Origin of the sequence: Nonomuraea sp. NPDC049695 (assembly GCF_040674955.1) — a bacterium.
Classification (GTDB): domain Bacteria; phylum Actinomycetota; class Actinomycetes; order Streptosporangiales; family Streptosporangiaceae; genus Nonomuraea; species Nonomuraea helvata.
The window spans coordinates 170956-226799 of the sequence record NZ_JBFANV010000003.1; the positions used below are offsets into that span (position 1 = coordinate 170956).

The window sequence follows — 55844 nt, forward strand, 5'->3', positions numbered from 1 at the left end:
CGCGCACGCGGCCACGATGCCCTCCGGCGTGCCGCCGATGCCCAGCATCAGGTCGATGCCGGTGCCCGTACGGGCCGCCATGATCGCGCCGGCCACGTCGCCGTCGGTGATGAACTTGATCCGCGCGCCCGTCTCCCTGATCTCCTTGACCAGCCGCTCGTGCCTGGGCCGGTCGAGCACGACCACGGTCACGTCGGAGGACGAGCAGTGCTTGGCCCTGGCGACCGCGTTGATGTTCGCGGAGACGGGGGCCTCGATGTCGACCACGTCGGCCGCCTCTGGACCGGTGACCAGCTTCTCCATGTAGAACACGGCCGACGGGTCGTACATCGAGCCGCGCTCGCTCACCGCGATCACCGACACCGCGTCGGGCATGCCCAGCGCGGTCAGTCTGGTGCCGTCGATGGGGTCCACGGCCACGTCGCAGTCGGGGCCGCTGCCGTCGCCCACCTGCTCGCCGTTGAAGAGCATCGGGGCATGGTCCTTCTCGCCCTCGCCGATGACCACCACGCCGTTCATGGAGACCGTGTTGATCAGCTGGCGCATGGCGTTCACCGCCGCGCCGTCGGCGCCGTTCTTGTCGCCCCTGCCGACCCACCTGGCCGCCGCCATCGCCGCCGCCTCCGTGACGCGGACAAGCTCCAGCGCCAGGTTCCTGTCAGGGGCGTGCTCACCCGTGGCGAGCGCGGGCGGTACGGATGTCTGATCGGACATGATGAGCATCCTCCTTGTGGGAAATCTACGTCGATCGTAGTTGCCCCTCTATTCCCGCCCAGAGGCGGATAATCTGCCCGGACACGGGTGGGTTCGTGCCAGGGGACGGCCTCGGTAAGCTGCGAGTGGATTGCCCTGTCATATCAGGGAACGGATTTTGCGCCATACCGTGTGCACGTGAAGGATCTTGCCTCCACCATGGAGCATGGCGCCCTGCCATGGAGGAGATCTGAATGAGCGATGTGGAGAACATGGCCGTCCAGCCACGCACGTCCGAGCGGGGCGCGGCCACGCGTAGCTCGCTGCTCACCGCCGCCAGGGAGGTCTTCGTCTCCAAGGGGTTCGCCGAGGCGGGTGTGACCGACGTGGTGGCGAGGGCCGACGCCAGCGTGGGCAGCCTGTATCACCACTTCTCCGGCAAGGCCGATCTCTACCTCACGTTGTTCGAGGAGTTCCAGGTCAAGCAGTCGCAGCGGACCAAGCAGGCCGTCCGTGCGGCCCGGGCCACCGGCGAGACCGACCCGATGCGCGTGTTCATCAGCGCCGCCCGCGCCTATCTCGACGGGTGCCTGGAGGACCGCGAGCTGGCCGACCTGTTCCTGCGCGGCGACGGGCCGCCCGGCTTCGACGTCGTCATGCGCGACAGGCTGCGCAAGTGGGCGCAGCTCAACGCGGCGCTGTTCGAGGACGAGAGCGCGCTGGTCGTGGTGGTCACGGGCGCGTTGGCCGCGGCCGTGTCCGAGGTGGTGCGTACGGGCGACCGCGCTCTGGCCGAGGAGGTGCTCGCCATCATCGGCCAGATCCGCCCGGCCACTTCGGCGAGCGCCCCCACCAGCGGGTAACCTCGCCAGTTGTGCGACGGTTCACCCAAGGTTTCTACGGCTACGCGGTAGCTCTGTTCGTCTGCCTCGCGGCGGCCGGACTGTTCCTGCTGGTCACTCCGCAGAGCCGGGAGGAGCACATCCCACGGCTCGATTACTCGATCACCGTCGCCAACTTCGGCCACTCGGTGCCGTACGGCGTGTATGCCCCGCAGAAGGACCCGGCGGGCTGGGTGCCCAACAGCAACAAGATCGCCAAGGGCGAGAACGGCGCGCAGGTCCTCTACCTCGGCTACGCCACCGCCAAGCGCCAGCACGCGATGTTCGTGCAGAGCAACGAGCAGCCGGCGGCCGGGTTCGCCAGCCGTATGGCCAACTCCGACAAGGCGGTCGGCACGCAGCAGGTCGGCGACATGACGTGGGAGCAGCGCTTCCGCCAGGACAAGAACCAGCGCTCGCTGGTCCGCGTCCTGCCCGAGGTGACCCTCGTGATCACCGGTACGGCCGACTGGCCCGAGCTGGCCGAGCTGGCGTCCGCCCTGCGGCAGCGCCCCAAGGGCTGAGCGCGTTTCACGTACGCGCCGGTCTGCGGATGTCGGCCGGCGCGTCTAGGGTGGTGCCCGTGGCAGCAGACGCGAAGGCACCTTCAGACGAGCAGACACCCTCATACGAGCAGGCGCGCGAGGAGCTGACCGAGGTGGTGCGCCGGCTGGAGACCGGCGGGCTCACCCTGGAGCAGTCCATCGAGCTGTGGGAGCGCGGCGAGAAGCTGGCGGCGGTCTGCGAGGAATGGCTCCAGGGGGCCAGGGTCAAGCTCGCCGCCGCCATGGCGCGCCGCTCCGAGCCCACAGCGGGCAACTCCAACGACACGCCGTTCTGACGGTCACCGCCTTCTCCACGAGCCCCGCCGGACGAACCCCTCTTGAGGTCAGGCGGCCGCGCGGTAGAGCGCTATCACGGGGATGAGGCGGCTCGTCTTGGTCTCGTACTCGCGGAAGCCCGGCCACTTCTCCGCCATCCGCGCATAGAGCTCGTCACGCTCGGCGCCCTCCACGACCACGGCCTTGACCTCGAACGTCTCCGTCCCCAGCTCCGCCGTCGCCTCGGGCGTGGCGCGCAGGTTGTGATACCAGGCGGGGTGATGGTCCCGGCCGGCGTTCGAGGCGATGACGATGTAGCGGTCGCCGTCGGCCAGATACATCATCGGCGTGGTCGACGGGTTGCCGCTCTTGGCCCCTGTGGTCGTGAGCAGCACCAGGGGAGCCCCCTCGAACATGCCGCCGACCCGCCCCTCGTTGGCGCGGAACTCGTCGATGATCTGCTGGTTGAACTCGTTGGGCATTTCGACTCCCGGTTAATCGGAGGTTCCTCCGCTTCGGAGCTTAACCGGAGAGCACTCCGGTTTCCAGCGGTATGCTCCATCCGTGTGCGGACGTCGATTGCTGCCCGTCGTCGGGCAACCCCAGCCGGAGCGGGCCGACGCCGCGCGGAACCGGCAGAAGATCATTGAGGTCGCGTCCCGGATGCTCGCCGAGCGCGGCGCCGACGAGCTCTCGCTCGACGAGGTGGCCAGGGTCGCGGGCGTCGGCGTCGGCACCGTCTACCGCCGCTTCGGCGACCAGGCAGGACTCCTCTACGCGCTGCTCGACGAGCGGGAGCGGCGCTTCCAGGCCGCCTTCCTGTCCGGGCCGCCGCCGCTCGGCCCCGGCGCCCCCGCCGCCGACCGGATCGAGGCGTTCCTGTACGCGCTGGTCGACCGCATCGTGGCGCAGCAGGGGCTCTACATGCTGCTGGAGAAGGGCGGCGGCACGAAGAGGTTCGCCGGGCCGTACCAGGTGCACCACCTCCACCTGGCCACCCTGATCGCCCAGGTCTGCCCGCGCGCCACCGCCCCCTACCTGGCCGACGCCCTCCTGGCACCGGTCAGCGCCTGCCTGATTGCGTTCCAGCAGGAGGAGCGCGGCATGACCGTCGACGACATCAAGACCGGACTGGCCTCGCTGACCACGGCCGTCATACGCGGCCACGCGCAGGGGTAGCAAACTCGCCCGTGCACGTCAGGCCGTGAGCATGTCACTGTGGGTACGAGGCCCACTCACGCCAGGCGAGGAGGAACGTCGAAATGATCCCAGGCTGCGGCAACTGTAACTGTGGCGACGTGCTTCACGAAGGGACCCCATCGCACTGGACGGCGCTGCACATCGAGTAGCCCCAGCAGATCAGCCCGCCGTCACCGTGGTCACGGCGGGCTGACCTGTCCGGTCAGCGGCGGCGCTTGCGGCGGGGTGGTTCCTTGACCTTGATGTCGCCCACGAAGTTCGTCGTGCGCACCTCGACGACCGGCGCGCCGGGGTCGGTCGGCTGCTTGGTCAGGCGGACCGTCTTGCCCTTGGCGACCCGGATCACCTCGAGCCCCTCCGGCACGTGGATCTCCAGCCCGCCGAAGACGAGGGTGGCGTTGATGATGATCTGCCGGTTCTGCAGGATCGCGTCGCGGAAGTCCAGCTTGGTGGTGCCGAACATGGCCGTCACCTCCAGCTCGGCCGGCACGACCCAGCGCCCTCCGCGCTGCTCCTGCTTGAAGATGGCCGACACGGGGCGGCCGTCCAGGTTGAGCGGCTGCTGGTCGGCGGGCAGCAGGTCGGTGGTGAGCTCGGCCAGTTGGCCGAGCGTGCGCGCGGAGTAGAGGACGCCCAGCCGCTCCTCCAGCTCGTCGAGGGTGAGCCGGCCGTCGGCGTGCGCGTCCTGGAGCACCTGGGCGATGCGCTCGCGGTCGGCGTCGGACGCGCGGAGCTCGTGCGGCGGCGGTACGTCGTCAGCCGCATGTGGTCGCCGGGCCGCCACGAACTCCTCAGCCAGCCGCTCTCCGACTTCCTGCAGCTTCGGCAACCACGATCCCGCGCGTTCGTTCACACATCCGACGATAACCGGCGCCCGCGAGAATCGCTCGCGCCGAACGGACCCGCATCACCGGATTCGCGCCAGAAGTCCGGCAATCTCCTCCGCCAACTCCACGTTCACCTCGGCGTGGCGGTTGAGCAGCCGGTACCACATCGCGCCGAACACGAGGTCGACGGCCAGCTCCAGATCCACGTCATCCGGTACGGCGCCGCGTGCCAGCACCGAGCGCAGGGCGGTGCGGCGCGGCTCGATGAGCTTCGCCCGCAGCTCGGCGGCCAGGGCGGGATCGGACTGCGCGTCGGCCATCAGCCCCACGACCACCTGCCCCGCGACCCCCTGCGCCAGTGTGAACGTCTGCTCCAGGAACATCACGAGATCGGCCCCCGCGTCCCCCGTGTCCGGCGGATCGGGAAGCTCCTCGGCCAGGACGTCGGTCAGGCTCTCGAGCAGGACCTGCGCCTTGGTCTGCCACCAGCGGTAGACCGTCTGCCTGCCACTGCCCGCCGCCTCGGCGATGCCCTTCATGGTGACGCTCTGGTATCCGTCGCGGGCGCACAGGTCGAGCGCCGCCCGGAGGATCGCTCTCCTGGCCGCTTCGCTGCGTGGTCTGCCAACCATGCCGCTCACTTTACAAGACACGATGCCTCGTTTATATTCGAGGCATGATGTCTCGTATTGAGAGGGATGCAGAGATGCGCGTAGTGATCGTCGGCGGCACGTCCGGCATCGGCCTGGGGACGGCGGCCCGGCTGGCCGCGGGCGGCGCCGAGGTGTTCGTCACGGGCCGCTCGGAAGAGCGCCTCGAGGCGGCGTTGAAGCAGCTCGGCGACCAGGCGAGCGGAGAGGTCATCGACGCCCGCGACAGCGGCGCGATGAAGGCGCTGTTCGAGAGGCTCGGCACCGTCGACCATGTGATCATCACCGTGACGGGCCGCGGCGGTGCCGGGCCGCTGAGCTCGCTGACCGGCGACGCGATCACCGGCGCGGTGCAGAACAAGCTGGTCCCCCACCTGCTGACCGCACAGGCCGCGCTCGCCGCGCTGAGCCCCGGCGGCTCGATCACCTTCGTGACGGCGGCGTCCGCGGGCGCGGCTCTCGCCGGAGTCTCCGTCCTGGCGGCGGTGAACGGGGCGATCGAGGCCGCGGTGCCCGGCCTCGCGGTCGAACTGGCGCCCATCAGGGTGAACGCGGTCTCCCCCGGCGTGATCGACACCGACTGGTGGTCGGGGCTGGGGGACGAGGCGCGGGCCGCGTTCCTGGCGGGCACCGCCGCCAGTCTGCCGGTCGGACGCGTCGGCACGCCCGAGGACGTGGCCGTCACGATCGAGTACGTGGTGCGCAACTCGTTCGTGACCGGGACCGTGCTGACCGTGGACGGAGGCGGGAGACTGAAGGCCTGAGGACGATCCTGATCACCGGGCTTGATCATCAGGGCCGGCCTGAACGGAATCTACGCGCGCCCCTCTCCGTTGATCTCGGCAAAGGGAGGTGTGTACGTGCATCAACCGGCGCGATGGGGTCTCGGCGCGGCAGGCGCGGGCATAGCGATGATCGTGGTCCTGGAGCTGACCAGTTTCGGCGAGATGAACCCGCTCAGGCGGACCATCAGCGAGCACGGCCTCGGCCCCGACGGATGGATCTTCGGCTTGGCCGTGGGGCTGCTCGCGACCGGGTCGGCGGCCATCGGGGTGTCGCTGGCGCGCAAGCGGCTGGCCGGGATCTTCGGCACCATCGCGCTCATGGGGTGGAGCGTGGGGCTGTTCATGACGGCGTGGTTCGAGAAGAACGACTGGGCGGTGGGGCCGAGCCTGCACGGGAGCATCCACCGGGCGGGCAGCTTCATCGCCTTCCTCAGCCTGCCGCTGGCCGCCGTGATCATCGCCAGGCCCTGGCGGCACCGCGAACGGTCGAGGGCCACGCTGGTGGCGTTCGGGCTCGGGATCTGCTCGGTGCTGTGGGTCGTGGGCATCGCCACGGTCATGGTGATCGGGGCGAGGCAAGGACTGCCGTGGTGGCGCGCCATGCCGCTCGGGCTCGTGGAGCGCGGCATGGCCGTCACGGAGGTGGCCGCCCTCCTCGCGCTCGGCGTATGGGCCGCAGCCAGGCAACTCGAAACTGCCGCGAAGGTCGCTCAGGAAGACCAGCGCTGAAGGGAGATTCCCGGCGGGGGCGGGCAAGATCGTGGGTGGCGGAACGGAGTGGCGGGCCGCTAACCTGACCCCGCCTCACGTTTGATGTCCCCCCGATCAGGAGGCCGTAGTGCCGTCCCTGCGTGATCGCCAGGCCCGCCTCGCCACGTACGTCGTCTATGCCGTACAGGGCCTGTCATTCGCCTCGCTCCTCATCCAGGTCGCCAACCTGCAGACCAAGCACGGCCTCGATGACGGAACCCTGACGCTCCTGCTGCTGATCGTGCCCGTGTTCGCGGGGGCCGGCAGTGTGGCGGCGGGCACGTTCGCCAGCCGGTACGGCAGCAAGCTGCTCCTGCGCATCGCCCAGCCCGTGGTCGCGGCCGCCGTGGTGCTCGTCGGGCTGGCCCCGAACGTGCCGCTGTTGCTGCCGGTGCTCCTGCTGTTCGGGCTGGGCGTGGGCGCGGTGGACGCGGGCATGAACATGCAGGGCGTGGCGGTCGAGCGCAGGTACGGCGTGCAGGTGCTGAACGGGTTCCACTGCGTGTGGAGCGCGTTCAGCGTGATCGGGGCGGTATGGGCGTCGGTGGCCGCCGACCTCCCGCTCCCGTTGATCATGTCGATCCCGATGGTGTTCGCGGTGGCGGGCTCTCTCGCTTTCGGGCGCAGCCTGTGCACGCCCGAGGAGGAGAAGGTCGAGGACGCCCCGGCGGACGCGGCCACCGGCGGGTTCCCGTGGCGGCCGATCATCCCGCTCTGCCTGGCCATGGCCTTCCTGTACGTCGGCGACGCCGCGGTGTCCAACTTCAACACCGTGTTCATGAAGAACGTGCTCCATGCGAGCGCGCAGGTGATCCCGCTGGCGTACGTCGCGTACCAGGCGACCACGCTGGCCGTCCGGCTCGGCGGCGACCTCGCGGTCAGGCGGTACGGCCCCGCCGCCATCGTCAGGATCGGCGGCGTGATCGCCACCGTGGGCTTCCTCGGCGTCGTCCTCGCCCCGAACCAGCCGCTGGCCATCGTCGCCTTCGGGCTGACCGGGGTGGGGCTTTCCGTGGTGGCGCCGCAGTCGTTCTCGGCGGCGGGCAAGCTCGACCCGGCGGGGACCGGGGTGGCCATCGCCCGGGTGAACCTCTTCAACTACGTCGGCTTCATCGTGGGCGCCGCCCTGGTGGGCGGCATCTCGGACGCCACGGACATGCGGGTGGCGTTCGCCGCGCCCCTGGTGCTGGCCTCCGCCATCATCGCCCTCGCGGCAGGCTTCCAGCCCAAGCGCCAGGCCCCCGACCCCTCCACCGCCTGACACCCCGATCGAGGCGCACGACGATCACCGGGGAGGCCGCGAGCGGCGCTCCAGCGGGCTTCAGTGCCGCACCTCCGCGACCTCGACGGTACGGCGCTCACGCAGCGACAGGTCGGCGGCCTCGGCCACGTAGAGGGCCTCGAGCGCGTCCTCGATCGTGCAGAGGCTCTTGTCGCTGGTCAGGAAGGCGTCGATCTCGTCGCGGTAGGCCGCCTCGAAGCGGGTGACGAAGTCGGGCCAGGGCTCGCCGGGGGCGGGCAGGCCCTCGGTCGAGTGCAGCGGGGCGCGCGGGCCGAGGCCGACGGCCTGGGTGCGCCTGGTGCCGGCCAGCTCCATGCGCACGTCGTACCCGCCGCCGTTGTAACGCGAGCCCTGCAGGGTGGCCAGCGTGCCGTCGTCCAGGGTGAGGAGCGCGGCGCTGGTGTCGACGTCGCCCGCCTCGGCGAAGAACGACGCACCGCGGTTCGCCCCCGTCGCGTGGACCGAGACCACCTCGTGGCCCGTCACCCAGCGCAGGATGTCGAAGTCGTGGATGTGGCAGTCGCGGAAGATGCCGCCCGAGGTCGCGATGTACTCGGCGGGCGGCGGCGCGGGGTCGGCGGTGATCAGGTGAACGCGGTGCAGCTCCCCCAGCTCCCCGCCGCGCAGTGCGTGCGCCGCCGCCACGTAACCGGGGTCGAACCTGCGCTGGAACCCGATCTGCACCCGGTTGCCCGCGCTCGCCTCCAGCACCTTGACGGTCTCGGCCACCGTGCTCGCGACCGGCTTCTCGCAGAAGACCGGTATGCCGCGCTCGCAGGCCCTGATGATGAGCTCGGCGTGCGTGCCGGTCGGGGTCGCGATCACCACGGCGTCCGACTCGAAGGGGTCCCCCGGCCTGCCGTACGGCGACGTACGCACGGGATCGGCCACGATCAGCTCGTCCACCAGCGGATGCGCGGCCAGGGTCGCGGCGTGAAAGGCTCCGATCCTGCCCAGACCCAGCAGTCCCACACGCATGGCGCCTCCAATCGGGATCAGGTCTTCTTTCTAAGCGAGGTCTTCTCCCTCAGTCAACGTTTTGTCCTGACATTCTGACCTTTAAGCCTCGTACGGCCTCAGCAGCCTTGTGCGCCGGCAGCCGGGCGAACCCCACCACCACGGCCGCGGGCCCCGGCGATTCGCGCATCGGCCCCACGGGCTCGGTCGACAGGCCGAGCTCCTGGGCGGCGCGCGTGGTCCTGAGCTCGTCCCAGCCGTCCGGCAGCTCCAGGTAGACGTGCAGGCCCGCGTCGATGCCCTTGACCCGGACCTCGGGCAGCTCCTCGGCCAGCGCCGTGACCAGGGCGTCCCGTCGGCGGCGGTACTTCCGGCGCATCCTGCGCAGGTGCTTGTCGTAGCCGCCGGTACGCAGGAAGTGCGCCAGCGCGTACTGCTCGATGACCGGCGAGCCCAGGTCCAGCTCGCCTCGTGCCCGGCGCACCGCCTCGGCCAGGTCGGGGGGAGCCGCCACCCAGCCCAGGCGGAGGCCCGGCGCCATCGCCTTGCTCACGCTGCCCGAGAGGATCACCCGGTCGGGCGCCAGGCCCTGGAGGCAGCCCACGGGGTCGCGGTCGAAGCGGAACTCGGCGTCGTAGTCGTCCTCGAGGATCGTCCGGTCGCCCGCGTACGCCCACTCCATCAGGGCGGCCCGGCGCGGCGGCGACAGGACCACGCCGGTCGGGTACTGGTGCGCCGGCGTGACCACGACGGCGTCGCCGCTCAGCCGCCGCACGTCCAGGCCCTCCTCGTCCACGGGGACCGGCACGAGGTGCGCGCCCGCCCGCCTGAGCAGCGGCACCTGGCGGTGGCTCGTCGGGTCCTCGACGGCCAGCCGGAGCGGGCGCCGCCGGCCCAGCACGTGCAGGACCAGGCTCAGGCCCTGGGCCACGCCGCCCACGATCACGAGGTTCTCCGGGCGCACGTCCGCCGCCCTGACCCGCCTGAGGTAGCCGGCCAGCTCTTCGCGCAGCTCGGGCACTCCCCCGGGGTCTCCGTAGTCGAGGGCGTCCGAGGGGACGGTGGTCAGGACGTGCCTGACGGAGGCGAGCCAGCGCTCGCGGGGGAAGTGGCTGAGGTCAGGAGAGGTGGGGCGATGCCCGTAGTACGGCCCGCACACGGGAGCGGCATTCGAGTGCCCCGGCTCGGGCCGGGGCGACGCCTTCGGGCGGGTGGCGGTCCTGGCGGTGGCCTTGGGGGTGACCTGGGTGCCGACGCCCACCTTGGAGACCAGGAAACCCTCGGCGACGAGCTGCTCGTACGCCTCCACCACCACGCCCCTGGAGACCTGGAGGTCGGTGGCCAGGTCGCGGGTCGCGGGAAGGCGGGTGCCGGGGGTGAGCCGCCCGCCCCTGATGGACTCGCGCAGCTCGGAGGCGATCTGCCCGGCAATCCCTCCCTCATCACGATTTATTTGGATATGGAGATCAGCCATATTGGTCCTGTCTTTTGGCGGGACATTGGACTGTTTGTGAGAGCCATTGTCTCCCTAGCATCCTCCGCATGAGAAACGGCATCTTGGGGGCCGCCTCGGCCATGTTCCTCGTCGGGACGCTGGCCGGAGTGTCCGGACTCGTGGACGGCTATCCCCTGTACGGCGGCCAGGCGATCCGGTATCTCGCGGCTTCGGTCATCCTGCTTCTCATCACGCGAGCGCTCGGCCTGCGGTTCGTCCGGCTCACGCTGCGCGAGGCCCTCTGCCTGGGCGGGCTCACCCTGCTCGGCCTGGTGATATTCAACGTCTGCGTGGTCGAGTCGACGCGCGCCTCCGGGCCCGCCCTGGTCGGCACCGTGCTCGGCACCGTGCCGCTGGCCCTCGCGCTGGCCGGCGGCCGCCCGGCGCCCCGGCTGCTGGCCGGGGCCTGCGTGGTGGTGGCCGGGGCGACGCTGGCCACCGGGCTCGGCAGCGGCAACCTTCCCGGGCTGCTGTGGGCGCTGGGCGCGCTCGTGGGCGAGGTGAGCTTCTCCATGCTCGCCATCCCGCTGCTGCCGAAGCTGGGGCCGATCAGGGTGTCGGCCTACTCGACGGCGCTGGCCGTGCCTCTGCTGGCCGTGATCGGGCTGGCCGATGACGGGGTGGCCGGGATGTTCAGGCCGCCGACCTGGGCGGAGGCGCTGGGGTTCGCGTACCTGGCGGTGGTGGTGACGGTCGTGGCGTTCTTCCTCTGGTACAGCTCGCTGCCCAGGCTGGGCCCCGGCCGCGCCGGGCTCTTCGCGGGGCTCATCCCGGTGGGCGCCATCATGACGGGCGCGGTGCTCGGGGTGGCGACGCCCTCCGCGTACGACCTGCTGGGCGCGGGACTCGTGATCGTGGGCATCCTCGTGGGCCTGACCGCGGAGCGCTCGCGAACGGTCTCTGAAGTGCCCGCGCCCGGAGGCGCGTAATCTCTTGGGGGATCGAAAGGATGGACATGGGCGACTTCGACTACACCGACCTGCTGCCGCTGGGAGCCGATGAGACCGAGTATCGGCTGATCACATCGGAGGGGGTGCGGAAGGTCGAGGCGGCCGGGCGTACGTTCCTCGAGGTCGAGCCGGAGGCGCTGCGCCTGCTGACCGAGACGGCCATCCACGACATCTCCCACTTCCTGCGGGCCTCGCACCTCGCCCAGCTCAGGAAGATCGTCGATGACCCCGAGTCCAGCGGCAACGACCGGTTCGTGGCGCTCGACCTGCTCAAGAACGCCTCCATCTCCGCCGGCGGCGTGCTGCCCATGTGCCAGGACACCGGCACCGCGATCGTCATGGGCAAGCGCGGGCGCCACGTGCTCACCGACGGGCTCGACGCCGAGCACATCTCGCGGGGCGTGTACGACGCGTACACCAAGCTCAACCTGCGTTACTCGCAGATGGCCCCGCTGACCATGTGGGAGGAGAAGAACACCGGCAGCAACCTGCCCGCCCAGGTCGAGCTGTACGCCGAGGACCCGCACGGCCACCCGGACGAGTACAAACTGCTGTTCATGGCCAAGGGCGGCGGCTCGGCCAACAAGTCGTTCCTGTACCAGGAGACCAAGGCCGTGCTCAACGAGAAGCGCATGATGGCCTTCCTGGAGGAGAAGATCCGCTCGCTGGGCACCGCGGCCTGCCCGCCGTACCACCTGGCCGTCGTCGTGGGCGGCACCTCCGCCGAGTTCGCGCTGAAGACCGCCAAGTACGCCAGCGCCCGCTACCTCGACTCGATCCCCACGGAAGGATCGGCCTCGGGGCACGGGTTCCGCGACCTGGAGATGGAGGCCAAGGTCTTCGAGCTGACGCAGAAGCTGGGGATCGGGGCGCAGTTCGGGGGCAAGTACTTCTGCCACGACGTACGCGTCATCCGCCTGCCCCGGCACGGCGCCTCCTGCCCGGTGGCCATCGCTGTCTCCTGCTCGGCCGACCGCCAGGCGCTCGCCAAGATCACGCCTGAGGGCGTCTTCCTGGAGAAGCTGGAGACCGACCCGGCGCGCTTCCTCCCGGAGACCACCGACGAGCACCTCTCGGACGACGTCGTACAGATCGACCTCAACCGGCCCATGCCCGAGATTCTCGCCGAGCTGACGAAATATCCGGTCAAGACCCGCCTCTCGCTCACCGGCCCCCTCGTGGTCGCCCGCGACATCGCCCACGCCAAGATCGCCGAGCTGCTGGACAACGGCGGCGAGATGCCGCAATACCTCAAGGACCACGCCGTCTACTACGCCGGACCAGCCAAGACCCCCGAAGGGTACGCCTCTGGCTCGTTCGGGCCGACGACGGCCGGGCGGATGGACTCGTACGTGGGGCGCTTCCAGGCGGCGGGCGGCTCGATGGTCATGCTGGCCAAGGGCAACCGCTCCAAGCAGGTCACCGAGGCCTGTCAGAAGCACGGCGGCTTCTACCTGGGCTCCATCGGCGGTCCCGCGGCGCGGCTGGCGCAGGACTGCATCAAGAAGGTCGAGGTGCTGGAATATCCGGAGCTGGGGATGGAGGCGGTGTGGAAGATCGAGGTGGTGGACTTCCCCGCGTTCATCGTGGTGGACGACAAGGGTGACGACTTCTTCACCGACCGCACCGGCCCGGCGCTGACCATCGGCCGCCGCGCCTGACCAGCGCCCTTCCGACGAACGGCCGTCGCCGGGCGGACACCCTGTCCCCCGGCCAAGGCCCGCAGTCGGATCGGTGGGGAGTGGTGGGGGCTCAGGCGGCCACCGGAGCCCGGTGCGGCGCCACCACGGTGCCGTCGGGCAGCAGCAGGCCGGTGTCCTCGAACAGCACGACGCCGTTGCAGAGCAGGCTCCACCCCTGGTCCGGGTGGGCCGCGATCACGTGCGACGCCTCACGGTCGGGCGAGTCGGCGCTGGGGCATACGGGGTAGTGACAGCACATCGCGCACCTCTCAGATTGCGCTCCTGATTCGTGGCATTCAAAAGGGCAACGAGCGCCCCGATGGCGTGCGAAGGTCCAGCGTGGCTCTTGTCGACTTCTTGGGCCGGCGGCGAACCTGGGTCTGGCGCATCTTCATCACGTCCCTCAATAGCCTGTCGTCAGTAGTGGAAGCGCGGCGTACACCCTCAGTCTGACCATCGAGCCCGACAGTTTGCGGACCCTTGGGAGAACGCCAGCCCTCTCTCTTGGCTGTACCATGCCTCGCCCCCCTTTCGGCACCCTTACAAGTGGCTGACAGCCAGCCTGCCGTACCCCTGAAAGCCCCTCCCAGGCATCATGCACATTTATCTGCGACTCATGTGTGCCGGACGACACACATCCACGGCGAGCTGCGCGAACACGCCCGGGAAAGTTCGGCGGGAAGCCCGCGCGGGCGGCGGGTAAGGGCTCACACGCGGCCGGACCAATCCGATCCCCGCGACATTGCCAAGAGAAGGCCTGGACCCACTCCGACGGAGCGTCACCGGCCGACGGCTCTGGGCTGTGGCGGGCCTCCAGGGGGAACACGCGTACTATCTTCAAGAGCCAGGACCGCGTCGAGAAACTGCGCGCCCCCGTGAACTGGGCGGATGCGTCCCAGAGGTTTGCTGACGTGACGAGTCAGGCAGGTTGACTTAAGTTCGCAACAATTTATCGGCCGTGCCTCTACTGGTCGGTTTACACAAATAGGTAAGCTGCCAGGCATGCGTGCGCCCTCTGGTTACCTTCTCGCCGCGCGCTACCGGCTTGTGGAACCGGTCGGACGCGGCGGCATGGGCACCGTTTGGCGGGCGCATGACGAGCTGCTCGACCGTGACGTGGCGGTCAAGGAGGTGCGGCTGCCGACCGTGCTCGACGAGGAGCTGCGCGCCGAGCTGTGCGCGCGCACCGAGCGCGAGGGCAGGGCGACCGCGATGGTCGCGCACCCGTCGGTCATCACCGTCTTCGACGTGGTCACCGAGGACGACCGGCCGTGGATCGTGATGGAGCTGCTCCGGGCCAAGTCCCTGGAACAGCTCATCCAGGAGGAGGGACCGCTCCATCCGCGCAGGGCCGCCGAGATCGGCCGGCAGATCCTCGGAGCACTGCGTGCCGTTCACGCCAAGGGCATCCTGCACCGCGACGTCAAGCCGAGCAATGTGCTGGTGACCGAGGACCGCGCGGTGCTCACCGACTTCGGGCTGGCCGCACTCGAGGGTGACGTTTCCATCACCCAGGTAGGCATCGTTCTGGGGTCCGCGGGATACATCGCTCCAGAGCGGTTGCTCGGCTCGAAGGCGAGCCCCGCGGGCGATCTGTGGTCGCTCGGCGCGACCCTCTACACCGCCGTCGAGGGCAGGGGCCTGCACGGCCGCCGTACGGCCGCCGCCGCGCTGGCGGCGCTGACGAGTGGCGAGCCGATCCCGATGACCAAGGCGGGGCCGCTGGCCCCCGTGCTCGACGCGCTGCTCAGGATCGACCCCCAGACCAGGCTCGACTCCGTACGGGCCTCGCTCATGCTGGCCAGGGTGGCCGCGGGCGGCTCGGCCGAGGAGCCCCTGCCGCCGCGCAAGTCCGTACGCATGGGCACCACGACCATCACGCCGCCGTCTTTCGCGCGCAGGCCCACGCACCGCGGGCTGCACAGGGCGGACGTCGCTACGACAGCGCTGTCGGTCCCGGCTCCGCGCCAAGAACGTAAAGCCGGTGAAGGCGTGCACAGGAAACGCGTTGAAGCGCGGCCGACACCGTCCGCTTATGCCCGTTTCAAAGCGGCGGTGATAAAGTTGTGTCTTCCTCGACGGTTCTGGCCAAGAGAACTTCGCAAGCGAGGTTAAAGCACTTCCCAAGCGAGAATCGATATCTTCTTCTCATGCCGGAACAGCAGACACGCCTGCTCGCGGAGCGCTACGAGCTCATAGCCCCGCTCGGCCGGGGCACCATGGGCACGGTGTGGCGCGCCCGCGACCGCGCGCTCGGGCGCGAGGTGGCGGTCAAGGAAATCCGCCAGGACCCCGGTCTCACCGAGGAACAGCGGGCCGAGCTGCGTGAACGCATGGTCCGTGAGGGTCGCGTCGCCTCACGCATCAACCATCCCTCCGTCGCCGCCATCCACGACGTGCTGATCCAGGACGACAGCCCGTGGATCATCATGGAGCTCATCCATGCCCGCTCGCTGGAGCAGGTGATCGAGGAGGAGGGGCCGCTGCCGCCGCGTCTGGTGGCGGAGATCGGCGTGGACCTGCTCGGGGCGCTGCGCGCCGCGCACGCCAAAGGCATCACCCACCGCGACGTCAAGCCGGGCAACGTGCTCATCACCGAGAACGGGCGCGTGGTGCTGACCGACTTCGGCATCGCCAAGGCGGAGGGCGACTCGCGGCTGACGAAGACGGGCATGGTGATCGGCTCGCCCGGCTACACGGCACCGGAACGTGCCAGAGGCGAGTACACCGGCCCCGAGTCCGACGTCTGGTCACTCGGGGCGACGCTGTACTTCGCCGTCGAGGGACGGCCCGCCTACGAGCGGGCCACGATCGCGGAGACGCTGGCGGCGCTGCTCACCGAGAGCGCCGACCCGCCGACGCAGGCAGGGCAGCTGCGCCCCGTGCTGAACGGGCTGCTGAACAAGGACTACCGGCAGCGGCTCGGCGCTGCCAAGGCGGAGATGCTGCTGCGCATGCTCGCCGAGACCCCCACGAGCGAGATGCCGGTGCTCACGGCCGAGGCTCTTATGGCGCAGGAGGGACCTATGCCCGATTCGTTCGCCACCCCCAAGAGCCCCGCCGCTCCCCAGCCTTCCGCAGGCCAACCCTGGGGTCAGGGCCAACGTCCGGCCGGACCGGGGGCGCAGGGCCCCGGTGGACCACCCGTGGGTGCTCCCGGCCGTCCCGGTAAGCCGATGCCCGTGGGTCCGGGCGGCCCCGTACAGGGTGGGCCCGGCGCTCAAGGGCCGGGGCAGCGACCGGTTCCGGCGACCGCGTCAGGGCCGCAGGGGCCGAGCGGCCCCAATGCGCCCACCGCCCCACGGATCACTCCGCCCGGCCGCCCGCTGCCGGGGTCCGGCGGCGCGCCGCAGGCCGGTGCTCAGGGTGCCGCTGAGGCGGCGTACGACCCCGAGCGGACGATCAGCATCGCGCGACCCAAGGGACCGCTCCCCCCGGCTGTCGAGCGCCCCCAGCCCCCGCAGCACCCGACCGACGAGGGCGCCGTCGCCACCCAGCGCATCCAGCTCCCGCCGCCGCCCGGCCAGCAGGTGTATCCGCTGCCCCCACAGACGGCAGGCCGGCCCCAGCCCGCTCCCCAGCAGCCTGCCATGCCGCAGCAGCAGGGCCAGCAGCAGCAGGGCCGGCCGCAGGTCCCCCCGCAGGTCCCGCATCAGGGGAAGGGCCTGGGCACGGACCTGTTCGCCATCGCGGGCAACCCGGAGCAGCAGCCCACCGGCCGCCGCAACGGCATGCTGGTGCTCATGACCGTGGCCGCCGTCGCGGCCGTGGTGATCGCCGTCCTCATCGTGGCCCTCTTCTCGGCCTGAGTTCTCGGCCTGAGTTCTCGGTCTGAGTTCTCGGGCCGGCCACCCGCGCCTCGGGAAGCGCACAGCCGTGGGCCAGACTGGAAGTCATGAGCGAGTTCAGAATCGAACATGACTCGATGGGCGAGGTACGCGTGCCCGCAGGCGCCAAATGGCGCGCGCAGACCCAGCGGGCAGTGGAGAACTTCCCGATCTCGGGGCGCCCTCTTGAGCCGTCCCACATCGCCGCGCTCGGCCTGATCAAAGCGGTGGCCGCCGAGGTGAACGGCGAGCTGGGCGTGATCGACAAGGACCTGGCCGAGGCCATCGCCCAGGCCGCCGCCGACGTCGCCGAGAACGAGCACGACGCCCACTTCCCGATCGACGTCTTCCAGACCGGCTCCGGCACCTCGTCCAACATGAACGCCAACGAGGTGATCGCGACGCTGGCGGAGGAGCGCCTCGGCCGTCCCGTGCACCCGAACGACCACGTGAACGCCTCCCAGTCGTCCAACGACGTCTTCCCGACGTCGATCCATGTGGCGGCGGCGACCGAGGTGACGTTCCATCTGCTGCCCTCGCTCCAGCACCTGGCGGCGGCGCTGCGGGAGAAGGCGATCGAGTTCGACGGGGTCGTGAAGTCGGGGCGCACCCATCTGATGGACGCGACCCCGGTGACGCTCGGTCAGGAGTTCGGCGGCTACGCCACCCAGATCGAGCGCGGCGTCGTACGGGTCTCGGCGGCCCTCGAGCACGTCCTTGAGCTGCCTCTGGGCGGCACCGCCGTGGGCACCGGCATCAACACCCCGCCCGGCTTCGCCCAGGAGGCCATCGCGAAGCTCCGCGAGGCGACCGGCATCCCGTTCGTCGAGGCCGGCGACCACTTCGAGGCCCAGGGCGCGCGCGACTCGATCGTCGAGCTGTCGGGCCAGCTCAAGGTGGTGGCCGTCTCGCTCACGAAGATCGCCAACGACCTCCGCTGGATGGGCTCGGGCCCGAGGGCCGGGCTGGCCGAGATCAACCTGCCGGATCTGCAGCCCGGCTCGTCCATCATGCCCGGCAAGGTCAACCCGGTGATCCCCGAGGCCACGACCATGGTCGCGGCCCAGGTCATCGGGAACGACGCGGCGATCACGTTCGCCGGCGCGTCCGGCAACTTCGAGCTGAACGTGCAGCTCCCGGTCATCGCGCGCAACATCCTGGAGTCGATCAGGCTGCTGGCGAACGTGTCGCGGCTGCTCGCCGACCGCTGTGTCTCCGGCATCACGGCCAACGTCGAGCGCCTGCGCGAGTACGCCGAGTCGTCCCCGTCGATCGTCACCCCGCTGAACAGGTACGTCGGCTACGAGGAGGCCGCGAAGATCGCCAAGCAGGCTCTGGCCGAGCGCAAGACCATTCGCGAGGTCGTCATCGAGCGCGGCCACGTGGCCAACGGCACCCTGACCGAGGAGCAGCTGGACGCCGCGCTCGACGTGCTGTCAATGACGAGACCCTGACGCCGGCGCCCGGGTGGCCTCGGCCCAGCGGGTGAGCAGGGAGAGCGCGGCGCCGGAGTCGACCGCGTCCGCGGCCCGTTTGCAAGCGGCGCCCAGGGCGGCCGTGAGTTCGGGCGCGGGCGGCGTGCCCTCCCCGGCCACCACGGCGGCGGCCGCGTTGAGCAGCACGACGTCGCGCACCGGCCCCCGCTCCCCGGCGAGCACCGCCCGCGCCACGGCCGCGTTGTGCCGGGCGTCGCCGCCGCGCAGGTCCTCGGGGCGCGACCGCGGGATCGACAGGTCGGCCGGGTCGAAGCCGGTACGCGTCACGGTGCCGCGGCGTACCACCCAGACCGTGGAGGGGCCCGAGGTGGTGAGCTCGTCGAGCCCGTCGTCGCCCCTGAAGACCAGTGAGGAGCCGCCGCGCTCGGCCAGCACGCCCGCGATGACCGGCGCCATCCCGGGATGGAAGACGCCGACCGCCTGGGCGGGCGGCAGCGCGGGGTTGGTGAGCGGGCCCAGGAAGTTGAAGACCGTGGGGACGCCCAGCTCGCGGCGCGGCCCGGAGGTGCGTCTCAGCCCGGGGTTGAACGCGGGCGCGAAGCAGAACGTGATGCCGACCTCGTCCGCGACCCTCACCACGGCGGCCGGCGACAGGTCGACGACCACGCCGAGCTCCTCCAGCACGTCTGCCGCGCCCGCCATGGAGGAGGCGGCCCTGCCGCCGTGCTTGACCACCTTGACGCCCGCGGCGGCGGCGACGATGGCGGCCATCGTGGAGATGTTCACCGTGTTGGCGCGGTCGCCGCCGGTGCCGACGAGGTCGACGGGATCGCCGGAGACCCTGATGGCGGCCGACCTGGACAGCATGCCGTCGGCCAGCCCGGACACCTCCGCCACGCTCTCGCCCTTGGCCCGCAGCGCGACCGCGAACGCGGCGATCTGGGCGTCCGTCGCCGCCCCCGAGATGATCTGCTCCATGGCCCATCGGGCCTGGCGTGAGGTGAGGGACACGCCGTCGAGCAGCGTGGTGAGCAGTGCGGGCCAGGTCGTCATGGGGTGCGCCCCTTTCGTCAGTGCTCGACGGAGGCGCCACAGAAATGCCGACGGCCGCCTCGTCGAGGCGGCCGTAGTGCGTATACGCCAGGAGGTCCGCCTAGGAGGCGGGCCACCACTGGGACGAATACGCGATCACGCGCTCAACATAGCAGATTCCGTAGATCCACATAGAACGGCGCTCATCTATGTCGCCCGCACCCATGCGTCGAAGCGCGGCGACCGCCTAGGGTTCGGGATATGGCGAAGGAGCTGACGGGGCGGACCGCGCTTGTGACGGGGGCGGGAGGCGGCATCGGGGCGGCCTGCGCCCGGCGCCTGGCCGCCGAGGGGGCCAGGGTGCTGGTCGTCGACATGCGGGCCGAGCCCGCCGAGAAGGTGGCCGCCGAGATCGGCGGCACCGCCGTGGTCGCCGATCTGAGCGATCCCGGCTTCGTGGCGTCGCTGCCGGACGAGCCGGTGGACATCGTGGTGAACAACGCCGGGTTCCAGCACGTCGCGCCGGTCGAGGAGTTCCCGCCCGAGGTCTTCTCGACGATGCTCAAGGTGATGGTCGAGGCGCCGTTCCTGATCGCGCGCAAGGTGCTGCCCGGCATGTACGCCAAGGGCTGGGGCCGGTTCGTGAACATCTCGTCGGTGCACGGGCTGCGGGCCTCGCCGTACAAGTCGGCCTACACGACGGCCAAGCACGCGCTGGAGGGATTCTCCAAGGTCGTGGCGCTCGAAGGGGCCCCGCACGGGGTGACCTCGACCTGCGTCTGCCCCGCGTACGTGCGGACCGGGCTGGTCGAGGCGCAGATCGCCGACCAGGCTAAAGTGCACGGCATCGAGCCGGACGAGGTCGTGGGGAGCATCATGCTGCAGCCCGCCGCCGTCAAGCGGCTGATCGAGCCGGAGGAGGTGGCCGAGTTGGTCAACTATCTGTGCGGCCCGGCGGGGTCGTTCATCACGGGCGTGTCGCTGCCGGTGGACGGCGGTTGGACGGCGCGCTAGTGAGCACACACTTCCTCGAACTGCTGGCCAGGGAGGCCTCCGCGGTCGAGTTCGAGGGGCCGATCATCGCGGCCAGGGCGGCCGGGGCGGACCCGGCGACGATCGAGGAGCTGGAGCAGGCCAAGGTCGAGGCGCTCAAGGTGCGCGAGCTGCTCAAGCGGCGTGCCAGGCGCGAGGCCGAGCTGTCGGCGCTGTACGACACGGCCGGCGACCTGGCCGCGCTGCGCGACCTCGACGCCGTGCTGGAGGCCATCGTGCACCGGGCCAGGCAGCTCCTGGCCACCGACGTCGCCTACATGACGCTGCACGACCCCGAGCAGGGCGACACGTACATGCGGGTCACCGACGGCTCGATCTCGGCCAAGTTCCGGGCGCTGCGGCTGGCCATGGGGGCGGGGCTGGGCGGGCTGGTGGCGCAGACGGCCACGCCGTACTCGACGGCCGACTACTTCGCCGACTCCCGCTTCCGGCACAAGGAGCACATCGACGAGGCCGTCAAGGAGGAGGGCCTGGTCGCGATCCTGGGCGTGCCGCTGCGGCTGGGCCAGCGGGTGATCGGCGTGCTGATGGCGGCCAACCGCAGCGCGCGGCCGTTCCACCAGGAGGAGGTGTCGCTGCTGGCCAGCCTGGCCGCGCACGCCGCCGTCGCGATCGACAACGCCAGGCTGCTGCAGGAAACCAGGAACGCGCTGGAGGAGCTCTCCCAGGCCCACAGGATCGCCAGGGAGCACGGCGACGCCGTGGAGCGGGGCGCGCTGGCCCACGACCGGATGACCTCGCTGGTGCTGCGCGGCGGCGGGATCGAGGACGTGGCGGCGGTGGTGACCGACGTGCTCGGCGGCTCGCTGGCCGTGCTGGACGACCTGGGCCGCCCGCTCACCGGTGACGTGGGCGAGCTGGACGCGGGCGTGTTCGAGGCGGCGCAGGCGTCCAGGGCGCTGGGACGTACCGTGCGGAGGGGCGACCTGCTGATCGCGTCCGTGGACGTCGGCGGCGAGCCGCTGTGCACGCTGATCCTGCGCAGCGACGACGCCGACGAGCGCATCCTGGAGCGGGCGGCGCTGGTGTGCGCGCTGCTCCTGCTGTTCCGCAGGAGCGTGGCGGAGGCCGAGGGCCGGGTCAGGGGCGAGCTGCTCGACGACCTGATCTCCCGGCCCGACTCCCCCGGGCTGGCCGACCGGGCGCGGAGGCTGGGCGTGGACCTGCACGCGCCGCATGTCGTGGTGGTCGCCAAGCATGGCGGCCAGCGGGAGCGGGCCGCGTTCTGGGCCTCGTCGCAGGCCGCGCTGAGGCACGGGCTGGCGGCGGGGCGGGGCGACGAGGTCGTGCTGCTGCTGCCCGGCGAGAACGCGGGCCGCGCCGCCCAGAACGTGGCCGCCGAGCTGAGCGCGTCCCTGCACAGCCCGGCCACTGCCGGCGCGTCGAAAGCCGCCGTCGACGGTGACGTGGCCGGCGCGTACCAGGAGGCGCGCAGGTGCGCGGAGGCGCTGATCGCGCTCGGGCGGGCCGGTGACGGCGCGAGCGCGGCCGAGCTGGGGTTCGTGGGGCTGCTCGTCGGCGACGGCCGCGACGTGCTCGGCTTCGTCGGCAGGGTGATCGGCGCCGTGATCGACTACGACGCCCGCAGGGGCACCGCGCTCACCGACACGATGGCCGCCTACTTCGGTTCGGGCGGCTCACCCTCCCGTACGGCCGAGACCATGCACATCCACGTCAACACCGTCACGCAACGGCTCGACCGGATCGGCAAGCTGCTCGGCGACGGCTGGCTGGAGCCCGAGCGCGCGCTCGAGATCCAGCTCGCGCTCCGCCTGCACCGGCTCGGCCACACATCCACCCCATAGACTGTGGGCTCCGGCCCCATATGAGTGATGCCGGTCACTCCCTAGCGTGACCGGCATGGCCACTTCCATCAAGAAGATCGTCGCCGCGAGCCTGATCGGCACCACCATCGAGTGGTACGACTTCTTCCTGTACGGCTCGGCAGCCGCCCTCGTCTTCAACAAGCTCTTCTTCCCCGAGTCCGACCCCCTGACCGGCACGCTGCTGGCGTTCCTCACCTACGCCGTCGGATTCGTCGCCCGCCCGCTCGGCGGCCTGGTCTTCGGCCACTTCGGCGACCGGATCGGCCGCAAGACGCTGCTGGTCGTCAGCCTGCTGACGATGGGCGCGGCGACGTTCCTGATCGGCTGCCTGCCGACGTACGAGACCCTGGGCCCGTCCGCGGCGCTGCTGCTGACCGCGCTCCGGCTCGTGCAGGGCTTCGCGCTCGGCGGCGAGTGGGGCGGCGCGGTGCTGATCGTCTCCGAGCACGGAGAGACGGACCGCCGCGGCTTCTGGGCCTCGTGGCCGCAGGCCGGAGCTCCCGGCGGCAACCTGCTGGCCACCGGCGTCCTGGCCGCCCTGGCCGCCTGGCAGTCGGACGAGGCGTTCCTGGCGTGGGGCTGGCGGGTGCCGTTCCTGCTGTCGGGCGTGCTGGTGCTGATCGGGCTCTGGATCCGGCTGACGATCACCGAGTCGCCGGTGTTCCAGCAGGCCCCGCCGGAGAAGGCGCCGCCCATCAAGGGGGTGTGGCGGTACCACCGCAAGGACGTGCTCACCGCGATCGGCGCGCGGCTCGCGGAGAACATCTCGTTCTACCTCCTCACCGTCTTCGTCATCACGTACGCGAAGTCAGCGAAGATCGAGAACTCCACCGTGCTGAACGCGGTGCTGATCGCCTCGGCCATCCACTTCGTCACGATCCCGATGTGGGGCGCGCTGTCCGACCGGATCGGCCGCCGCCCGATCTACCTGGCGGGCGCCGCCGGGATCGGGGTGTGGATCTTCGCGTTCTTCCCGCTCGTGGACACCGGCAACTTCCTGGTGATCACCTTCGCCGTCACCGTCGGCCTGCTCTTCCACGGCATGATGTACGGCCCGCAGGCGGCCTTCTTCTCCGAGCTCTTCGGCACGAGGATGCGCTACACCGGCGTCTCCATCGGCGCCCAGCTCTCGGCGATCGTGGCCGGCGCGCTCGCCCCGATCATCGCGGTCGCGCTGCTGAAGAGCTACTCCAGCAGCGTGCCCATCTCCGCCTACCTCGGTGTGGCGGCGGTGCTCACCCTGATCGCCGTCTACGCAGCGCGCGAGACCCAGGGCCGCGACCTGGCCGAAAGGGTCCACGCGAAATGAGAATCGCCACGCCGAGGCTCACCCAGAACGTCCTGGCCGTCGAGGGCAGGGACACCGGCGAGCCCGTGCTGTTCGTGCACGGCAACGTCTCGTCGTCCGCCTTCTGGCGCGACAGCATGGCCGCGCTGCCCGACGGCTACCGCCCGCTCGCGGTGGACCTGCGCGGGTTCGGCGAGAGCGACCCCGCGCCCGTGGACGCCACCAGGGGCCTGCGCGACTACTCCGACGACGTGATCGAGCTGGTCGAGGCGCTCGACCTGGACGGGGTGCACCTGGTCGGCTGGAGCCTGGGCGGCGGCATCGTCCTGCAGGTCCTTCGCGACCGGCCGGCCGCCGTCAGGAGCGTCACCCTGGTCAACCCGATCTCCCCGTACGGCTTCGGCGGCACGGAGGGCCCGGACGGCCGCCTCACGCATCCCGACGGCACCGGGGCGGGAGCCGGGGCCGCCAACCCGGACTTCGTGGCCCGGCTCAAGGCGGGCGACATGTCGGACGAATCTCCCACGTCACCCCGTAGCGTCTTCCGCTCCTCGTACGTCAAGCACCCCGAGGTCGCCGACGAGGACTTCTACGTACGCTCGATGCTCACCACCCACGTGGGCGAGGCCAACTACCCCGGCGACGCCGCCACCTCCCCCGAATGGCCCGGCGTGGCCCCCGGCAAGACCGGCCTGCTCAACGCCATCGCTCCCACCAACTTCCGCCTGGACGACCTCCACGAGATCGATCCCAAGCCGCCCGTCCTGTGGATCAGAGGCGCCGACGACGTGATCGTCTCGGACACGTCGCTGTTCGACCTGGCCCACCTGGGCGCGCTCGGCGTGGTGCCCGGCTCCCCAGGCACGCCGGCCCAGCCCATGGTGGCCCAGACGCGGGCCGTGCTGGAGCGTTACGGGCCGTACCGCGAGGTCGTGCTCGACGACTGCGGCCACAGCCCGCACCTGGAGCACCCGGAAGAGTTCCATCGCCTGCTGGCCGACCACCTCGGAGAGGCATGATGTTCGTCGCGCTGACTTTGGTGGCCGGCCTGCTCACGCCGGTCCCGCAGCTCACGGTCCCGGGCGCGGAGCAGGCCGTGGTGGCCACGCTGGACGACCTGACCACCGCGGGCACGGTGAAGACCGGCCACACCGACCCGGCCGACTGGGCGGGCCTGCACTCGGCCGCCACGGTCAACCCGACGGGCGTGCCGGGCACCCAGATCGACGGCTATTTCCCCGACACCTCCACCACCAACGCCACGCACGGCTGGAACCACGACTCCCAGTTCGTGATCAGGCTCCCCGACAAGTGGAACGGCGGCCTCGTCGTCAGCGGCACCCCGGGCAACAGGGAGCAGTACGCCAACGACTACACGATCTCCGACTGGGTCCTGGCCAAGGGGTACGCCTTCGCCGCCACCGACAAGGGCAACGTCGGCGTCGACTTCTACAAGGACGGCCGCCGCCCGGGTGACGCCATCGCCGAGTGGAACGACCGCGTCACGCAGCTCGCGGTGGCCGCCAAGGCGGTCGTCAGGCAGCACTACGGCAAGCGGCCGGAGCGCACGTTCGCCGCGGGCATCTCGAACGGCGGCTACCTGGTCAGATGGCAGCTGGAGAACCGCGGCCGGCTCTACGACGGCGGCGTCGACTGGGAGGGCACGCTCTGGCGGGTCAAGGGCGACAACCTGCTGAGCTTCCTGCCGCCCGCGCTGAAGGCGTACCCGGACGAGGCCGGGGTGCGGGCGGCCGGGTTCGCGGCGGGCTCGGAGTTCCTGTGGCCGTTCCACCGGCAGTACTACTGGGAGCTCACCCAGCAGCTCTACCAGAAGGAGCTGGACCCGTCCTACCAGGGCGCGGCGGCCGACTACGACTACGACGAGCGCAGGCCCTACGCGGCCGTTGCCAAGATCGCGCTGACCGGCCGGATCACCAAGCCGCTGATCACCATCCACGGGACGCTCGACACGCTGCTGCCGATCTCCCGCGACTCCGACGTGTACGCGAAGATGGTCGGCCCCAACCGCCCGTTCCGCTACTACCGTGTCGAAGGCGGCAACCATCTGGACAGTCTGGTCGACGTCTACCCGGACCGGCTCAAGCCCATGCTGCCGGTCTTCAGGAGCGCCTTCGAGGAGCTGGAGGGCTGGGTCAGTCCTTGAGGTAGCGGTGCTTGCCCGCGCGCGCCAGGCGCACCAGGTGACGCGCGCCGGGCAGCCGCCTGCCGATCCTGTGCAGCATGGTGTCCCGGCCCATGGGTGAGCGCCGTCGCTGATCGGCGGCGGCGGGCCTGACCTGGATCCGCCCCCTGCGGATCTCCAGCGCGAACCTCAGCCCGATCTCCTCCTCCGACGCCCGCAGCGACGACAGCCACCGGCCGGGGCCGAGCTGGTCGGGGGTCGGCATCATCCACTTGACCGGCACCTTGGCGACGAGCTGCCCGGCGAACTTGCCCGGCACCCCCGCCTCGACCAGCGCCGGAGCGCACACCTCGCGGCCACTCCGCCCGGTGCTGCGCAGCACCAGCTCCATGGGCGGGCCGCCGCTCGGCGGCACGTACGGGACCGGCAGCACGACGTACACGTGCCCGTCGAGCTTCTTGATCTCCACCCCTGGAGACACCAGTGCGATCGACTCGGAGAACGAGCGCGGCTCGACGGCCAGGCCCAGCTCGCCGTGGTCGGTCCAGCACGGCACCACCAGCCGTACCCTGGGGCGCTGGGCCAGCACGCCCAGGCAGTTGAGCGGGCCGTCGGAGCGCCCGACCCGGCTCCTGGCCTGGTTCGCGCCCCCGAACATGCGTACGTGCACCTCCCACTGGCCGGGCTTGAGCGGCTCGCCGTGTGCGGCCTTGGTCACGTCGAGCCTGGCCTCGCCCCTGATCTGCACCCTGATCTTGTTGCGGCCGTCGGGGACGGTCTCCACGTGCTGCGTCATCGGCAGGAAGTGGATCGCGCCCGTCTCGGAGTGGCGCACGTAGAGGTCGACGCGGGCCCGGGCGACCGCCTCGGTGACGTCGGTGACGCTGTCGTCCAGCGAGCCGGTCTCCAGCGCGCGCGGCGGGATCCAGTGCACGCGCTCGCCCTGCGTGCGGTACCTGTCAGGCGTGCCGTCGCCCGCCAGGACCTCCACGTTCAGCCCGAGCACCAGCACGTGGGCGTCCCAGCGCACTTCGGTCAGGTCGGCGCGGAGGCCGGCGCGCTTGGAGGAGTTCGACAGGAGCACGACCTGGTCCAGGCGGCCCATGCGGACGTACGCGGCCACCACGCGGAGCTGGACCGGGAGATAGCGGTCGAGCCGCGCGGGGAACCGCTCCATCGCGAGCTCCTGCGCCACCCGGAAGTGCAGGCCGCGATCGACGGAGGAGTCGGCGAACCTGGCGGTCAGCAGCGGGCGCAGGACCGCGTAGCGGAACCAGTGGGCGTACATGCGGTCGCGCTGGCGGCCCTCGCCGACGTAGGTGTCGATGTCGTCGAGGAGCCCGATCAGCTCCTTGACCATCGTCCGCGGCTCCTCCTCGTCCCCGCGCCGATCGCCGAGGTGGCAGCAGACGTGCTCGGACAGCACGGCGATGACCTTGGCGCGCAGGAAGGCCCGCATCACGAACGCCTGCTCGGCCATCCGGCCGCCGGGCACGGCGAAGCCCAGGTCGTGCTCCTCCAGGAAGGCGCGGCGGTAGAGCTGCTGCGGCACGAGCAGGCTGAGCAGCCGGTCGCGCAGGATGTCGGCGCGGGCCGTGCCGCGCTCGAAGGCGGTCATCGGCGGCCCGAAGTCCCGGATCAGGCGGCCGATCAGGACGTCGGCGTCGGTCTCCACGGCGCGCTCGTACATGCGGGCGATCGCGTCCTTCTCCAGCCGGTCGCCCTGGTCGAGGAAGTACACGTAGTCGCCGGTGGCGGCCGCCAGGGCCACGTTGCGCCCGCGCGTGGGCGAGCCGGTGTGCGGCAGGTGCAGCACGCGGACGTTCTGGCGGGCGGCGGCGATGGTGTCGAGCCGCTCACCTATCCCGTCGGTGGAGCCGTCGTCCACGAAGATCACTTGGTATTCGGCCGCCGGCATGGTCTGCTCCACGGCCGAACGGATGCACGCGTTGGCGGTGACACCCGGATTGTGGACATTGACGATCACGCTGACCTTCACACCCATGCGGCCAGGGTGCGCGGATATACCCCTTCCGGCGGGGCGGCTTGCCGATTAGAGAAGGAAAGTTGACCCTCTAATACCAACCCACCGACTGTGAATGGCCCCAGGCGGCGCAGGGCGTGCCGTAACGGCCCTTGATATAGCCGAGGCCCCACTTGATCTGGGTCGCGGCATTGGTCTGCCAGTCGGCGCCCGCGCTGGCCATCTTGCTGCCCGGCAGGGACTGCGGGATGCCGTACGCGCCGGAGTAGCGGTTCATCGCCCGCTCGTTCCAGCCGCTCTCCTTGGTCCAGAGCCGCTCCAGGCAGCCCCACTGGTCGCTCCAGCCCATGGAGGCGAGCATGGTCTTGGCGGTGGCCTTGTTGCTGCCCGGCGAGGGATCGCTGCCCGGCGGGAAGTTCATCGAGGGAAACCCGTCGCCGCCCGGCGCCTTCTTGGGCACGACCCAGTCGAGGTCGTTCTTGCCCGCACCGGCACGGCCCTGCTTCAGCTTGTCCGCCTTGGCCGCCTGCTCGGCCGCGTTCTTGAGCGCGTCGCTCTTGGGGTCGGGCACGTAGAGGTTGCCGCTGACGATCGCGCCGAGCTGCTCCGCCGTGAAGGGGTCCACGGGCGGCCTCTTGGCGTTCTCCATCGCGCGGTAGGCGACGAAGCCGCCTCCGCCGACGACGACCACCAGGGAGGCGGCGATGATGATGACCCGCTTCGGGGTGAAACGCGCAGGCCGGCGCGCCGAGGGCAGGTCTTCCTTCGGGGGGCGCTCACTCAACTGCGGACCGGGGCTCACGAACCATGAGCTTGCCTTGTCCCGGGGGGTGGTCCGCAACCGAAACGCGGTAATCGCTTGGCTCTACATTGATTAACCGGCTGGTAAGCACGGCGTTTCTGATCGGTGTGATTTTGGTCACACGAGCCACAGGCTCCCCTTCGGGCACCCGTGACCGAAGGGGAGCCAGTTTCAGGGTGCCGCCCCTACTTCTGGATCCCATCCGCGACATGTCACAGTTTGGTGACTTAGTTCGGGCATTCGGGACATGGAATAATAATGTGCGCGTGGCCGGCATCCTCCTTGTTGAAGACGACCCCTCCGTCCGCACTGCTCTCGAGCTCGCGCTGACCCGGCAGGGGCATTCCGTCACGTCCTATGCGACCGGCGAGGAGGCACTCGACCACATCAGGGCCCGCCGCCCGGAGATCGCGATCCTCGACGTGATGCTCCCGGGCATCGACGGGATCGAGGTGTGCCGCCGCGTACGCAAGCTCGACCAGCTGCCCGTCATCCTGCTCACGGCCCGCGGCGACGACCTGGACGTGGTGGTCGGGCTGGAGGCCGGCGCGGACGACTACGTGGTCAAGCCGGTCGAGCCCAGGGTTCTGGACGCGCGCATCCGCGCCATCCTGCGCAGGGCCGAGTCCGCCGCCTCCGATCGCATCACCTTCGGCGACCTCGTGATCGACCGGGGCGCGCTCAAGGTCACATTGGCCAACAAGGAGATCCATCTGACGCCGACCGAGCTGCGGCTGCTGCTCGAGCTCGTACGCCACCCCGGCCAGGTGCTCAACCGCCGCTACCTGCTGCGCGAGGTGTGGGACCACACGCACATCGCCGACTCGCGGCTGGTGGACGCCTGCGTGCAGCGGATCCGCGCGAAGATCGAGCCGAAGCCGGCCGAGCCCGTGTTCATCCACACGGTGCGCGGGTTCGGCTACCGTTTCAGCCCTCCGTGATCCCGCTGCCCACCGGGCTGCGCGCCCGCCTCGTCATCACGTTCACGCTCGTCGCCGTCACAGCGTCGACGCTGGTCGCCACCATCGGCTTCGAGCTCGCCAAGACCGCGCTCGTGACCCGGGCCGAGAGCACCTCGCTCGACCTGGTCACCAGGGAGCTGAGCAGCATCACCTTCCCTGTCGGCAAGCTCAGGCCGGGCGAGGCCGCGCCGACGACCAAGGATCTGGACCGCGTGACCGCCGCGCTGAGCGGGCCGGGCAGAAGCGTGCTGATCGAGTACGGCAACATGGTCTCCGCCGAGGGGCCCATGACCATGAGCGACGTGCCCAACGAGCTCTACGGCCGGGCCAAGCAGAGCGTCGTCACCCAGCGCAAGATCATCGATGACCAGCTCTGGCTCATCGTCGGCGCCGAGGTCTACCGCGACACCGACAGCGTGCCCGAGGCCACGGGGCTGCGCGCGTTCGTCTTCTTCCCGATGCACGACGACGAAAGTCAGCTCGACACGCTCAGGACCACGCTCGTCCAGGGCGGCGCGGCCATCGTGCTGATCGCCCTGGTGGTGGCGCTGCTGTCGGCCAGGCAGGTGCTGCTGCCGGTCAGGCGGCTCAGCGCGGCCGCGCAGGCGCTCGGCCAGGGCAAGCTGGACACCCGCCTGCCCGTCCACGGGCAGGACGAGCTGGCGGAGCTGACCGCCAGGTTCAACGACGCGGCCGCGGCGCTGGAGCTGAGCGTGTCGGAGCTGCGCGCTCTGGAGGCCATGTCGCGCCGGTTCGTGGCGGACGTCTCGCACGAGCTGCGCACGCCGCTGACCGCGATGACGGCCGTGGCCGACATGCTCTCCGAGGAGGCCAACCGGCTGCCCGAGGCGCCGGCGGAGGCCGTACGGCTGGTGCTCAGGGAGATCGAGCGCCTGCGCGAGCTGGTCGAGCACCTCATCGAGATCAGCCGCTTCGACGCGGGCACGGCCACGCTCAACCTCGAGCCGGTGAACGTGGCCGACGCCATCACGGACTGCCTGGAGGTACGCGGCTGGAGCGACCAGGTGGAGGTCAAGGCCTCCCAGGGCTTGACCGTGAACCTCGATCCGAGGAGGTTCGACGTCATCGTGGCCAACCTGGTCGGCAACGCGCTCAAGCACGGGGAGCGGCCGGTCGTGGTGAGCGCCAGGGGCACGGAGAACGGCCTGGAGGTGAAGGTGCGCGACCACGGCAAGGGCATCCCGGCCGAGGCGCTGCCGCACGTCTTCGACCGCTTCTTCAAGGCGGGCGCGGGCCGGGCCCGCAGCCAGGGCAGCGGCCTCGGCCTCGCGATCGCCAGGGCGAACGTCCACCTCCACGGCGGCACGATCTCCGTACGCCCCCAGAACCCCGGCACCCTGTTCACCGTCTGGCTTCCACACTCATGAAAGCAGTTCTGATCTTCCTCTGCCTGGTCGCCGTGGCGGCCTGTGGCATCTCGCCCACGGACGTCCAGGATCGCGGCAACGTGCCCACCGTCAGGATCCCGCCGCCGTCCAAGACGATCTATCTGATCAGGGACGGCAAGCTCGCCCTGGAGCCGGCCGACGTCGAGAACGACACCGTCGCGAGCCTGCTCGGCGCGCTCTTCGCGGCCTCCGAACAGCCGCTCGGCGAGCGGGACACCGCGCTGCGCGGCTTCACGTACCTGGGGATCAAGGACTCGCTCAACCCCGTGCAGCGGGACGAGATCCAGCTTCCGCGCACCTCGACGCTGACCGTCTACATCAGGGGCGACGGCACGCTGACCAAGCTCGGCAAGGCGCAGATCGTCTGCACGGCGCAGCAGGACGCGGCGTTCGAGCTGGTCAAGATCGTCCGCGAGAACGTGCACCGCCCCTCCAAGTCGGAGGGACGGTACACCTGCGGCGAGCTGAAATGAGCGCTTAGAGGCTCAGGTCCTCCAGCATCTCCGTCACCAGCGCGGCGATCGGAGAGCGCTCCGAGCGGGTCAGCGTGACGTGCGCGAAGAGCGGGTGGCCCTTGAGCTTCTCCACCACCGCCACCACGCCGTCGTGCCGGCCGACCCGGAGGTTGTCACGCTGGGCGATGTCGTGGGTGAGCACCACCCGCGAGTTGGCGCCGATCCGGCTCAGCACCGTCAGCAGCACTCCCCGCTCCAGCGACTGGGCCTCATCCACGATCACGAACGCGTCGTGCAGCGACCGGCCGCGGATGTGCGTCAGCGGGAGCACCTCCAGCATGCCCCTGTCGAGCACCTCCTCGATCACCTCGGGCGAGGTGATCGCGCCGAGCGTGTCGTAGACCGCCTGCGCCCACGGGCCCATCTTCTCGCCCTCGGTGCCCGGCAGGTAGCCGAGCTCCTGGCCGCCCACCGCGTAGAGCGGGCGGAAGACGACCACCTTGCGGTGCTGGCGGCGCTCCAGGACCGCCTCCAGGCCCGCGCAGAGCGCCAGCGCCGACTTGCCGGTGCCGGCCCGGCCGCCCAGCGAGACGATGCCGATCTCCGGGTCCATCAGCAGGTCGAGCGCGATGCGCTGCTCGGCGGAGCGGCCGTGCAGGCCGAACACCTCGCGGTCGCCGCGCACGAGCCGTACGGACTTGTCCGGCTGCACCCGGCCGAGCGCCGAGCCCTTGGCCGACAGCAGCCGCAGCCCGGTGTGCGTCGGCAGGTCCCTGGCCTCCTCGAGGTCGGCGGTGCCCTGGTCGAAGAGCACCTCGACGTCCTCGGTGGTCACCTGGACCTCGGCCATCCCGGTCCAGCCCGACTCGTGGACGAGCTCGGCCCGGTACTCCTCGGCTGCCAGGCCGATCGAGGCCGCCTTGACCCGCAGCGGCAGGTCCTTGGACACCAGCACGACGTCGCAGCCCTCGGCGGCCAGCGAACGGGCCACGGTCAGGATGCGGGTGTCGTTGTCGCCCAGGCGGAACCCGACAGGCAGGATCGAAGGATCGCTGTGGTTGAGCTCAACCCTGATCGTGCCGTCCCCCGTGGGCATCGCCTCGTCGAGCCTGCCGTACTGGATCCGCAGGTCGTCAAGGTAACGCAGGGCCTTACGCGCGAAGTAGCCGAGCTCTGGATGGTGCCGCTTGCCCTCCAGTTCGGTGATGACCACGATCGGCAGGACAACGTCGTGCTCGGCGAAGCGTGTCATAGCCGCCGGGTCGGCCAGCAGGACCGACGTGTCGAGCACGTACGTGCGCTTCGCCGACTGGTGAGTAGGGTTGCTCGAGGACACTGCCACACGTTCTCCCCCGGGCGCCCATTGGGGCGGGCGCCCTGCAGACGAGGCGGGAATCGGACCGGGCCCGCTTCCCCGACCGCGAGCTGCCGTCGGCGCCGGGTCCCGGCCCCCCTCGGCAGTTCTTGGTGCAAAGGCGGGCCCTCTCCGGATATCCGACCTGCGGCCGGATATTTCCTACGTTACGTCGTGAATGCCCAGATGTCGCGTCATGAACCGTAACGTCGGTGTCTCGCAGCGTAGTCGCGCAGCGCCCGCAGGAAGTCGACCCTGCGGAAGTCAGGCCAGTAAGCCTCGTGGAAGTAGAACTCAGAGTGAGCGCTCTGCCAGAGCATGAAGCCGGACAGACGCTGCTCGCCCGAGGTCCGGATGAGGAGGTCCGGGTCGGGTTGGCCGCGAGTGTAGAGATGCTCCGCGATGTGCTCCACATCGAGCACCTCAACGAGGTCCTCGATGCTCGCCCCCTTGCTCGCGTGCTCCTGGAGGAGTGAGCGCACCGCATCGGCAATCTCACGTCTTCCTCCATACCCAACTGCAACGTTCACAATCAGGCCCGGACGGTGCGATGACGCTTCCTTTGCATTTTTTAGGACATTGGCCGTTCGATCGGGCAGCAGATCGAGCGCGCCGACCGGGCTGATCCGCCAGCCCTCGTCCACCAGCTCCTGCGTCACGTCCTCGATGATGCGCAGGAGCGGCTCCAGCTCCTCCTTTGGCCGGTTGAGGTTGTCGTTGGACAGCATCCACACCGTGACGACCTCGACGCCGGTCTCGCGGCACCAGCCGAGCAGCTCGGAGATCTTGTCGGCGCCCTTGCGGTGGCCTGTGGAGACGTCACGTATGCCCATAGCGCGCGCCCAGCGGCGATTGCCGTCGATGATGACCCCGACGTGCCGGGGGATGCTGTCCTTCGACAGCTTGGACTCCAGCCGATGTTCATACAGCCGGTAGACCAGATCGCGCAGGCCCACGGAGTTCCTCCCCAGCGGTCGCCTTTGGTCGCTTGACCCAACAGGCAATTATCACCGCGATTCGCCCGTGCCCGCTCCGTCTATCGGATTCCTCGCCAGATCTCTACCTTCCAGACATCCTTCCGCCTCATTCACCAGGCCCCGTACGAACCTCGCCAGCTCCGCCGACGTCAACACCGCACGCATGCCCACGCCCGTCGAGCCCCACGCCTCCACGTACGCCCGCCTGGTCAGCCGCCACTGGCCCTTGGCCGCCTGCCACACGGGGATGGTCCTGAGCTGGCAGCGCAGCTCGCCGCCGCCCACCAGGCCCGCTCTGGTGCGGTAGCGGAAGGAGAACAGCTCGCTGTCCGGCTCGTCGTCGGGGAACCTGTCGTCCGGATCGGTCCACCGCCTGGCCACTCCCCGGCCCTCGCGGGCCTCGTCCACGCCGCGCGCCAGGCGCGCGAGCAGCCAGCCGCAGCGCTCCCCGACACTCCCGTACGGCGTGCCGTCCCTGTGCAGCTCGAGGGTGACCTCGTACGGCGTGCCGACGCTGTCCTTGCATGCCACCGGCGTGACGGTCAGATAAGAGCCGTCAACGCAACGCAGTCCCCCCATTCCCTCACCATTTTCCGGCCCAATGTCGGCTAAACCGCCTATGCCCGATCCGCCCTCGAACTGGGCCGGCAGCGGAGAAGCGCAGGTCAGGGCAGGAAGCGGGACCACCAGCGGGGCCTGCGGGGCGGGTCGGGCAAGCGGCCTCGTTCGCGTAGCCAGGCGGCGAAATCGTCGGCGTCGGTGCGGTAGCTGGGCGGCGGCGCGCTGCGGGACCGGGCGTAGGCGGCGAACTCCGCGACCAGGTCGGGGCCCGCCGCGGCCGCAGCGTCGGGCCGGAGCCTGGCCACGACGCTGCGCCGCTTGGCGACCAGGCTCAACGCCTGCACCCGCATCCGCTCGGGATCGAACCCCTCCGGCACGGCGGCCCCCGCGACGAGGGCCGCCACCACCCGCCCCTGCGCCTCCGCGAGACGGCGCTGAGCCTCCTCCAGGGCTGGTTCCTCCGTCATCCGGCCTCCCGAGCCAGGGACATCGCGGCCCTGATCCTGGACAGCTCGCCTTCCAAGGCCGCGTCGCTCGGGTAGTCGTCGTCCCATTCCAGCAGCACTCCCGGCGGGGCGGCGCGGGCGCACAGCTCGGTGAGGAGGTCGAGTACGGCCTGCGGCGCGGAGGTGGTGTGCGTGTCGTGCCAGATGCCGTGATGCTCGTACCCCCCGGCCACGTGGACGTACGCGAGGTGTTCGAGCGGCAGCGCGTCGAGGGCGTCCACGGCCGACAGACCCAGGTTGACCTGGTTGGTGTAGAGGTTGGCCACGTCGATCAGCAGCCCCACCCCGGTGCGCTCGACCAGTTCGGCGAGGAACTCGGCCTCGGTCAGCTCGTCGTCGGGCCAGCCGAAGATCGCGGCCACGTTCTCCAGGGCCAGCGGCACCGGCAGCGTGTCCTGCGCCCGGCGCACGTTCTCGGTGATGACCCGCAGCGACTCGCGGGTGCGCGGCACGGGCAGCAGGTGCCCGGCCTCCAGTCCGCCGCCCCGTACGAACGCCAGGTGCTCGCTGACCAGCGGCGAGTCCAGCGCCTCAGCGCAGGCGGCCAGGTGGGCCAGCCGGGCCGGGGAGGGCGGCTCGGCGCCGCCGATCCCCAGCGAGACCCCGTGCGGGATCACCGGCAGGCCCCTGGCACGCAGGAGGCGTAACGACTCGGGCAGGTCGCCGGGCCTGATGTTCTCGGCGACCACTTCGAGGAAGTCGACGCCGGGCATCCGCTCGATCGACAGGTCCAGCTCGGCCCGCCAGCCGATGCCCACCCCGAGCTCGGCTCCCGGACCGTCCCCGGGCGCGGCCCGCCGTCCCGCCTCCGGCTCGGACATGTCAGCTCCCTCCGCCGCCACAGCCACCGCCGCCGCAGCCGGACCCGCCGCCGCAGCCCGAGGAGCCGCCGCCGCAGCCCGACCCGGAGTTCGACGCACCGCCGCAGCTGCCTCCGCCGCAGCCCGAGCCCACGACGGCACCGCCGGTGCCACCGTACGCCGCCCGTCGCCGCCCGCGCCGGGGCGTGGGCCGCGAGGCCGGGACGTAGGTGTCCAGAGCCCTGCTCAGCTTCGTGTCGCGCAGCGCCCAGTGACCGTGCAGGGCGATGTGCACCCGTGTGTTTCCCGAGCCCGCGGGATGCGCCTCCCTGGCCCGGGCCAGCTCCTCGATCCCGGCCGGGGTGCGCGCGAACCGCCTGGACTTCCTGGCGCCGGCGAGCATGACGACGGCGACGACCACCGTCGCCACCAGGAAGAGCACGGCCAGGAGCGGGAACCGCACCGGACCTCCGGCCAGGACGACCACCCCTGCCACGACCGCCAGGACCAGCACCGCCCTCAGCCCGGCGGCCAGCCACTTGAGCCGGGTGAGGCGCGCACCGGACAGGATCAGGCCCAGCTCGGCGAGACGGTGCTCGAGTTGCCCCATGGCCGGGCCGCGGCCCACCGCCTGGTTCACCAGGAACCTTGACGGACCGGCGTTCTGCGCGACGGCGGTCAGGGTCTCCTGCTCGACGGGGTCGTCAACGGTGGATCCCTTGGCGAGGATGTGGAAGCGCGGCCCCCGTGACACGCGCAGTTTCCCCTCTTCGGCCAGGAGCGTGAGGGCTGTGTCGACCACCCGCTCGGGCCCGCCCGCCAGATAGGCGAGATCGTAATGATCGAGGTCGCGAGCGCGGGATCCGTCCGCGGCCGCCCGCGGGGCGGCGTGCTCGCGTTTGATCGCGGAGGCGATAGTGACGGCGATCGCCGCCAGGGCCACCGAGAGAATCAGCAGGACAAGGTCCATTACGGCCTCCCTCTGTGCAGCCGTTCAGGCTGGTTACCGGAGAGACGTATAAGGAGATGGTAAAGGTTTCGTTCTGCTCATTTAGCACTCAAGAACTTTTTCAGCTGCTGCTGCCACAGCTCGATCCACCGCCGCAACTTGACCCGCCACCGCAGCTCGACGATCCGCCGCCGCAGCTGGACGACCCGCAGCTGGACGAGCTTCCGCCAAAGTCGTGGCCGCCGAAGGTGACGCCGTCGCCGCCGCCGCTGTGGGTCCCGCAGGCGCCGGTGCAGTCGCCCCCGGGGTCGCCGGCCCGGTAGCCGCCCGGCCTGGCGGCCAGTGTGTCGAGCACGGCCTGCTCGATCGGCACCGGCGAGGGCTGCGCGCCGTGGACGGGGGTGACCTGCGAGCCGCGTGACACGCGAACGGCGCCGGCCGTCGCGAGGACGGCCAGCGCCGTGTTGATGGCCCGTCGCGGCCCACCGGACAGGTAGGCCAGCTCATACGAGGAAAGATGGTGGCCGTCGCCGCTCGGCGCCTCGCTGACGCGTCTTCGCTCGTGCTCGACGCTCTTCTCGGCCAGGTTGACCAGGATGACCACACCGATGGCGGCGAATAACAGGACGTGGTCCATGGCGTCCCCCTCTGAGCGGTACGGCAGTCCGTCAAGTTAGACGGCGCCGCCGTACCGCACAAGGGGGTCAGCCCAGCCGGTCCAGCAGAGCGTTGTACTCGTCCCACAGCTCCTTCGGCAGGTGCGAGCCGAACTTGTCGAAGTGGACCGGGATCCGCGACGCCTCCTCGCGCCACACCTCCTTGTCGACCGACAGCAGGGTGCGCAGGTCCTCTTCTGACAGGTCCAGGCCCTCGGTGTCGAGGTCGTCCGGGAGCAGGCCGATCGGGGTCGGCACGGCCTTGGCCTCGCCGTTGAGCCGGTCCACGATCCACTTGAGCACGCGGCTGTTCTCGCCGAAGCCCGGCCAGATGAACCTGCCGTCGGCGTTCTTGCGGAACCAGTTGACGTAGTAGATCCGGGGCAGCTTGGCCCCCTTGCGGCGGCCGATGTCCAGCCAGTGGTCGAAGTAGTCGCCCATGTTGTAGCCGCAGAACGGCAGCATGGCGAACGGGTCGTAGCGCAGCTCGCCGACCTTGCCCTCGGCCGCGGCGGTCTTCTCGGAGGCGACGTTGGCTCCGAGGAAGACGCCGTGCTCCCAGCTCAGCGACTCCGTCACCAGAGGCACGGCGGTGGCGCGGCGGCCGCCGAACAAGATCGCTGAGATGGGCACGCCCTTGGGGTCCTGCCATTCGGGTGCGATGGTCGGGCACTGGGCGGCCGGGGTGGTGAAGCGGGCGTTCGGGTGGGCGGCCGGCTCGTCGCTGTCAGGCGTCCATGAGCGGCCCTTCCAGTCGGTCAGGTGCGCCGGCGGCTCCTCGGTCAGCCCCTCCCACCACACGTCGCCGTCGTCGGTGAGCGCGACGTTGGTGAAGATGCTGTTGCCCCAGAGCGTCCTGATCGCGTTGGCGTTGGTCACCTGACCGGTGCCGGGTGCGACGCCGAAGAAGCCGGCCTCCGGGTTGATCGCGTAGAGGCGGCCGTCGTCGCCGAAGCGCATCCAGGCGATGTCGTCGCCGATCGTCTCGACCTTCCAGCCGGGGATCGTGGGCTGGAGCATGGCGAGGTTGGTCTTACCACAGGCGCTCGGGAACGCGGCGGCGACGTAGCGGGTCTCGCCGGAGGGCGGAGTGAGCTTGAGAATCAGCATGTGCTCGGCCATCCAGCCCTCGTCGCGGGCCATGGCGCTGGCGATACGCAGGGCGTAGCACTTCTTGCCGAGCAGGGCGTTGCCGCCGTACCCGGAGCCGTACGACCAGATCTCGCGGGTCTCGGGGAAGTGGCTGATGTACTTGGTCGAGCTGCACGGCCAGGGCACGTCCTCCTGGTGCGGCTCCAGCGGCGCCCCGACGGAGTGGACGCACTTGACGAAGTCGCCCCTTTCCTCGATGAGCTGGAGTGCCCTGTCCCCCATCCTCGTCATGATCCGCATGGAGACGGCGACGTACGGGGAGTCGGTGATCTCGACGCCGAGCTGCGAGATCTCGCCGCCGAGCGGGCCCATGCAGAACGGCACGACGTACATGGTGCGGCCGCGCATGCAGCCCTTGAACAGCTGTCCGAACGTCCGGCGCATCTCGTCCGGAGCGATCCAGTTGTTGGTGGGCCCCGCGTCCTCCTCGCGCTCGGAGCAGATGAAGGTACGGTCCTCGACCCTGGCCACGTCGCTGGGATCGGACTTGGCGTAGAAGCTGTTGGGCCGGGCGGCCAGCCGCGTGAACGTGCCCTGCTCCACGAGGAGGTTGGTCAGGCGCGTCCACTCCTCCTCTGATCCGTCGCACCATTCGATCCGGTCCGGCTGGGTCAGGGCGGCGATCTCGTTCACCCACGCGGCCAATTCGCTATTGCTGGTCGGTGCGGGCACTTCCACGGAAACGGACACGACTGTGACTCCTCCACTCTCTCAGGGCCCAGTCATCATTAACGACGAACCGGCATTGTGGCCAATTGGCATAGACCTGTTGGCCCTGGCCGTCGTCGCAGGCAGCGGCCCTGACGATTGGGGGAGCCTACCCACGCGGAGCGGATTTAAAAGAGAATTAACACACAGTGGCCCAGTCCAATAGAGCTGGTCTAAACCAATTTCCCAAGTGGTTTAGTCCATTTCCGCGGCCGTTTCCGCTGGACCGTCTCAGGAATTGACGTCCGGCCCCTCGGAGCGAACCCGGTCGACATGCTGGAGAGCGTCCCGCAGATCCGCGAGCCACGTGTCGGTGTGCTTCCCGACCAGCCGGACGCACCAGGCGAGCGCGTCACTCCTGCTCCTCGCCACTCCTGCGGCCACGAGCGTGTCGAGCACCTGCCGCTCGGACTGGCGCAGCCTGGTCATGACGGGCACGGAGAGCGTGGTGAACATCACAGTCTCACCGCCGCAGACCACGCCCCAGGAGACCTTCTGCCGGAACTTGCGCTCGGCCTCCCTGGCGATCTCGACCCGCCGCTCGCGCGTCTCTTCCCTGAACCTCCTGGCCAGCCCTTCGATCAGGGCGATGCGCTCGGCCTCGGGCACATCGCCGGGGGGATCGGGCAGCGTGCCGAGCACCGCGATCTCCTCGCGGTCTCTGACGATCTCCGGCGCGCCGGTGAACCATCCTTCGGGCAACCGCCCGGTGAACCAGCCGTGGATCTGCGCTGTCTCGTTGTCCGTTGCCATGTAATTACCATTACATAGTTGCAAGCGAAATGCACGCACCGATTCCCGGCCTGTACGAGCAGGATGGTGAAGGGTGGTCAGCGGACCTTGGCCGCCGCGACGGGGCTGACGCGGACGACGCCCGCCAGATTGCGGGTGTGCACCGGGGAGATCTTCACGACGTCTCCGGTACGGGGCGCCTGGATCATCTTCCCGTCACCCCAATAAATCGCTACGTGCGAGATGTAACCAGGATTGGTCGGGTCGAGGCGCCAGAAGATCAGATCGCCCGGCTGGGCCTGCGACAACGGGACCTGGGGCCCGGTCACCCACTGCTGGTGCGTCACCCGGGGCATCCGCACCCCCGCCTGGGCGAAGGCCCACTGGACCAGGCCTGAGCAGTCGAACGTGTCTGGGCCCTCTGCGCCCCACACGTACGGCCGGCCCAGCTTGGAGGCGGCGGCCTTCAGCGCCACGGTGATCTGCTCGCCGGTCATGAACGACCCTGCGGGCCAGCTGCGCGCCCTGGTCTGCGGCTGGGGCAGCACGGGGTTGACCATGGCCGCCTGCGTGCCCTTGGGCAGCACCTTGAGTATGGACTTGCGCAGCGTGTCGGAGTTGGTGTCGGGGGCGCTCACGATGAGGGCGTTGTCGTGGGGCAGCCCCAGGCTGCGGCCCACGTCCTTGGAGACGACGGCGTCCACCGCGCCGAACCCGGTGGTCGCGTACGCGCCGATCCGCAGCGTCCCCGCCGGGCCCGCCACCCGCCTGTGCAGCGCGAGCCCGCCGTCGTTGCCCAGCACGAAGGAGACGGCCACGTCACCGGCCGCGACGTTCTGCCACAGCGGGTCGGACGAAGCGGTCACCTTGGGCGTGTACGAGCGGAACGTGGACGGATTCACCGCGAGCGTCTGCACCCGCTTGCCGTCGAGCGTGATCGACGCCGCGTCGGCCAGCTCGAGCGCCCGCACCCCGCGCAGCTTGGCGACCTTCTGTAACAGCTCGTTGGTGAACGGCTTGCGGGTGAGCACGAACAAGTTGGGCTTGTGCAGCTTCTTCAGCGGCGCCACCGGCTGGAGCGTCATGGCGGGCTGCTGCTGCGCCGGCGGTTGCTGCTGCGCCGGCTGCTGCTGCGGCGGCGGTTGCTGCCGGCGCTGCTGGGCCATCAGCGTCGACTTGGGCGTGGCCTGGGCGCGTACGGGCTGCCCGGCCTCCTGCTCAGGCCGCACCAGCAGCAGCACATCAGCGGTCAGCACCGCGACCAGCGCCACCACGATGAACGGCACCAGCTTGTACGTGGCGCGCCGCTTACGAGACTTGACCAGGAAGCTGAGGTCCTGCCGAATCCCCGTCGCACGCGAAAAATCCGCCGGGCCGACGTGGGCCCGGCGGTCGTCATGCGGGGGAGTCAGTTGCCGATGTACGGCACTGCCTCGAGGATCTCGACGGTGTTCTGGCGCCCGTTGGGCATCGAGTAGGTCGCCTTCTCCCCGATCTTCTTCCCGTTGATCGCCGCACCCAGCGGCGACTTCGGCGAGTAGACGTCGATCGGCGCTCCGCTCTCCTCGCGGGAGGCGAGCAGGAAGGTGACCTCGTCGTCGTCGCCGACGAACCGGATGGTCACGGTCATGCCGGGGCCCACCACGCCCTCGGCCTTGGGAGCCTCTCCCACCTGAGCGTTGTCGAGGATCTGGCGGAGGTGGAAGATGCGGGCCTCCATCTTGCCCTGCTCGTCCTTGGCGGCGTGGTAGCCGCCGTTCTCACGCAGGTCGCCCTCTTCGCGGGCGGCTTCGATCTTCTTGGCGATGTCGACGCGCCCGGGGCCCGAGAGATACTCGTACTCCGCCTTCAGGCGGTCGTACGCCTCCTGCGTCAGCCATGTGACGTTCTCATCGCGAGAGTCGGCCACGGGTTCTCCTTGCTTGCCTAGGGGGCCCTGAGGTCACTTGAGGTTACGTGTGGTTGAATTGCGAAAGGCTAACAAGTCAACCGCTCCAACGCTTCCCCAAATGTCTCACTATACGAGATTGCAGTACTGGATGTGGACGGAAGTGGCCTGACCACTCGTGTCGAGGCCTTCCTTGATCTGCTTACTACCCTCCCCAGCCGGGATTCTTACTTCCTTGCTGCCCACTTCCGTGTGATAGACGTCCAGCGCCCTGATCCGGCAGACCGCCACCCTATCGTCTGGCTTGTACACCTCAAAGGTGATCTCAGCGCGATTCGCGCTTTCAATGGTGAACGTCACCACCTGCGACGGAGCCTCCGAGCCGCCGGCCGTCATGGACCACATGACGTACCCCCAGCCGCCGGCGACGATGGCCACCAGCACGCCGATCACGACGTGGACGACGAGCCGGCCGCCGCGCCTGGGACGGTCCGGGAAGTCGTCGGGTGTGCCGAGAACTGGTCCGTTCTCGACATCTCTGGTCGCCATGGCGGAATCTCCCTGCACTCCCTGAGCGTTATCCGAGACAATTGTCGCCCGCGGGGGGTGTGCCCTCGCGACCGCCCAGCAGAAACTAGCCTCTCTGGGCGAGTGACCGGTCCCGACTGAGGAGACATCGAGCCCGTGAGTGCACCGCTGAGGCTGATGGCCGTCCACGCCCACCCCGATGATGAGTCGAGCAAGGGCGCCGCCACGATGGCGCGTTACGTGCGCGAAGGTGTGGAAGTGCTGGTCTGTACCCTCACAGGCGGTGAACGCGGCTCCGTGCTCAACCCCAAGATGGACCGGCCCGAGATCGTGGCCAACATCGCCGCGGTGCGCAAGGCCGAGATGGACCGGGCCCGCGAGATCCTGGGTGTGCAGCAGCGCTTCATGGGCTTCGTCGACTCCGGCCTGCCGGAGAACGAGGACGAGGCGCTGCCTGAGGGCTGCTTCGCCTTGCAGAAGCTGGAGGACGCGTCGGCGCCGCTGGTGGCGGCCGTGCGTGAGTTCAGGCCGCATGTGATCATCACGTACGACGACGACGGCGGCTATCCGCACCCCGACCACATCATGACCAACAGGGTCTCCGTGGAGGCCTTCGAGGCGGCCGGCGACCCCGACCGCTACCCCGGCACCGGCGACCCCTGGCAGCCGCTGAAGCTCTACTACCAGATGGGCTTCACCAAGGAGCGCTTCGAGGCGCTGCACGAGGCGATGACCTCGCGTGGCCTGGGCTCCCCGTACGCCGACTGGATCGCCCGCTGGGAGGACCGCCCGGCCAAGTGGCCGGTGACCACGCGGGTGCCGTGCGGCGACTACTTCGAGATCCGCGACCAGGCCCTGCTGGCCCACGCCACGCAGATCGACCCCGACAGCTGGTGGTTCGTCTGCCCGCGCGAGCTGCAGCAGGAGATCTGGCCGACCGAGGACTACCACCTGGCGCGCTCGCTGGTCGACACCGAGCTGCCCGAGGACGACCTGTTCGCCGGCATCCACGCCGAGGACGTCTCCCCCGCCTGCCACTGACGGGACCACCCGTGCTGATTGGTCGTTCACCACTCCGCCCCAGTGGCAGACTGGAGGTGTGAACGTTCTAGCAGCAGGTGATGTGAGTCCGGGCCTGCTCGGCTTCCTCGTTGTCGCCTTTCTCGGGTTCGCCCTCTACTTCCTGATCAAGTCGATGAACAAGCAGATGTCGAAGATCAAGGTGCCGCACGAGGGCGACACGGACGACAAGAAGGCCGAGTAGATGCCGATCGAGGTGGTCGACAACTCGACGGAGAGCCGGTTCGAGGTCCTCGTGGACGGCAAGGTTGCCGGCTTCGCCGATTACCGGCTGCTGCCCACGAAGATCGTTTTCACGCACACCGAGGTGCTGCCCGCGTACGAGGGGCAGGGGCTGGCGAGCAAGCTGGTCGGGTACGCGCTCCAGACGAGCGCCGACACCGGCCTGCGCGTGGTGCCCCTGTGCCCGTACGTCGCGAAGTACATCGAGCGCCACCCCGAGTTCCAGGAGCTGGTCGACAGCTCATTCGGCGGCAGGTGACCAGGCCCGTTCCAGGGCCTTGGGCAGCCCCCACCAGCCCAGCGGGGTGAGCACCTCGCTCCGGTCGACGATGCCGAGCTGGGCCCACAGGCCCACCACCGACGCGAACAGCGTCTCCGTCGCGTCGAGGTCGTCGTCGTCCTGGTCGTCGACGTCGATGTCCTCTGACTCGGCGATGAGCCGCGCGATCCGTTCGGGCGAGGCGAGCACACCGGGGCCGAGCCTGGTCAGCGCCGCCACCCCGGCCAGCCAGTCGGCGTGCTGGATCGCGCAGAGGTCGGCCAGCGTGGCGTCCTCCAGGCTGAGCTCCCTGTCGAGGTCGGCGAACTCCTCCAGCGCGTCCCCGCCCTCCGACAGGTCCGAGATGGGCCCCGCGATGCCCGCCGCCACCGCCAGCCACAGCTCGCCGTCGTCGTCCGGCATGGGGGCGTCGTCGAACCCGGCGCAGGCCCGCAGCACGTTGCCGGGGTAGCCGGGCTCGGCGAGCAGCTCGCGCAGGCGCGCGGCGGCCGCCTCCAGGTCGCCGGCGGGCAGCTCGGGCTGCTCGGGCAGGCCCGCGACGATGCGCCGCAGCTCCGACAGCGCGAACGCCTCCTCCTCGTCCCAGGCCGCGAACAGCTCCTCGTCCTGCTCGTCGCTCACCGCGAACCCGGGCACCCTGCCGTCGGGCAGCGGCGTGCTGAGCCAGTGCTCCTGCAGCTCCTCGTACGCGCCGCGGGCCTCCTGGTCGCCCGCGACCAGCGCGTCGGGGTCGATCTCGCCGACCTCAACCCTTTCCTCCAGGTACGCGACGAGCCGCGCGAACATCTCCGCCGCCACGGGCCCGCGCTCGTCCTCCTCCGGCCAGACGAAGTAGCTGGGCGTCATGAGCATCGGCTCCGTGCCGGTGGACTCGACCCAGCGCTGCACGTCACCGACCGTGGCGACGCCGGACTCGATGGAGCTGAGCGTGGCCTTGGCGGACTCCCAGAACGGGAGGGAGAGCGGGTTGCCCGCCGACATCATCGCCCGCCGCAGGTCGGGCAGCGCCACCAGCGCCACTCCTGACGGTACGGCGAGCAGCGCGCGTGCCACGTCCCTGCGTGTGATGGCGCCGGCGGGGCGTCCTGCGTGGGCGCAGAGGAAGTCCATATCCACGCCCTGTAACCTACGCCGTCCCACCCTCCGGGGTCAGCTGCCCTCCCTGTCACGCAGGGCCGGGGAGGTGGCGGTCGAGGGGTGCCGGGTCGGGGGCGGACTAGGCTGATCAGGGGAGGTCCTGATGAACCGCTTGAAAGACGCCACAAGCCCTTACCTGCTCCAGCACGCGGACAACCCCGTGGACTGGCACCCCTGGGGTGAGGAGGCGTTCGCGGAGGCCAGGCGGCGGGACGTGCCGCTGCTCATCAGCGTCGGCTACTCCGCATGCCACTGGTGTCACGTCATGGCACACGAGAGCTTCGAGAACGCCGAAACCGCGCGCCTCATGAACGAGCACTTCGTCAACATCAAGGTCGACCGCGAGGAACGGCCGGACGTGGACGCCGTCTACATGAGCGCCACGCAGGCCATGACCCGCCAGGGCGGCTGGCCGATGACGGTGTTCGCGACGCCCGACGGCCACCCGTTCTACTGCGGCACCTACTTCCCGCGCCCCCACTTCCAGCGCCTGCTCACCGAGGTGCACAACGTCTGGAGGGGCGACCGCGACATGGTGCTGGAGCAGGGCGCCAAGGTGGTGGAGGCGCTCAACGCGGGCACCACCCTGCCCAGCGGAGCCGTGCCCGACGAGGAGACGCTGGCGCGGGCCGTGCGTAATCTGCGCGAGGAGTTCGACGCGGCGAACGGCGGGTTCGGCGGGGCGCCGAAGTTCCCGCCGTCGATGGTGCTGGAGTTCCTGCTGCGCTCCGGTGAGCGCGAGATGAGCGGCAGGACGCTCGAGGCGATGGCCCGCGGCGGCATGTACGACCAGCTCGGCGGCGGGTTCGCGCGCTACAGCGTGGACGCGGAATGGGTGGTGCCGCACTTCGAGAAGATGCTCTACGACAACGCGCTCCTGCTGCGCGTCTACACGCACTGGTGGAAGGCGGGCGGCGGCGAGCTGGCCCGGCGCGTGGCGCTGGAGACGGCCGACTGGATGCTGCGCGAGTTGCGCACGAAGGAGGGCGGGTTCGCCTCGGCGCTCGACGCCGACAGCGAGGGCGTGGAGGGCAAGTTCTACGTCTGGACGCCCGAGGAGCTCCGCGACGTGCTCGGCGAGGACGACCGCCGCTGGGCCCAGGAGCTCTTCGAGGTGACGGTGACCGGCACGTTCGAGCACGGCGCGTCCGTGCTGCAGCTGCCGCGCGACCCCGACGACCCCGTACGCTACGCGGGCGTCCGCGGCCGGCTGCTCGCCGCAAGAGACCTGCGGGTACGCCCCGGGCGCGACGACAAGGTCGTGGCCTCGTGGAACGGCCTGGCCATCGCGGCGCTGGCGGAGACCGGCCTGGCGTTCGAGCGGCCCGACCTTGTGGCGGCGGCCACGGGCGCGGCCGAGCTGCTCGCGAGCACGCATGTGGTGGACGGCAGGCTGCTGCGTACGTCCAAGGACGGCAGGGCCGGCACGAACGCCGGGGTGCTCGACGACTACGCCAACCTGGCCGAGGGCCTGATCTCCCTGTACGGCGTGACCGGCGAGGCCAGGTGGCTGCGGCTCGCGGGGTCCCTGCTGGACACCGTGCTCGACAGGTTCGCCGACGGCACGGGCGGCTTCTACGACACGGCGGACGACGCCGAGCGGCTCTTCCAGCGGCCGCAGGACCCCACCGACAACGCCACCCCATCGGGCCAGTACGCGGCCGCGGGCGCGCTGCTGTCGTACGGCGCGCTGACCGGCTCCACGCGGCACCGTGAGGCCGCCCAGGCCGCGCTCGGCACCGTGTCCGTGCTGGCCACGGGGCACGCCAGGTTCGCCGGGTGGGGGCTGTCCGTGGCGCGGGCGGCGCTGAACGGCCCCGTGGAGGTCGCCGTGATCGGGCCGGCCGACGACCCGCGTACGGTGGCGCTGCACCGGCAGGCGCTGCTGGCCGACGTTCCCGGGCTGGTGGTCGCACTCGGCCCCGGCGAATTCCCGGAGCTCCTGGAGGGCCGCGGGCTCGTCGGCGGGGCTCCTGCCGCCTACGTGTGCAGGGGATTCACCTGCCGCATGCCCGTGAGCACGGTCGAGGAACTCCGCGCCGAGCTGGCAGGGTGAGCAGCCTCCACTGAAGCACGCGCGCTAGCCGGTCTGCGGGCGGCCCGTGTTAGGGTCGGTCCCCGTGTCGCCACCTGTCGTGGGGACGGGGGCCTGCGTGGCCGGCGGCTCCGTGTGCTCGGGCGGCTGGTCCGGCTGCCCGTTCTGCCCGTCACCGTTGTCGCTCGGCGCATCGGTCGACGGCGGGTCCGTGGCCGTGGGACCGGTGGGGTCAGGCGTGGGCGTGCTGTTCCAGTCGTTGGGGTTCGTCGGAGACGTGTAGTCCTGCCGGGGAACGTCCTGGTTGTAGTCGGGCGTGGAGTAGTCGGGCCCCCAGCCGTAGTCCGACGGCTCGGGGAACTCCTCCACCGGCTTGCCCGCCATGGCCTCGGTCATGAACGCCCGCCAGATCTGCGCCGGCAGCTGGCCGCCGAACTGCGTGCCGTACCCGGGGATCGTGACGGTGGCGTTGTCCTCCCTGAACATGTCGACCGCGACGGCGAGCTGCGGCGTGAACCCGTTGAACCAGACCGACTTCGACTTGTCCGTGGTGCCCGTCTTGCCGGCCACCGGGCGATCGTAGAGCCGGGCGGCGGTGCCGGTGCCGTACTTGACGACCTGCTGCATCGCGTACACGGTGTCCGCGGCGGCCTGCTCGCTGACCACCCGCGTCGCGACCGGCTCGATGACCTTCTTCTTGCCCTTCGCGTCGGTGACCGACATCACCACGTGGGCCTCCATGTGCGTGCCCTTGTTGGCGAAGGTGGAGAAGCCCGAGGCGTTCTGGACGGCGCTGACCGAGGAAACGCCGAGCGGGAAGGACGCGTAGCTCTGCTGCTGCTCGATCTGCGCCTTGGGGATGCCCGCCTTCTCGGCGACGGCGGCGACCTTGTCGAGGCCGACCTTCTGGCCGAGGTCCACGAACGCGGTGTTGACCGAGTTCTGGGTGGCCCGCACCAGGTTGATCTGGCCGTACGAACGGTCGCTGTCGTTGGGGATCGGCTTCGGGTCCGACGCCACGCGCATCGGCGAGTTGCCGTTGACCCTGGTGGACAGGTCGAAGCCGTTGTCGAGCGCCGCCGCCAGCGTGTACGGCTTGAAGGTCGAACCCGCCTGGACCTTGGACGAGAACGCGCTGTCCCAGTGCTCGGACTGCGAAGGCTTGCCCCCGTAGAAGGCGACGATCTCACCGGTGGCCGGATCGACGGCCGCGAGCCCCGTACGGACCTTCTTGGGCGTCGAGTCGGGCAGCACGTCGTTGACGGCCCGCTGGGCCGCCTGCATGAGCTTCTTGTCGAACGTGGTGACGATCTTCAGGCCGCCGCCGTTGATGTCCTCGTCGGTGTAGCCGCGCCGGTTGAGCTCGGCCGTCACCTGCCCCAGCATGTACTGGGCCTGGCCCTTGAGCTCGAACGGCTTCTTCGGGGCCGCGAGCTCGGGGAAGCGCTGGGCGGCGACCTGCTCGGGCGTCAGCGTGCCGGTCTGGCCCATCGCGTCGATCACCGACTGCCAGCGCGCCTTGGCCGCCTCGAGATCGGCGCCCTTGGGGTCGGCGAACCGGCTGGGCTGCTGGATCACCGCCGCGAGATAGGCGCCCTCGGCCACGCTGAGCTGGTCGACGTGCTTGCCGAAGTAGGCGCGGGCGGCCGACTCGACGCCGTTGGCGCCGCGGCCGAAGTAGATCGTGTTGAGGTACTGCTCCAGCACCCAGTCCTTCGACTTGGACTGGTCGACCTTCATCGCGATGAGGATCTCTTTGAACTTCCGGGTGACGGAACGCTCCTGGCTGAGGCCGCTGTAGTAGTTGCGTACGAGCTGCTGGGTGATCGTCGAGCCGCCCTGGAGCTGCTGCCCGCTGACGGTGGACCAGACGGCCCGCGCGGTGCCCTTGACCGACACGCCGCCGTCCTCGTAGAAGGAGCGGTTCTCCGCCGCGATGACCGCGTCGCGCACGTGCTCGGGCACCTTGGCCAGTTCGACGTTCTTGCGGTCGATGCCCTGGCGGGCGATCACGCTCTTGCCGTCGCGGTAATAGATCACCGAACCCTGTGCAGTCGCTTCCTTCTGCGTGGAGTCGGGAATGGGGGTCATGGCCCACGCGACCGCGAAAAGCCCGACGAGTACGAGGATTCCTGCACCAAAAGAAATCAGTAGAAGCCTGAGAACCCGCCGTTTTCGCATCCCGTTACCACCGCCGCTCCGCACCCCGACCCCCTCGTCACCTTCGGACAACCCCCGCAAGCTGGGCGAATGCCAAGGGTAAACGATCGATATCGGTGCCCCGTCCCACAGCGATAGTACGGCGGGAGCTAGCTCCTGCGCGGGACATCGGCGACCAACGGCAGCACTCTGTATGGAACCGGTGTGTCCAGGGCGATGATCGAATTAGTCCTGAGCACACCCTGAACGTCCACTATCCGGTCGATAACCCGCTGAAGATCGGCATTCGTCCGCGCGACCACGCGGCAGAGCAGATCGCTGTCGCCGGTGATCGTGTGCACCTCCAGCACCTCGGGGATCGCGGCCAGCCGGTCGGCCACCGGATCGTGCCCGGCGATCTGCCTGATCTCCATGCTGACGAACGCGGTGACGCCGTAGCCGAGGGCCTCGGGCGACACGTCGGGCCCGAACCCCGTGATCACGCCCCTGGCGATCAGCCGGTCGAGCCGGGCCTGCACGGTGCCGCGGGCCACGGCGAGCCGGCGCGAGCATTCGAGCACGCCCAGGCGGGGCTCCTCCGTCAGGAGCGCGATCAGCCGGGCGTCAAGGTCATCGATCGTCATACTGTACAGATTTACCGGACATTTCCCGGAGAAGCTAGGCAGCTTGTCCACCGGATCAGGTAACTGTTGCGCAGCTCGCCCAGGAAAATCGACAGTTGGACTTATGAATGACGCTTTTCCGGTCAACGGCATGGATGCCGTCGTGTTCGCCGTGGGCAACGCCAAGCAGGCGGCCCACTATTACTCGGCCGCGTTCGGCATGAGGTTGGTGGCCTACCGCGGCCCCGAGAACGGCAGTCGCGACGAGGTCGCGTACGTGCTCGTCTCGGGCGGTGCCACGTTCGAGTTCCGCGCCTCCCTCCGCCCGGGCACGGACCTGGCCAGGCACGTGGCCGAGCACGGTGACGGGGTGATCGACCTGGCCATCGCGGTGCCCGATGTCGAGGCGGGGTACGCGCACGCGGTCGCCCACGGGGCCAGGGGGCTGGCGGAGCCGTACACGATGGAGGACGAGCACGGCAAGGTGCAGATCGCGGCCATCGCCACCTACGGCGAGACCCGGCACACGCTGGTCGACAGGTCCAACTACGGCGGCCCTTACCTGCCCGGATACGTGGCGGCCGAGCCGCTGGTCGCGCCCCCCGGCACCAAGAACGGGCGGCTCTTCCAGGCGATCGACCACTGCGTCGGCAACGTCGAGCTGGGCAAGATGGACGAGTGGGTGGAGTTCTACCGCAAGGTGATGGGCTTCACGAACATGGCCGAGTTCGTCGGCGACGACATCGCCACCGAGTACTCGGCGCTCATGTCCAAGGTCGTGGCGGACGGCTCGCGCAAGGTCAAGTTCCCGCTGAACGAGCCGGCCATCAGCCGCAGGAAGTCGCAGATCGACGAGTTCCTGGAGTTCTACGGCGGGCCGGGGGTCCAGCACATCGCGCTGGCCACCAACGACATCCTGACCACGGTGGACCACATGCGGGCGGCCGGCGTCCAGTTCCTGGACACGCCCGACTCGTACTACGACGACCCCGAGCTGCGGGCGCGCATCGGGCAGGTGCGGGCGCCGATCGAGGAGCTCAAGCGGCGGAAGATCCTCGTGGACCGCGACGAGGACGGCTACCTGCTGCAGATCTTCACCAAGCCGGTGCAGGACCGGCCCACCGTGTTCTTCGAGCTGATCGAGCGGCACGGGTCGCTCGGGTTCGGCAAGGGCAACTTCAAGGCCCTGTTCGAGGCGATCGAGCGCGAGCAGGAACGGAGGGGCAACCTTTAGTTTGCCCCGACTTAGTGGTGGTCATCAGGACATCATGGGATCACCACCGGGGCTGGCGGGACGCTGGCGACGCCTGTTCGCCGGCGTCCTCGACTGGCTCATCATCAACGTCGTCTCCGTCCCTTTCACGTTTCCGAGCTGGGAGTACGTCTGGGACCGGGGCAGAGGCGCGTGGGAACGCTATCCGGTGGAGCACACCTTCCTGGCCGGGCTCGTGGCCTTCCTGTACTTCTGGCTGCTGCACGCCTTCTGGAACGGCCAGACCCTGGGCAAGAGGCTGTTCGGCATGCGGGTCGTACAGGAGCGCGGCGCCCGGATCACCGTGTCCCAGGCCGCGGTGAGGCAGGCCGTGGCGGCCGGGCTCGAGTGGCTGTGCTGCGTCGGCATGCTGGTGGACCTCGCCTGGATCCTCTTCGACCCGCGCAAACAAGCCCTGCATGACAAGGTGGCCAGGACGGTCGTCGTCAACGCGTAACACAGCGTAAGCTTCTGGTCACAATTCGAAGGGGGCTCGTAAGCCGATGCGTTCCTACAAGCGCTGGGTGGCACTGATGGCGGCGCTGATCAGCGTGCTGGGCTGCGCGCCCGCGGACAAACCGCCGCTCGCCGACCATCGGCTCGACGACCCGCCGCCGCTCACCGAATTCCGGCCCGGCGCGGCCGGCATCGGCGATCCCGACTTCCCCACCGACGGCAACGGCGGCTACGACGTCTCCCACTACGACCTGGACATCGACTACGTGCCGGTGACCAAGCAGCTCCACGGGGTGGCCACCATCAAGGCCGCCGCCACCCAGGACCTGTCGAGCTTCAACCTCGACTTCTCCGGGATGACCGTGAGCAAGGTCACCGTCAACAACGCCACCGCGACGTTCCGGCGCCAGGGCAGCGAGCTGACCGTGACGCCGTCCGAGCCGATCGACGTCAAGTCCCGCTTCACCGTCAAGGTCACCTACGCGGGGCAGCCCCAGCCGATCAGGGACAGCGCCAACCTGGGCACGTTCGGATTCGTCGCGACCCCTGACGGCGCGTTCGTGGCCTCCGAGCCCGACGGCTCCAAGACCTGGTTCCCCAACAACGACCACCCGGCCGACAAGGCCACGTACGACTTCACGATCACCGTTCCCGCCGGGGTGACCGCCCTGGCCAACGGCGAGCTCGTCGGGCGGCCCACGACCGCCCAGGGCAAGACCACCTTCCGGTGGCGCGAGCGGCAGCCGATGGCGAGCTATCTGGCGACGGCCACGATGGGCAAGTTCGACCTGCGCGAGGGCCGCACGCCCGCCGGCATCGCGGAGACCGCCGCCGTCGACCCCAAGTTCAAGGCGTCGCTCAACACGCTCTTCAAGCTCTCCGGTGAGATCACCGACTACTGGTCCACGGTGTTCGGCCCCTACCCGTTCTCCTCGACCGGGGGCATCGTCGACGACTTCGCCGCCGGTTACGCGCTGGAGAACCAGACCAAGCCGCTTTACGGGGGCTTCGAGCCCGACCCGAGCATCATCGCCCACGAGCTGGCCCACCAGTGGTTCGGCGACAGCCTGTCCATCAAGCGCTGGAGTGAGCTCTGGCTCAACGAGGGCTTCGCCACGTACGCGGAGTGGCTCTGGTCGGAGCACAAGGGCGGCAAGACCGCCGAGGCGATCTTCAACCAGGAGCACGCCCGCCCGGCGAGCGACCCGATCTGGGCCTACCCGGCGGGACGGGCCAGGCCCGAGGACCTGTTCAACGCGTCGGTCTACTCCCGCGGCGCCATGACGCTGCACGCCCTGCGCAAGGCCATCGGCGACGCCACGTTCTTCAAGCTGCTCAAGACGTGGACCGCCGACCACCGCTACGGCAACGTCACGACGGAGGAGTTCATCCGCCTCGCCGAGCAACAGTCCGGCAAGAACCTCCGCCCGCTCTTCGATGCCTGGCTCTTCCAGCCGCAACGCCCTGCCTGAGCCGGACGGAAACGCTTCTCGTCGCTCGGTCCAAGTACGGGTGTAAGGCGAACGACGAAGGGAGCGAGGCCAGTGCGCCTCAACGAGGACCCTGCGGCCTTTGAGGCCTTCTATCGCCGCCATGTCGATGCCGTCATGCGATTCGTGGTCCGGCGGGTGAGCGACCCTCACCTCGCCGCCGACCTGACGGCGGACATCTTCCTGGCGGTCCTGGACTCGGCGCACACCTACGTGCCCGGCCGGGGCAGCGAGATCGCGTGGCTGTACGGCATCGCGCGCAACGTCGTGTCGGCCCAGCATCGCAAGGCGGCGCGGGAGGCGCGGGCGACCGGCCGCGTCGCCGGCCGCCGGCTGATGGACGATGACGATCTCATCAGGATGGAGGAGCGGGTCGACGCCGAGCGCCGGATGCGCCGCTCCCTGGAGGCCATGCGCCGGTTGCCCGAGGGCGAGCGGGCGGTGCTGGAGCTGGTGGCGATCGACCAGCTCACCGTCGCCGAGGCCGCCGCGGCCCTGGGCATCAGGCAGGTGACCGCACGAGTGCGGCTGCACCGGGCCAGACGGGCCCTTGGGCCTGTCGCCGAGATGGGAAGCCCGTCTTCACCTGTGTACGTGGAGGGACAGGTATGAGCAACTTCGAAGAGCGCCTTCTCGGTGCACTCAAGGAAGAGATCACGACGCGGAAGGCGGAGAACGCGACGGCGACGACCGTGACCCCGGTCGAGCGCCCTTCCAGGCGGCGCTTCGTGGGGCTGTCGGCCGCGGTGGCCGGGGTCGCGGCCACCGCCACCGCGGTGGTGGTGCTGGCCGGGCTCAACAGCACCCCGGCGTACGCGGTCACCAAGGGCGCCGACGGGGTGGTCAACGTGCGGATCAACGAGTTCAGCGACCCCGAGGGCCTGGCCGGGGAGCTGGCCAGGGCCGGGGTAAGGGCGGTCGTGGACTACCTGCCCGAGGGGCAGACCTGCAAGGAGCCGCGTGGCGAGCGCGGGTCCGGCACCGGGAAGTTCGCGGCGAGCGTCGGCCGGTCGGGCGGCGGGATCTCCTTCAAGATCGAGGAGGGGCAGGTGCCGGTGGGCGAGACGCTGGTGCTGGCCGTCTCCAAGAGCAAGGACGGCGACGACAAGCCGCCGTTCGCGATGTCGCTCACGGTCGTGAACGGTCCGGTCGCGCCCTGCCAGCCCACCTCGATGCCCGCGCCCGGCCCCGGTGCCAAGGACGATGGCGGGCCTGGCCCGGTCACCAGGACGGAAGGCACGGACCAGGGCCCCGGCTCCACCACCGAAACCGAGTGACCCCCTCCTTGAAGTGTGGCGGCCTTCCAAGGCCCGGCGGCCTTCCCGAGCAGACGGGGTCGCCGGGCCTTCAACTCCAGTAGCGCTCGCCGGCCAGGATGAGCGCGGCGGCGCCGACCAGCCCCGCCTCCTGGCCCAGGGCGGCGGGCACGACCTTCACCCGGCGGGCGAAGGTCATCCTGGCGTGCTCCCGCAGCGCCTCCTCCAGCGGGCCGAACAGCGGCTCGCCTGCCTGCGACAGCCCGCCGCCGATCGTGACCAGATCGAGGTCGCACAGGTGGGTGGCCGAGGCGATGGCGATGCCGAGCGCGCGCCCGGCGCGGCGCATCGCCAGCAGCGCGACCGGATCCCCGGCCAGCGCGTCCGCCGCCAACGCCCGCGCAGTGACCGCCCGATCCTCCCGGTACGCCTCCCCCACGCCCCCGGCCCACCCCGCCCCACCTGGGGACCCACCGGACGCGGCGCCGACTCCACCGGGCGCCACCTCCGAGCCGCCCTTCCCCGCCCGCACGGGCTCCGGGGTGGCGCTCGCAGCCCGGGCGACCGTCCCGGAACGGGTGGAGCCGGGGGTCCAGCCGCGGGACAGGGCCCAGGCGGTCAGGGCGGGGCCCTGGGCCACGGCCTCAAGGCAGCCGTGGCCGCCGCAGCCGCACCGGGGGCCGCCGATCGGTTCGACGATCACGTGACCGACGTGCCCGGCGTTGCCCGTACGGCCGTTGACCAGCCGGCCGTTCAGGATCAGGCCGCCGCCCACGCCCGTGGACACCACCATGCCCAGCATGTCGGAGGTCCCCCGCCCGGCGCCCTTCCAATGTTCGGCCACGGCCAGGCAGACGGCGTCGTTGTGGAGCCGTACCGGAACGTCGGGAAAGCGGGCGGCCAGCCGGGCGCGCAGGGGGAAGCCGCGCCAGCCGGGGATGTTCAGGGGTGAGACGGCCCCGTCAGGCCAGGTCATGGGACCGCCGCAGCCCACGCCCACGCCGTCGACGCCTGCGGAGAGCGGCTGCACGAGGTCCACGAGCGTCTTCCACAGGGTCGAAGCGTCCGCGCCCTGTGGCGTGGCGACCCGGGCGGACCTGGTCACCGTGCCGTCGTCGGCGATCAGGCCGGCGGCCATCTTGGTGCCGCCGACGTCGATCGCGAGGATCACCGGCGGCCTGCCGTACGGGACCGGCTCAGGCTCATGGGCCGGCGCTGGAGAACACCAGGACCGAGGCCGTGAACCCGTGTACGTGGTTGTGGCCCGAGACCGGGCCGACCTCGCCGGCGGCGAAGAAGCCGGCCATGCCGATGGGCCCCAGCGTGTCGCGGAGGGCGACCGGGTCGTGGTCCGCCGTGCCGAACATGGCCGAGCCCCGGCCGTTGCACGAGAACAGCAGCGCCCCGTCCACCTTGCCGAGTTGCTCCCGGTGGGCGTCGAGCAGGTCGTACAGGTCCTCGTCGGCGGTGGCCGCGTCGCGCACCTGGAAGCGCACGGTCCTGCCGATCTCCACGATGTCGCCGATGGCCACGGCCTCGCGTTCGGGGTCGATGCCGATGACCCCCCTGATGAGGAAGTCGCCGCGCTCGTGGCGTTCGGCGTACTCGTTCATGGCCACGCCGATCTGCAGGCCGGAGGCGACCAGCTCGCGGTCGTCCTCGTCCAGCTCGCTGACGATGTCCTCCAGCCGGGCCAGCGCCGGCTGACCGGCCAGCTCCAGCAGCAGGTTGTCCTCCGACGCGGTGACGACCATGCTGGGACCGATCGGGCGGCAGCCCTGACTCACCACGGTGCTGATCTTGACCGGGCCGCTGATCAGCACGCCGATCGCGCCCTCGGTGTAGACCTCGCCGTCGGCGAACAGCCGTACGG

General features: G+C 70.1%; 56 protein-coding genes (2 of these 56 only partly in view). 29 read left to right on the plus strand and 27 right to left on the minus strand.

All coding sequences use genetic code 11. The features are described 5' to 3' along the window. On the minus strand, window positions 1–714 hold the 5' portion of the coding sequence (glpX, locus tag AB0J64_RS04285) for a class II fructose-bisphosphatase (protein WP_364020372.1). It extends 321 nt beyond the left edge of the window; the window shows 714 of its 1035 coding nt (coding positions 1–714); it begins with the start codon at window positions 712–714; the stop codon falls past the left edge of the window. Between the two features lie 233 nt (window positions 715–947). Between glpX and AB0J64_RS04290 the strand changes: the two genes are divergently transcribed. The 3 genes from AB0J64_RS04290 to AB0J64_RS04300 are packed head-to-tail and all read left to right on the plus strand — an operon-like array spanning window position 948 to window position 2415. Continuing rightward, entirely contained in the window at window positions 948–1556 is a 609-nt protein-coding gene (locus AB0J64_RS04290; protein ID WP_364020374.1) for a TetR/AcrR family transcriptional regulator, read from the plus strand. A gap of 11 nt (window positions 1557–1567) precedes the next feature. Continuing rightward, window positions 1568–2098 (plus strand): DUF4245 domain-containing protein, encoded by a 531-nt coding sequence (locus AB0J64_RS04295; protein ID WP_364020377.1) that lies wholly within the window; start codon window positions 1568–1570, stop codon window positions 2096–2098. A 59-nt stretch (window positions 2099–2157) separates the two neighbouring features. After that, a complete protein-coding gene (locus tag AB0J64_RS04300; protein WP_364020380.1) occupies window positions 2158–2415 on the plus strand; it encodes an exodeoxyribonuclease VII small subunit in 258 nt (85 codons plus the stop codon). Between the two features lie 48 nt (window positions 2416–2463). On the opposite strand, the gene AB0J64_RS04305 is transcribed toward AB0J64_RS04300, so the two are convergent. Continuing rightward, window positions 2464–2877: a nitroreductase family deazaflavin-dependent oxidoreductase gene (locus AB0J64_RS04305; RefSeq protein ID WP_364020383.1), complete on the minus strand. Its 414-nt coding sequence runs from the start codon at window positions 2875–2877 to the stop codon at window positions 2464–2466. An 82-nt stretch (window positions 2878–2959) separates the two neighbouring features. Here AB0J64_RS04305 and AB0J64_RS04310 point away from each other — a divergent pair, with 82 nt between their 5' ends. Continuing rightward, window positions 2960–3574: a TetR/AcrR family transcriptional regulator gene (locus AB0J64_RS04310; RefSeq protein ID WP_364020386.1), complete on the plus strand. Its 615-nt coding sequence runs from the start codon at window positions 2960–2962 to the stop codon at window positions 3572–3574. A gap of 223 nt (window positions 3575–3797) precedes the next feature. Here AB0J64_RS04310 and AB0J64_RS04315 read toward each other — a convergent pair whose 3' ends face one another. Then, on the minus strand, window positions 3798–4448 hold the full coding sequence (locus AB0J64_RS04315) for a DUF1707 domain-containing protein (RefSeq protein ID WP_364020389.1): 651 nt from the start codon (window positions 4446–4448) through the stop codon (window positions 3798–3800). Window positions 4449–4502: 54 nt separating this feature from the next. Further along, the gene (locus AB0J64_RS04320; protein WP_364020392.1) at window positions 4503–5054 is read right to left on the minus strand and encodes a TetR/AcrR family transcriptional regulator; all 552 of its coding nucleotides are present in this window, start codon (window positions 5052–5054) and stop codon (window positions 4503–4505) included. Window positions 5055–5128: 74 nt separating this feature from the next. Between AB0J64_RS04320 and AB0J64_RS04325 the strand changes: the two genes are divergently transcribed. The 3 genes from AB0J64_RS04325 to AB0J64_RS04335 all read left to right on the plus strand — a co-directional run bounded on the left by AB0J64_RS04325 (window position 5129) and on the right by AB0J64_RS04335 (window position 7868). Beyond that, window positions 5129–5836 (plus strand): SDR family oxidoreductase, encoded by a 708-nt coding sequence (locus AB0J64_RS04325; RefSeq protein WP_364020395.1) that lies wholly within the window; start codon window positions 5129–5131, stop codon window positions 5834–5836. Between the two features lie 96 nt (window positions 5837–5932). Continuing rightward, a complete protein-coding gene (locus AB0J64_RS04330; protein ID WP_364020398.1) occupies window positions 5933–6586 on the plus strand; it encodes a DUF998 domain-containing protein in 654 nt (217 codons plus the stop codon). Between the two features lie 109 nt (window positions 6587–6695). Next, entirely contained in the window at window positions 6696–7868 is a 1173-nt protein-coding gene (locus AB0J64_RS04335; RefSeq protein WP_364020400.1) for an MFS transporter, read from the plus strand. A gap of 60 nt (window positions 7869–7928) precedes the next feature. Here the strand turns inward: AB0J64_RS04335 and AB0J64_RS04340 are convergent, their stop codons facing one another. Then, window positions 7929–8867 carry a Gfo/Idh/MocA family oxidoreductase gene (locus AB0J64_RS04340; RefSeq protein WP_364020403.1) on the minus strand — a complete coding sequence of 313 codons (939 nt, stop codon included), beginning with the start codon at window positions 8865–8867 and terminating at the stop codon, window positions 7929–7931. A gap of 49 nt (window positions 8868–8916) precedes the next feature. After that, window positions 8917–10320: a PLP-dependent aminotransferase family protein gene (locus AB0J64_RS04345; protein ID WP_364020406.1), complete on the minus strand. Its 1404-nt coding sequence runs from the start codon at window positions 10318–10320 to the stop codon at window positions 8917–8919. Window positions 10321–10388: 68 nt separating this feature from the next. Here AB0J64_RS04345 and AB0J64_RS04350 point away from each other — a divergent pair, with 68 nt between their 5' ends. Together AB0J64_RS04350 and AB0J64_RS04355 are read left to right on the plus strand one after the other, a co-directional pair. Further along, entirely contained in the window at window positions 10389–11270 is an 882-nt protein-coding gene (locus tag AB0J64_RS04350; RefSeq protein WP_364020409.1) for a DMT family transporter, read from the plus strand. Between the two features lie 26 nt (window positions 11271–11296). Continuing rightward, window positions 11297–12952: a fumarate hydratase gene (locus AB0J64_RS04355; RefSeq protein WP_364020412.1), complete on the plus strand. Its 1656-nt coding sequence runs from the start codon at window positions 11297–11299 to the stop codon at window positions 12950–12952. Window positions 12953–13043: 91 nt separating this feature from the next. Here AB0J64_RS04355 and AB0J64_RS04360 read toward each other — a convergent pair whose 3' ends face one another. Further along, window positions 13044–13232: a DUF5999 family protein gene (locus AB0J64_RS04360; protein WP_344992766.1), complete on the minus strand. Its 189-nt coding sequence runs from the start codon at window positions 13230–13232 to the stop codon at window positions 13044–13046. Window positions 13233–13975: 743 nt separating this feature from the next. On the opposite strand from AB0J64_RS04360, the gene AB0J64_RS04365 reads away from it, so the two are divergent. The 3 genes from AB0J64_RS04365 to AB0J64_RS04375 all read left to right on the plus strand — a co-directional run bounded on the left by AB0J64_RS04365 (window position 13976) and on the right by AB0J64_RS04375 (window position 18254). Beyond that, window positions 13976–15088 carry a serine/threonine-protein kinase gene (locus tag AB0J64_RS04365; protein ID WP_364020416.1) on the plus strand — a complete coding sequence of 371 codons (1113 nt, stop codon included), beginning with the start codon at window positions 13976–13978 and terminating at the stop codon, window positions 15086–15088. Window positions 15089–15123: 35 nt separating this feature from the next. Continuing rightward, on the plus strand, window positions 15124–16782 hold the full coding sequence (locus AB0J64_RS04370; RefSeq protein WP_364020419.1) for a protein kinase: 1659 nt from the start codon (window positions 15124–15126) through the stop codon (window positions 16780–16782). 86 nt (window positions 16783–16868) lie between these two features. Next, entirely contained in the window at window positions 16869–18254 is a 1386-nt protein-coding gene (locus AB0J64_RS04375) for a class II fumarate hydratase (protein ID WP_344992775.1), read from the plus strand. On the opposite strand, the gene trpD is transcribed toward AB0J64_RS04375, so the two are convergent. Then, a complete protein-coding gene (gene trpD / locus AB0J64_RS04380) occupies window positions 18237–19289 on the minus strand; it encodes an anthranilate phosphoribosyltransferase (RefSeq protein ID WP_364020422.1) in 1053 nt (350 codons plus the stop codon). The two genes, AB0J64_RS04375 and trpD, sit on opposite strands and share 18 nt — an antisense overlap. 240 nt (window positions 19290–19529) lie before the next feature. Here trpD and AB0J64_RS04385 point away from each other — a divergent pair, with 240 nt between their 5' ends. Genes AB0J64_RS04385 through AB0J64_RS04405 form a run of 5 tightly spaced genes read left to right on the plus strand, consistent with a single transcriptional unit; the run spans window position 19530 to window position 25599 of the window. Next, entirely contained in the window at window positions 19530–20282 is a 753-nt protein-coding gene (locus tag AB0J64_RS04385; protein WP_364020425.1) for a 3-hydroxybutyrate dehydrogenase, read from the plus strand. Continuing rightward, entirely contained in the window at window positions 20282–22126 is a 1845-nt protein-coding gene (locus tag AB0J64_RS04390) for a GAF domain-containing protein (RefSeq protein ID WP_364020428.1), read from the plus strand. Before AB0J64_RS04385 ends, AB0J64_RS04390 begins: the two co-directional genes overlap by 1 nt. A gap of 55 nt (window positions 22127–22181) precedes the next feature. After that, window positions 22182–23456, plus strand: coding sequence for an MFS transporter (locus AB0J64_RS04395; RefSeq protein ID WP_344992786.1), 1275 nt, complete (start codon window positions 22182–22184; stop codon window positions 23454–23456). Next, window positions 23453–24454 carry an alpha/beta hydrolase gene (locus AB0J64_RS04400; protein WP_364020432.1) on the plus strand — a complete coding sequence of 334 codons (1002 nt, stop codon included), beginning with the start codon at window positions 23453–23455 and terminating at the stop codon, window positions 24452–24454. Before AB0J64_RS04395 ends, AB0J64_RS04400 begins: the two co-directional genes overlap by 4 nt. Beyond that, the gene (locus AB0J64_RS04405; protein WP_364020435.1) at window positions 24451–25599 is read left to right on the plus strand and encodes a prolyl oligopeptidase family serine peptidase; all 1149 of its coding nucleotides are present in this window, start codon (window positions 24451–24453) and stop codon (window positions 25597–25599) included. Before AB0J64_RS04400 ends, AB0J64_RS04405 begins: the two co-directional genes overlap by 4 nt. Here the strand turns inward: AB0J64_RS04405 and AB0J64_RS04410 are convergent. Both AB0J64_RS04410 and AB0J64_RS04415 read right to left on the minus strand, forming a co-directional pair. Then, window positions 25589–27583, minus strand: coding sequence for a glycosyltransferase family 2 protein (locus AB0J64_RS04410; protein WP_364020438.1), 1995 nt, complete (start codon window positions 27581–27583; stop codon window positions 25589–25591). The genes AB0J64_RS04405 and AB0J64_RS04410 overlap by 11 nt on opposite strands. 70 nt (window positions 27584–27653) lie before the next feature. After that, on the minus strand, window positions 27654–28346 hold the full coding sequence (locus AB0J64_RS04415; protein ID WP_364020440.1) for a lytic transglycosylase domain-containing protein: 693 nt from the start codon (window positions 28344–28346) through the stop codon (window positions 27654–27656). 284 nt (window positions 28347–28630) lie between these two features. Between AB0J64_RS04415 and AB0J64_RS04420 the strand changes: the two genes are divergently transcribed. Genes AB0J64_RS04420 through AB0J64_RS04430 form a run of 3 tightly spaced genes read left to right on the plus strand, consistent with a single transcriptional unit; the run spans window position 28631 to window position 31208 of the window. Next, window positions 28631–29305, plus strand: a complete 675-nt coding sequence (locus AB0J64_RS04420) for a response regulator transcription factor (protein ID WP_357601479.1) — start codon at window positions 28631–28633, stop codon at window positions 29303–29305. Further along, window positions 29302–30714, plus strand: coding sequence for a HAMP domain-containing sensor histidine kinase (locus AB0J64_RS04425; RefSeq protein ID WP_364020444.1), 1413 nt, complete (start codon window positions 29302–29304; stop codon window positions 30712–30714). Before AB0J64_RS04420 ends, AB0J64_RS04425 begins: the two co-directional genes overlap by 4 nt. After that, window positions 30711–31208, plus strand: coding sequence for a hypothetical protein (locus AB0J64_RS04430; protein ID WP_364020446.1), 498 nt, complete (start codon window positions 30711–30713; stop codon window positions 31206–31208). The genes AB0J64_RS04425 and AB0J64_RS04430 overlap by 4 nt, the downstream gene beginning before the upstream one ends. Before the next feature lie 4 nt (window positions 31209–31212). On the opposite strand, the gene AB0J64_RS04435 is transcribed toward AB0J64_RS04430, so the two are convergent. From AB0J64_RS04435 to AB0J64_RS04490, 12 genes are all read right to left on the minus strand, one after another. After that, window positions 31213–32532: a PhoH family protein gene (locus tag AB0J64_RS04435; RefSeq protein WP_364020449.1), complete on the minus strand. Its 1320-nt coding sequence runs from the start codon at window positions 32530–32532 to the stop codon at window positions 31213–31215. Between the two features lie 206 nt (window positions 32533–32738). Continuing rightward, window positions 32739–33500, minus strand: a complete 762-nt coding sequence (locus AB0J64_RS04440; RefSeq protein ID WP_344992809.1) for an isoprenyl transferase — start codon at window positions 33498–33500, stop codon at window positions 32739–32741. Between the two features lie 51 nt (window positions 33501–33551). After that, window positions 33552–34100 carry a hypothetical protein gene (locus AB0J64_RS04445; protein ID WP_364020453.1) on the minus strand — a complete coding sequence of 183 codons (549 nt, stop codon included), beginning with the start codon at window positions 34098–34100 and terminating at the stop codon, window positions 33552–33554. 86 nt (window positions 34101–34186) lie between these two features. Then, complete coding sequence (locus tag AB0J64_RS04450; protein WP_364020456.1) at window positions 34187–34549, minus strand: hypothetical protein; 363 nt, start codon at window positions 34547–34549, stop codon at window positions 34187–34189. Next, on the minus strand, window positions 34546–35409 hold the full coding sequence (locus AB0J64_RS04455) for a DUF692 domain-containing protein (protein WP_364020459.1): 864 nt from the start codon (window positions 35407–35409) through the stop codon (window positions 34546–34548). Before AB0J64_RS04455 ends, AB0J64_RS04450 begins: the two co-directional genes overlap by 4 nt. Window position 35410: 1 nt before the next feature. Continuing rightward, on the minus strand, window positions 35411–36358 hold the full coding sequence (locus AB0J64_RS04460) for a TIGR04222 domain-containing membrane protein (RefSeq protein WP_364020462.1): 948 nt from the start codon (window positions 36356–36358) through the stop codon (window positions 35411–35413). A gap of 100 nt (window positions 36359–36458) precedes the next feature. Continuing rightward, complete coding sequence (locus AB0J64_RS04465) at window positions 36459–36974, minus strand: TIGR04222 domain-containing membrane protein (protein WP_364020466.1); 516 nt, start codon at window positions 36972–36974, stop codon at window positions 36459–36461. A 67-nt stretch (window positions 36975–37041) separates the two neighbouring features. Then, complete coding sequence (locus AB0J64_RS04470; protein WP_364020469.1) at window positions 37042–38835, minus strand: phosphoenolpyruvate carboxykinase (GTP); 1794 nt, start codon at window positions 38833–38835, stop codon at window positions 37042–37044. A 249-nt stretch (window positions 38836–39084) separates the two neighbouring features. Beyond that, a complete protein-coding gene (locus AB0J64_RS04475; RefSeq protein WP_364020472.1) occupies window positions 39085–39606 on the minus strand; it encodes a hypothetical protein in 522 nt (173 codons plus the stop codon). 77 nt (window positions 39607–39683) lie between these two features. Next, window positions 39684–40871, minus strand: a complete 1188-nt coding sequence (locus AB0J64_RS04480) for a C40 family peptidase (RefSeq protein WP_364020474.1) — start codon at window positions 40869–40871, stop codon at window positions 39684–39686. Window positions 40872–40993: 122 nt separating this feature from the next. Next, a complete protein-coding gene (gene greA, locus AB0J64_RS04485; RefSeq protein ID WP_148437100.1) occupies window positions 40994–41494 on the minus strand; it encodes a transcription elongation factor GreA in 501 nt (166 codons plus the stop codon). A gap of 108 nt (window positions 41495–41602) precedes the next feature. After that, window positions 41603–42022 carry a DUF4307 domain-containing protein gene (locus tag AB0J64_RS04490; RefSeq protein ID WP_364020477.1) on the minus strand — a complete coding sequence of 140 codons (420 nt, stop codon included), beginning with the start codon at window positions 42020–42022 and terminating at the stop codon, window positions 41603–41605. A gap of 135 nt (window positions 42023–42157) precedes the next feature. On the opposite strand from AB0J64_RS04490, the gene mca reads away from it, so the two are divergent. From mca to AB0J64_RS04505, 3 genes are read left to right on the plus strand one after another with little or no spacing between them, the layout of a single operon-like run. Continuing rightward, window positions 42158–43042, plus strand: coding sequence for a mycothiol conjugate amidase Mca (gene mca, locus AB0J64_RS04495; RefSeq protein ID WP_364020480.1), 885 nt, complete (start codon window positions 42158–42160; stop codon window positions 43040–43042). 58 nt (window positions 43043–43100) lie between these two features. Further along, window positions 43101–43265 carry a hypothetical protein gene (locus tag AB0J64_RS04500; protein WP_364020483.1) on the plus strand — a complete coding sequence of 55 codons (165 nt, stop codon included), beginning with the start codon at window positions 43101–43103 and terminating at the stop codon, window positions 43263–43265. Further along, on the plus strand, window positions 43266–43562 hold the full coding sequence (locus AB0J64_RS04505) for a GNAT family N-acetyltransferase (RefSeq protein WP_364020485.1): 297 nt from the start codon (window positions 43266–43268) through the stop codon (window positions 43560–43562). On the opposite strand, the gene AB0J64_RS04510 is transcribed toward AB0J64_RS04505, so the two are convergent. Continuing rightward, window positions 43545–44693, minus strand: coding sequence for a hypothetical protein (locus AB0J64_RS04510; protein ID WP_364020687.1), 1149 nt, complete (start codon window positions 44691–44693; stop codon window positions 43545–43547). The two genes, AB0J64_RS04505 and AB0J64_RS04510, sit on opposite strands and share 18 nt — an antisense overlap. Before the next feature lie 130 nt (window positions 44694–44823). Here AB0J64_RS04510 and AB0J64_RS04515 point away from each other — a divergent pair, with 130 nt between their 5' ends. Continuing rightward, window positions 44824–46776, plus strand: a complete 1953-nt coding sequence (locus tag AB0J64_RS04515; protein WP_364020488.1) for a thioredoxin domain-containing protein — start codon at window positions 44824–44826, stop codon at window positions 46774–46776. A gap of 24 nt (window positions 46777–46800) precedes the next feature. On the opposite strand, the gene AB0J64_RS04520 is transcribed toward AB0J64_RS04515, so the two are convergent. Both AB0J64_RS04520 and AB0J64_RS04525 read right to left on the minus strand, forming a co-directional pair. After that, window positions 46801–48846, minus strand: coding sequence for a transglycosylase domain-containing protein (locus AB0J64_RS04520; protein WP_364020491.1), 2046 nt, complete (start codon window positions 48844–48846; stop codon window positions 46801–46803). Between the two features lie 218 nt (window positions 48847–49064). After that, window positions 49065–49538, minus strand: coding sequence for an Lrp/AsnC family transcriptional regulator (locus tag AB0J64_RS04525; protein ID WP_344992846.1), 474 nt, complete (start codon window positions 49536–49538; stop codon window positions 49065–49067). Window positions 49539–49641: 103 nt separating this feature from the next. Here AB0J64_RS04525 and hppD point away from each other — a divergent pair, with 103 nt between their 5' ends. From hppD to AB0J64_RS04550, 5 genes are all read left to right on the plus strand, one after another. Continuing rightward, window positions 49642–50751, plus strand: a complete 1110-nt coding sequence (gene hppD, locus AB0J64_RS04530) for a 4-hydroxyphenylpyruvate dioxygenase (RefSeq protein WP_364020494.1) — start codon at window positions 49642–49644, stop codon at window positions 50749–50751. A gap of 34 nt (window positions 50752–50785) precedes the next feature. Next, window positions 50786–51226: an RDD family protein gene (locus AB0J64_RS04535; protein ID WP_364020497.1), complete on the plus strand. Its 441-nt coding sequence runs from the start codon at window positions 50786–50788 to the stop codon at window positions 51224–51226. 46 nt (window positions 51227–51272) lie between these two features. Next, window positions 51273–52697 carry a M1 family metallopeptidase gene (locus AB0J64_RS04540; RefSeq protein WP_364020500.1) on the plus strand — a complete coding sequence of 475 codons (1425 nt, stop codon included), beginning with the start codon at window positions 51273–51275 and terminating at the stop codon, window positions 52695–52697. 72 nt (window positions 52698–52769) lie between these two features. Continuing rightward, window positions 52770–53327, plus strand: coding sequence for an RNA polymerase sigma factor (locus AB0J64_RS04545; RefSeq protein ID WP_364020503.1), 558 nt, complete (start codon window positions 52770–52772; stop codon window positions 53325–53327). After that, window positions 53324–53992, plus strand: a complete 669-nt coding sequence (locus AB0J64_RS04550; RefSeq protein WP_364020506.1) for a hypothetical protein — start codon at window positions 53324–53326, stop codon at window positions 53990–53992. The genes AB0J64_RS04545 and AB0J64_RS04550 overlap by 4 nt, the downstream gene beginning before the upstream one ends. A 70-nt stretch (window positions 53993–54062) precedes the next feature. Here AB0J64_RS04550 and AB0J64_RS04555 read toward each other — a convergent pair whose 3' ends face one another. Beyond that, a complete protein-coding gene (locus AB0J64_RS04555; RefSeq protein WP_364020509.1) occupies window positions 54063–55142 on the minus strand; it encodes an ROK family protein in 1080 nt (359 codons plus the stop codon). 31 nt (window positions 55143–55173) lie between these two features. Next, on the minus strand, window positions 55174–55844 hold the 3' portion of the coding sequence (locus AB0J64_RS04560; RefSeq protein ID WP_364020690.1) for an FIST N-terminal domain-containing protein. It continues 499 nt past the right edge of the window; only the last 671 of its 1170 coding nucleotides appear in the window; its start codon lies off the right edge, out of view — the gene reads right to left on this strand; its stop codon occupies window positions 55174–55176.

Excerpts from the sequence above, each read along its gene's own strand:
- AB0J64_RS04290 (WP_364020374.1), top strand. The coding sequence starts at position 948 with ATGAGCGATGTGGAGAACATGGCCGTCCAGCCACGCACGTCCGAGCGG.
- AB0J64_RS04305 (WP_364020383.1), bottom strand. The coding sequence starts at position 2,877 with ATGCCCAACGAGTTCAACCAGCAGATCATCGACGAGTTCCGCGCCAAC.
- AB0J64_RS04320 (WP_364020392.1), bottom strand. The coding sequence starts at position 5,054 with ATGGTTGGCAGACCACGCAGCGAAGCGGCCAGGAGAGCGATCCTCCGG.
- AB0J64_RS04325 (WP_364020395.1), top strand. The coding sequence starts at position 5,129 with ATGCGCGTAGTGATCGTCGGCGGCACGTCCGGCATCGGCCTGGGGACG.
- AB0J64_RS04340 (WP_364020403.1), bottom strand. The coding sequence starts at position 8,867 with ATGCGTGTGGGACTGCTGGGTCTGGGCAGGATCGGAGCCTTTCACGCC.
- AB0J64_RS04345 (WP_364020406.1), bottom strand. The coding sequence starts at position 10,320 with ATGGCTGATCTCCATATCCAAATAAATCGTGATGAGGGAGGGATTGCC.
- AB0J64_RS04350 (WP_364020409.1), top strand. The coding sequence starts at position 10,389 with ATGAGAAACGGCATCTTGGGGGCCGCCTCGGCCATGTTCCTCGTCGGG.
- AB0J64_RS04355 (WP_364020412.1), top strand. The coding sequence starts at position 11,297 with ATGGGCGACTTCGACTACACCGACCTGCTGCCGCTGGGAGCCGATGAG.
- AB0J64_RS04360 (WP_344992766.1), bottom strand. The coding sequence starts at position 13,232 with ATGTGCTGTCACTACCCCGTATGCCCCAGCGCCGACTCGCCCGACCGT.
- AB0J64_RS04365 (WP_364020416.1), top strand. The coding sequence starts at position 13,976 with ATGCGTGCGCCCTCTGGTTACCTTCTCGCCGCGCGCTACCGGCTTGTG.
- AB0J64_RS04370 (WP_364020419.1), top strand. The coding sequence starts at position 15,124 with ATGCCGGAACAGCAGACACGCCTGCTCGCGGAGCGCTACGAGCTCATA.
- AB0J64_RS04375 (WP_344992775.1), top strand. The coding sequence starts at position 16,869 with ATGAGCGAGTTCAGAATCGAACATGACTCGATGGGCGAGGTACGCGTG.
- trpD (WP_364020422.1), bottom strand. The coding sequence starts at position 19,289 with ATGACGACCTGGCCCGCACTGCTCACCACGCTGCTCGACGGCGTGTCC.
- AB0J64_RS04385 (WP_364020425.1), top strand. The coding sequence starts at position 19,530 with ATGGCGAAGGAGCTGACGGGGCGGACCGCGCTTGTGACGGGGGCGGGA.
- AB0J64_RS04395 (WP_344992786.1), top strand. The coding sequence starts at position 22,182 with ATGGCCACTTCCATCAAGAAGATCGTCGCCGCGAGCCTGATCGGCACC.
- AB0J64_RS04400 (WP_364020432.1), top strand. The coding sequence starts at position 23,453 with ATGAGAATCGCCACGCCGAGGCTCACCCAGAACGTCCTGGCCGTCGAG.
- AB0J64_RS04405 (WP_364020435.1), top strand. The coding sequence starts at position 24,451 with ATGATGTTCGTCGCGCTGACTTTGGTGGCCGGCCTGCTCACGCCGGTC.
- AB0J64_RS04410 (WP_364020438.1), bottom strand. The coding sequence starts at position 27,583 with ATGGGTGTGAAGGTCAGCGTGATCGTCAATGTCCACAATCCGGGTGTC.
- AB0J64_RS04430 (WP_364020446.1), top strand. The coding sequence starts at position 30,711 with ATGAAAGCAGTTCTGATCTTCCTCTGCCTGGTCGCCGTGGCGGCCTGT.
- AB0J64_RS04445 (WP_364020453.1), bottom strand. The coding sequence starts at position 34,100 with ATGGGGGGACTGCGTTGCGTTGACGGCTCTTATCTGACCGTCACGCCG.
- AB0J64_RS04450 (WP_364020456.1), bottom strand. The coding sequence starts at position 34,549 with ATGACGGAGGAACCAGCCCTGGAGGAGGCTCAGCGCCGTCTCGCGGAG.
- AB0J64_RS04455 (WP_364020459.1), bottom strand. The coding sequence starts at position 35,409 with ATGTCCGAGCCGGAGGCGGGACGGCGGGCCGCGCCCGGGGACGGTCCG.
- AB0J64_RS04460 (WP_364020462.1), bottom strand. The coding sequence starts at position 36,358 with ATGGACCTTGTCCTGCTGATTCTCTCGGTGGCCCTGGCGGCGATCGCC.
- AB0J64_RS04465 (WP_364020466.1), bottom strand. The coding sequence starts at position 36,974 with ATGGACCACGTCCTGTTATTCGCCGCCATCGGTGTGGTCATCCTGGTC.
- AB0J64_RS04475 (WP_364020472.1), bottom strand. The coding sequence starts at position 39,606 with ATGGCAACGGACAACGAGACAGCGCAGATCCACGGCTGGTTCACCGGG.
- AB0J64_RS04490 (WP_364020477.1), bottom strand. The coding sequence starts at position 42,022 with ATGGCGACCAGAGATGTCGAGAACGGACCAGTTCTCGGCACACCCGAC.
- AB0J64_RS04505 (WP_364020485.1), top strand. The coding sequence starts at position 43,266 with ATGCCGATCGAGGTGGTCGACAACTCGACGGAGAGCCGGTTCGAGGTC.
- AB0J64_RS04510 (WP_364020687.1), bottom strand. The coding sequence starts at position 44,693 with ATGGACTTCCTCTGCGCCCACGCAGGACGCCCCGCCGGCGCCATCACA.
- AB0J64_RS04515 (WP_364020488.1), top strand. The coding sequence starts at position 44,824 with ATGAACCGCTTGAAAGACGCCACAAGCCCTTACCTGCTCCAGCACGCG.
- AB0J64_RS04520 (WP_364020491.1), bottom strand. The coding sequence starts at position 48,846 with ATGACCCCCATTCCCGACTCCACGCAGAAGGAAGCGACTGCACAGGGT.
- AB0J64_RS04525 (WP_344992846.1), bottom strand. The coding sequence starts at position 49,538 with ATGACGATCGATGACCTTGACGCCCGGCTGATCGCGCTCCTGACGGAG.
- hppD (WP_364020494.1), top strand. The coding sequence starts at position 49,642 with ATGAATGACGCTTTTCCGGTCAACGGCATGGATGCCGTCGTGTTCGCC.
- AB0J64_RS04535 (WP_364020497.1), top strand. The coding sequence starts at position 50,786 with ATGGGATCACCACCGGGGCTGGCGGGACGCTGGCGACGCCTGTTCGCC.
- AB0J64_RS04540 (WP_364020500.1), top strand. The coding sequence starts at position 51,273 with ATGCGTTCCTACAAGCGCTGGGTGGCACTGATGGCGGCGCTGATCAGC.
- AB0J64_RS04550 (WP_364020506.1), top strand. The coding sequence starts at position 53,324 with ATGAGCAACTTCGAAGAGCGCCTTCTCGGTGCACTCAAGGAAGAGATC.